The 54514-nt window shown below is 42.8% G+C and carries 33 protein-coding genes and 2 rRNA genes (1 of these 35 only partly in view); 10 read left to right on the forward strand and 25 right to left on the reverse strand.

Features of this window, described 5'->3' with window-relative positions; genetic code table 11:
- Together B9T36_RS15440 and ahr are read left to right on the forward strand one after the other, a co-directional pair.
- Positions 1 to 305, forward strand: the 3' portion of a protein-coding gene (locus B9T36_RS15440; protein WP_086210352.1) for a DNA-3-methyladenine glycosylase I. The gene continues 250 nt to the left of window position 1, outside the view; 305 of the gene's 555 nt are visible here — the last part of the coding sequence; its start codon lies off the left edge, out of view; the stop codon is at positions 303 to 305.
- 33 nt (positions 306 to 338) lie between these two features.
- Complete coding sequence (ahr, locus tag B9T36_RS15445) at positions 339 to 1361, forward strand: NADPH-dependent aldehyde reductase Ahr (RefSeq protein ID WP_086210353.1); 1023 nt, start codon at positions 339 to 341, stop codon at positions 1359 to 1361.
- A 28-nt stretch (positions 1362 to 1389) separates the two neighbouring features.
- On the opposite strand, the gene B9T36_RS15450 is transcribed toward ahr, so the two are convergent.
- On the reverse strand, positions 1390 to 2841 hold the full coding sequence (locus B9T36_RS15450; RefSeq protein ID WP_086210354.1) for a PLP-dependent aminotransferase family protein: 1452 nt from the start codon (positions 2839 to 2841) through the stop codon (positions 1390 to 1392).
- A 99-nt stretch (positions 2842 to 2940) separates the two neighbouring features.
- On the opposite strand from B9T36_RS15450, the gene B9T36_RS15455 reads away from it, so the two are divergent.
- Positions 2941 to 3345, forward strand: coding sequence for a hypothetical protein (locus tag B9T36_RS15455; protein ID WP_086210355.1), 405 nt, complete (start codon positions 2941 to 2943; stop codon positions 3343 to 3345).
- 51 nt (positions 3346 to 3396) lie between these two features.
- Here the strand turns inward: B9T36_RS15455 and B9T36_RS15460 are convergent, their stop codons facing one another.
- Positions 3397 to 4044: an START domain-containing protein gene (locus B9T36_RS15460; protein WP_086210356.1), complete on the reverse strand. Its 648-nt coding sequence runs from the start codon at positions 4042 to 4044 to the stop codon at positions 3397 to 3399.
- 57 nt (positions 4045 to 4101) lie between these two features.
- On the reverse strand, positions 4102 to 4923 hold the full coding sequence (gene dapB / locus B9T36_RS15465) for a 4-hydroxy-tetrahydrodipicolinate reductase (RefSeq protein WP_086210357.1): 822 nt from the start codon (positions 4921 to 4923) through the stop codon (positions 4102 to 4104).
- A gap of 197 nt (positions 4924 to 5120) precedes the next feature.
- Here dapB and B9T36_RS15470 point away from each other — a divergent pair, with 197 nt between their 5' ends.
- Entirely contained in the window at positions 5121 to 5357 is a 237-nt protein-coding gene (locus tag B9T36_RS15470) for a hypothetical protein (RefSeq protein WP_086210358.1), read from the forward strand.
- A gap of 63 nt (positions 5358 to 5420) precedes the next feature.
- Here B9T36_RS15470 and dnaJ read toward each other — a convergent pair whose 3' ends face one another.
- The 4 genes from dnaJ to B9T36_RS15490 form a co-directional block, all read right to left on the reverse strand.
- A complete protein-coding gene (gene dnaJ, locus B9T36_RS15475) occupies positions 5421 to 6539 on the reverse strand; it encodes a molecular chaperone DnaJ (RefSeq protein ID WP_086210359.1) in 1119 nt (372 codons plus the stop codon).
- Positions 6540 to 6644: 105 nt separating this feature from the next.
- On the reverse strand, positions 6645 to 7022 hold the full coding sequence (locus B9T36_RS15480) for a hypothetical protein (protein WP_086210360.1): 378 nt from the start codon (positions 7020 to 7022) through the stop codon (positions 6645 to 6647).
- A gap of 130 nt (positions 7023 to 7152) precedes the next feature.
- Entirely contained in the window at positions 7153 to 10290 is a 3138-nt protein-coding gene (locus B9T36_RS15485) for an efflux RND transporter permease subunit (protein WP_086210361.1), read from the reverse strand.
- A 2-nt stretch (positions 10291 to 10292) separates the two neighbouring features.
- Positions 10293 to 11393, reverse strand: a complete 1101-nt coding sequence (locus B9T36_RS15490) for an efflux RND transporter periplasmic adaptor subunit (protein WP_086210386.1) — start codon at positions 11391 to 11393, stop codon at positions 10293 to 10295.
- Positions 11394 to 11544: 151 nt separating this feature from the next.
- On the opposite strand from B9T36_RS15490, the gene B9T36_RS15495 reads away from it, so the two are divergent.
- The 4 genes from B9T36_RS15495 (at position 11545) to B9T36_RS15510 (ending at position 17729) form a co-directional block, all read left to right on the forward strand.
- A complete protein-coding gene (locus tag B9T36_RS15495) occupies positions 11545 to 12186 on the forward strand; it encodes a TetR/AcrR family transcriptional regulator (RefSeq protein WP_086210362.1) in 642 nt (213 codons plus the stop codon).
- A gap of 191 nt (positions 12187 to 12377) precedes the next feature.
- Positions 12378 to 15062 (forward strand): phosphoenolpyruvate carboxylase, encoded by a 2685-nt coding sequence (ppc, locus tag B9T36_RS15500; RefSeq protein ID WP_086210363.1) that lies wholly within the window; start codon positions 12378 to 12380, stop codon positions 15060 to 15062.
- A 299-nt stretch (positions 15063 to 15361) separates the two neighbouring features.
- Entirely contained in the window at positions 15362 to 16663 is a 1302-nt protein-coding gene (locus B9T36_RS15505) for a solute carrier family 23 protein (RefSeq protein ID WP_086210364.1), read from the forward strand.
- Positions 16664 to 16823: 160 nt separating this feature from the next.
- Positions 16824 to 17729: a LysR family transcriptional regulator gene (locus tag B9T36_RS15510; protein ID WP_086210365.1), complete on the forward strand. Its 906-nt coding sequence runs from the start codon at positions 16824 to 16826 to the stop codon at positions 17727 to 17729.
- Here B9T36_RS15510 and B9T36_RS15515 read toward each other — a convergent pair.
- From B9T36_RS15515 to ilvD (B9T36_RS15535), 5 genes are all read right to left on the reverse strand, one after another.
- Positions 17726 to 18463, reverse strand: a complete 738-nt coding sequence (locus tag B9T36_RS15515; protein WP_086210366.1) for a sulfite exporter TauE/SafE family protein — start codon at positions 18461 to 18463, stop codon at positions 17726 to 17728. The two genes, B9T36_RS15510 and B9T36_RS15515, sit on opposite strands and share 4 nt — an antisense overlap.
- A 161-nt stretch (positions 18464 to 18624) precedes the next feature.
- Positions 18625 to 20727: a TonB-dependent siderophore receptor gene (locus tag B9T36_RS15520; protein WP_086210367.1), complete on the reverse strand. Its 2103-nt coding sequence runs from the start codon at positions 20725 to 20727 to the stop codon at positions 18625 to 18627.
- A 323-nt stretch (positions 20728 to 21050) separates the two neighbouring features.
- The gene (locus tag B9T36_RS15525; protein WP_086210368.1) at positions 21051 to 22349 is read right to left on the reverse strand and encodes a hypothetical protein; all 1299 of its coding nucleotides are present in this window, start codon (positions 22347 to 22349) and stop codon (positions 21051 to 21053) included.
- Between the two features lie 71 nt (positions 22350 to 22420).
- Positions 22421 to 24106 carry a dihydroxy-acid dehydratase gene (gene ilvD / locus B9T36_RS15530; protein WP_086210369.1) on the reverse strand — a complete coding sequence of 562 codons (1686 nt, stop codon included), beginning with the start codon at positions 24104 to 24106 and terminating at the stop codon, positions 22421 to 22423.
- 366 nt (positions 24107 to 24472) lie between these two features.
- Complete coding sequence (gene ilvD / locus B9T36_RS15535) at positions 24473 to 26302, reverse strand: dihydroxy-acid dehydratase (protein WP_086210370.1); 1830 nt, start codon at positions 26300 to 26302, stop codon at positions 24473 to 24475.
- A gap of 461 nt (positions 26303 to 26763) precedes the next feature.
- Here ilvD (B9T36_RS15535) and fmt point away from each other — a divergent pair, with 461 nt between their 5' ends.
- Together fmt and rsmB are read left to right on the forward strand one after the other, a co-directional pair.
- Positions 26764 to 27726, forward strand: coding sequence for a methionyl-tRNA formyltransferase (gene fmt, locus B9T36_RS15540; protein ID WP_086210371.1), 963 nt, complete (start codon positions 26764 to 26766; stop codon positions 27724 to 27726).
- Positions 27723 to 29030 (forward strand): 16S rRNA (cytosine(967)-C(5))-methyltransferase RsmB, encoded by a 1308-nt coding sequence (gene rsmB / locus B9T36_RS15545; RefSeq protein ID WP_086210372.1) that lies wholly within the window; start codon positions 27723 to 27725, stop codon positions 29028 to 29030. The genes fmt and rsmB overlap by 4 nt, the downstream gene beginning before the upstream one ends.
- Before the next feature lie 109 nt (positions 29031 to 29139).
- Here the strand turns inward: rsmB and B9T36_RS15550 are convergent, their stop codons facing one another.
- The 13 genes from B9T36_RS15550 to B9T36_RS15610 form a co-directional block, all read right to left on the reverse strand.
- Positions 29140 to 29691, reverse strand: coding sequence for a hypothetical protein (locus tag B9T36_RS15550; RefSeq protein WP_086210373.1), 552 nt, complete (start codon positions 29689 to 29691; stop codon positions 29140 to 29142).
- Complete coding sequence (locus B9T36_RS15555; RefSeq protein WP_228147016.1) at positions 29691 to 35705, reverse strand: SdrD B-like domain-containing protein; 6015 nt, start codon at positions 35703 to 35705, stop codon at positions 29691 to 29693. The genes B9T36_RS15550 and B9T36_RS15555 overlap by 1 nt, the downstream gene beginning before the upstream one ends.
- Before the next feature lie 92 nt (positions 35706 to 35797).
- Complete coding sequence (locus B9T36_RS15560) at positions 35798 to 38524, reverse strand: DUF11 domain-containing protein (protein ID WP_086210374.1); 2727 nt, start codon at positions 38522 to 38524, stop codon at positions 35798 to 35800.
- Positions 38525 to 38570: 46 nt separating this feature from the next.
- Positions 38571 to 39065 (reverse strand): hypothetical protein, encoded by a 495-nt coding sequence (locus B9T36_RS15565; RefSeq protein WP_086210375.1) that lies wholly within the window; start codon positions 39063 to 39065, stop codon positions 38571 to 38573.
- Positions 39066 to 39569: 504 nt separating this feature from the next.
- Positions 39570 to 43388 (reverse strand): DUF11 domain-containing protein, encoded by a 3819-nt coding sequence (locus B9T36_RS15570; RefSeq protein WP_171264489.1) that lies wholly within the window; start codon positions 43386 to 43388, stop codon positions 39570 to 39572.
- A gap of 49 nt (positions 43389 to 43437) precedes the next feature.
- On the reverse strand, positions 43438 to 46095 hold the full coding sequence (locus B9T36_RS15575; RefSeq protein WP_086210377.1) for a DUF11 domain-containing protein: 2658 nt from the start codon (positions 46093 to 46095) through the stop codon (positions 43438 to 43440).
- A 15-nt stretch (positions 46096 to 46110) separates the two neighbouring features.
- Positions 46111 to 48615, reverse strand: a complete 2505-nt coding sequence (locus B9T36_RS15580) for an isopeptide-forming domain-containing fimbrial protein (RefSeq protein WP_228147017.1) — start codon at positions 48613 to 48615, stop codon at positions 46111 to 46113.
- A 486-nt stretch (positions 48616 to 49101) separates the two neighbouring features.
- The gene (locus tag B9T36_RS15585) at positions 49102 to 49245 is read right to left on the reverse strand and encodes a methionine/alanine import family NSS transporter small subunit (protein ID WP_086210379.1); all 144 of its coding nucleotides are present in this window, start codon (positions 49243 to 49245) and stop codon (positions 49102 to 49104) included.
- A 10-nt stretch (positions 49246 to 49255) separates the two neighbouring features.
- Positions 49256 to 50734 (reverse strand): sodium-dependent transporter, encoded by a 1479-nt coding sequence (locus B9T36_RS15590; RefSeq protein WP_086210380.1) that lies wholly within the window; start codon positions 50732 to 50734, stop codon positions 49256 to 49258.
- Between the two features lie 975 nt (positions 50735 to 51709).
- On the reverse strand, positions 51710 to 52273 hold the full coding sequence (locus B9T36_RS15595) for a DUF4256 domain-containing protein (RefSeq protein WP_086210381.1): 564 nt from the start codon (positions 52271 to 52273) through the stop codon (positions 51710 to 51712).
- 134 nt (positions 52274 to 52407) lie between these two features.
- Positions 52408 to 53766 carry an MFS transporter gene (locus tag B9T36_RS15600; protein WP_086210382.1) on the reverse strand — a complete coding sequence of 453 codons (1359 nt, stop codon included), beginning with the start codon at positions 53764 to 53766 and terminating at the stop codon, positions 52408 to 52410.
- Between the two features lie 346 nt (positions 53767 to 54112).
- A 5S ribosomal RNA gene (gene rrf / locus B9T36_RS15605) occupies positions 54113 to 54227 on the reverse strand.
- A gap of 179 nt (positions 54228 to 54406) precedes the next feature.
- Positions 54407 to 54514 (reverse strand): 23S ribosomal RNA (locus B9T36_RS15610); the annotation flags it as partial.

Consider the following 54514-nt stretch of genomic DNA (forward strand, 5'->3'; position numbering starts at 1 on the left):
ACGCAGGGCTAATCCGGCATATCGGAAAACTCACTGCGATTCGTGACAATGCGATTGCATGGGTTGCACTGAAACAACAAGGCATCAACCCTGTGGAATGGCTCTGGAACTTTGTCGAGCAACATGCCATCCACAATGATGTTCCTGACTACCGCACAGCACCTGCACAAACACCTCAAAGCCAAAGCATGTCAAAAGCACTGAAAAAACAGGGCTTCAAGTTTGTTGGCCCGACCACCTGTTATGCCTTTATGCAAGCGGTCGGCATGGTCAATGATCATGAAAATGGCTGTCATTTTAAATAAAACCATCTCAAACGATAAATAAGGACACCGAATATGACTGACAACACCATTCGTGCCTATGCGGCGATGCAAGCAGGCGAGGCCTTACAACCCTATCAATTCGATGCAGGCGAACTGCAAGCACATCAAGTTGAAGTGCAGGTGGAATATTGTGGACTGTGTCATTCTGATGTTTCGGTCATCAATAATGACTGGAATTCATCGGTCTACCCTGTGGTTGCAGGCCATGAAATTATTGGTACTATCATTCGCTTAGGCTCAGAGGCCAAAGGCTTAAAACTGGGGCAACGCGTAGGTATCGGTTGGACCGCTGAAAGTTGTCAACACTGTGACCCATGTGTGTCGGGGCAGCAGGTGCTCTGTACAGGCGGTTCAACAGCAACCATCGTAGGGCATGCAGGTGGTTTTGCCAACAAAGTTCGGGCAGGTTGGCAGTGGATTATTCCCTTACCTGAAGATCTGGACCCTGAGTCAGCAGGGCCTTTGCTGTGTGGCGGGATTACTGTTTTTGATCCAATTTTAAAGCACCAAATTCAAGCTATTCACCATGTTGGTGTGATTGGCATTGGTGGGCTTGGCCATATGGCGATTAAGCTTCTGAAAGGATGGGGCTGTGAAATTACGGCATTCACGTCCAATTTAGACAAAGCTGAAGAGCTCAAGGCTATGGGGGCAGACCATGTCGTAAATAGCCGAGATGTGGATGCACTTAAAGCGCAAAGAGGCAAATTCGATCTGTTGCTCAGTACGGTGAATGTCACGCTCAATTGGCAAGCATATTTAGCCACACTTGCTCCGAATGGTACGGTACATATGTTGGGACTGCCCTTAGAACCGATGCAAATTTCTGCGGGTAGTCTAATTGGTGGAGCCAAATCTATCACAGGTTCACCGACAGGATCTCCTGCGGCATTACGCCAACTCCTCAAGTTCGCTGCACGTAAAAATATTGCGCCACAAATTGAACTGTATCCCATGTCGCAGTTAAATGAAGCGCTGGAACGTTTACATTCAGGGCAAGCACGTTATCGTATTGTCCTCAAAGCCGACTTTTAAACGATGAGCGCCTCAAAAGAGGCGCTTTTTAGACCGCTTGTTTAACCCCTACCGAACGATTAATTTGCGCTTTGACCCAATCGGCCAACAAGCTAACGGCCTCCCGAATATCTACCGAAAGTTCATGTCCAGCATTGAGACGGATGCAGTTTTTATAACGCTGCCCTTCTCCAAAAACCTCTCCGGGCACAATATTGATACCATGTTGTTGCGCAAAATAGTACATGTCTAAACCATCAATACTTTCGGGAAGTTGTAGCCATAGCGCATATCCTCCCAAGGGCTGATTGATCCGTAACTCTACCCCGTCAAAGGCATGCATGATCATGTGTCGATATTGTTCAACTTGCTGTTTCAAAATCGGTTTAAGCTGCTGTAAATGTTCGCGATAGGCACGGCTATAAATCAGGTCAGCCAGTGCCAACTGCAAAGGTGTATTCACGGTGATATTCTGCATCAGCAAAGTAGCCTTCAAATGCGCTAAGCGCTGCGGAATACAGAACCAACCTACCCGATACGCAGTTGAAAGTGACTTGGAAACCGAACCACAGAAAATCACATAACCCTGCTGATCCCAATATTTAATCGGCAACGGACGACTCGAGCTGAAGCTACACTCACCATAAATATCATCTTCAATTACATAGCATTGATAACGTGCAGCCAGTTGTGCAATTTTTTCTTTTTCTGCATTGCTTAGGCAAAATCCCAAGGGATTTTGATAATTGGCCGTAAGTAAACATGCTTTTGCGCCTGAAGTTTGCATGACTTGCTCTAAACGTTCCAAATCAAAACCTTGAGTATCGGCTGGAATTTCAATGATTTTTCGCTTTAAGCCAGCCAACATTTGCAGCTGACCATTAAAATTCGGTGTTGGGACAATCACGCTGTCCCCTTCTTGGCTTAAGTTTTGAACGATTACCGACAATGCAGGCATACAGCCATTGCTGATGTAAATATCATCCTGCGAAATGTAAAAACCATCTTCAGCCCAATGCTCCGACAAAGCTTGTCTTAGGCGAATATGACCTTGCTTATCACTATATAAAAAGTCTTCAGGTTGGCTATGCTTTAGTGCACGTTGGATTGAACGGCGGAGTGCCTCTACAGGCACATGTTTAGGCGAAAGCTGAATAGCACCCAAATGAATGAGACGACTGTTAATAGAAGACTGTTGAATTTCAAGTTGCAGTTCTAAATTTGAGATCTCACGCTCTTGGGACTGAAAGTCTGGATGCTGTGGCACAGGAATAGAGGGACTGGATTTTTTCTGATAGCTGACAAAATAGCCTGATTTATTTTTTACATGAATATAGCCCTGCGATTCGAGCAGTTCATAACAACTTTTGGCAGTATTTAGACTGACCTTTTGTAAAATTGCAAACTGTCGCAAAGACAGCAATTTCTGTCCTGCGGGTAATTCCGCATTTTGAATTTTCTCAAGTAACTGCGTCGCCAAGCTCTGATACTGAAAAGCCATGCATCTGTACCTATTTTTTTAAATTTTATGTATCTGTATCCATTATGCGCACAGAATTATGCTCCTGTCATCCGTCAACGAACGTCAATAGGTGCCTTTATGAAAAAAATAATGATTTCTTTATTTTGTGTATTGAATTTATCTGCATGCCAACCGCAAAAGGTTTCACAGCAAGTACAGCAACAGCACTTTATTTGTAAAGCGCTCATTGAAGGGTTTCTCAAAACACAGAACTTAAATGACTACCAATTTTTAAGTTTACAGCCGAGCTTGACGGAAACAGCAACACAGCGAACCTATGAATATCGGTTGAACGATGAACGACAAATGCAGATAAATTTACCCAATAAGAAACATTTAGAATTTCAATGTGATCAAAGCAGTGCCAAACATTTCAAAATCTCACTTGCTGGTGAAGGACATGTCATGCTGAGTTTAATGCACCTAGATTTACCTCAGGCGTCGACTTTACAGCAACTGACTGCTTACCAACAGCCTAAATAAAACCACCATCAAAATCAATTGCCTGTACCGCAGTGCAGGCTTTCAGCAGTTCTAACGTAAAGCCACAGGTAACTGCACAGGCAGATCACGCTGTTCCTGCAATTGCTTTTTCATTTTCTGTAGCATTTGATAAGGCTGCTGTTGGACGAACATGTTCACGATACTCAGTGGAATCGAGCCTTCAGGATTGGCATAACCCGAAGTGGAAACTCTCACTTTGTTTGGTCCGAGTTTTTGGAAAGTCCAATCGCCTTCATAGTGGTTTAAGCGTACATAGTCTGGATTTTTCAGAATATTTTTATCAATGGCTTTGTTTTTAATACTTATCACCCCCTGACTGTCCTTGATCATTTTGCCTTGCACCACCAAGTCGCGATCTTTTAAAGGAAAAGGAAAGTCGAGCACCATATACAACTGGAATTCACCTTTTTTATCATCTCGGGACAAAACTTTGACACTGCCCATATACGGTACCCATTTCACTGCGTGGTCTACATCCAAAATCAGTGAAACGGCTTTTTCAATCGGCACATCAAACGTGGTTTCAGCCTTATATAAAAAAACGGGGTTTTGTGCATTTTGATAAGTCCAAACTTTAATATTATTTTTATGAATACTCAGTTTGGCTTGATCCATAGGCTTGGCTTGTGCTGTGCTCATTAAGGCAACAACACAAGCCATATACATGACTTTTTTCATTCTATTCTTCGTCTTATTTTCGTTTTTATCTTGTTTTTATTACGAATGAAACTGGTTTTATACTTGGATATCGTTAAAACCTAACACATCTTTCATATCATATTTACCTGCTTCACGCCCGATGACCCAAGCCGCAGCACGTACGGCACCTGAAGCAAAGTTCATTCGGTTGGTCGCTTTATGGGTAATTTCAACACGCTCGCCATCGGCAATAAACATCGCGGTATGTTCACCGACAATATCGCCACCACGAATAGTTTGGAAGCCAATGCTTTGACGCTCACGAGGCCCTGTATGACCTTCACGGCAGTATACTGCATCAGTTTTCAAGTCACGCCCTAAAGCTCCAGCAATCGCTTCACCCATCATCAGCGCTGTGCCTGATGGCGCATCGACTTTATGACGGTGATGTGCTTCAATCACTTCAATATCCACCGTGTCACCAAAGACTTTAGAAGCCAATTCCAACAGTTTAATCGAAACGTTGACACCCACAGAATAATTGGCTGCATACACCACAGGTGTTTGAGTCGCAGAGTCATCCAAATAGGCTTTTTGTTCGTCATTCATGCCAGTAGTACCAATCACAATGGCTACACCCGCTTCACGACAAATTTTTAAATGCTGAACAGTCGCTACTGGTGCAGTGAAATCAATCACCACATCACACTCTTTCACTACCGCTTCTAGGCTACCCACCACCTTCACCCCAAGGCTACCAATTCCTGCAAGCTCACCTGCATCTGCACCAATCAATGAACTTTCAGGACGTTCAACGGCTGCAGCCAATTGATAGCCTGCTTCGTTTACCGCTTGAATAAGGATGCGACCCATACGACCGCCTGCACCCAAGACACCAATGCGTGGAGCTGCTGACATAATATATTCCTAATGTAGCTTCAAAATTGTTCTTACTATAGCAAAACTCATTGCCCAGACTAAGTTTTGTTAGCCATTTTCATCGAAAAAATCGCTTTATTTTCAAACATCATTTCTCGTCATTTTCACAAATTTGCAATCAATATTACGCAGACTAGGTTCGCGTTAAAAAACAACTTTAAAATGAGGAAAATAGAATGAAAGCAAAGGTACTTTTTCTAGCGATCGCGTTTGGGGGCTGTCTGGCAAATGTTCAGGCTGAACCTGCTGTTCAAGCAGGCGACACTTTGGAAAGTTTGTCACAAGTCAAAATTAGCACCAGTACACACCCAAAGGTCAATACTGAACAACAAGCACCATCTGTTACACCTGTTGAAGAGACCGTCTCTGTAGATCAGATTGATCAACCTGAACTTCCAACAGAAGTGCAGTAACATAAAAAAAGCGGGAAAATTTTCCCGCTCTTTTCAATCTTATTTAACCGATATGACGTTTTATCAGTCAAACAGACGGTCAAAGAAAGACTTTTTCTTCGGTGATGATTTGTGATCATCTCCATCCAGAGTTTCTTGCAACTCTTTTAACAACTCACGTTGACGTGCTGTTAAGTTGACTGGCGTTTCGATCACGATACGGCAGAGTAAGTCACCTTGCATACTGGTACGTACAGGTTTAACCCCTTTGCCACGTAAACGGAACATTTTACCCGTTTGTGTACCTTCAGGAATTTTCAAACTCACGCGACCTTCGAGTGTCGGGATTTCAATTTCTTTACCCAAAGCAGCATCTGCAATGCTTACAGGCACATCCATATACAGGTCTGCACCATCACGTTGGAAGATTTCGTGTTCACGCACGACCACTTCTACGTACAAGTCACCTGACTGACCGTCACGAATCGCTTCACCTTTACCCGTTAAACGAACGCGGTCACCATTGTCGACACCCGCAGGAATCGTCACTTCAAGGGTTTGTTGACGGTCTTTAACACCTGAACCATGACAAGTATTACATGGGTTTTTAATGATCTTGCCCTGACCACGACAAGTGCTACAAGTCTGCTGTACAGAGAAGAAACCTTGTTGCATGCGAACCTGACCTGCACCATGACAGGTTTTACAGGTTTCAACATCATTCGGGTTTTTAGAACCTTTGCCATCACACGTTTCACACGGTGCTGGTGCAGTAAAAGTAATGGTTTTCTTCACTCCTTTTACTGCTTCTTCCAAGGTCAGTTCCATTACATAACGTAAGTCAGAACCACGACGTGCACGCTGTTGACCACGACCGCCGCCGCCACCAAATGCGCCACCGAAAATATCACCAAATTGACTAAAGATATCTTCTGCGCTGAAACCACCACCGAAGCCACCGCCGCCGCCCATACCACCTTCAAAGGCTTGATGTCCCATACGGTCATACATGCTGCGCTTTTCGCTATCCGACAAAATTTCATAAGCTTCAGCAGCTTCTTTGAACTTCTCTTCAGCTTCGGCATTATCAGGGTTACGATCTGGATGATATTTCATCGCCAACTTACGGTAGGCTTTTTTAATTTCATCATCACTAGCGGTTTTAGCAACACCTAAAACCTCATAATAATCACGTTTAGCCATGTCTGGCGATGCTCCTCACGGAATTTATTTAATACTGGGCTGTGGTCTGAAATTGGGGGTCAAACCAAGTTTTACAAGGGGATGTTTGAAAAAAAATCAGTATGTTTAGAAAACAGCCTTATTTTTCAAAAATTTAGAGAAGCCTTTAAACCATGCATTTAAAAGAAAAAGAAATGCAATACAGCTAAAAACGACACCTGCAACAGTACATGCGGTGACCCACAATGCGCTATCCCAAGTGAAAAACATGAGCGGAATAAACCACAATGCTGCAAACAAAGCCAAGATGCTATAAATCACAATATTACGCATCACCCAAAGGGCTTGGGCTTGTAACCAGACCTCAGCGTGATCAATCTGCGTGACTTTCCGTGCATACCAATATGAAAATGCGCCACTAATCACAGTAAACAAAGCTAAAAACATGAAGACATAAGAAATCGCTATAGAGCGGCGATACTTGGTAATATTGTCTTGCATCATGCGTTTAACCCCATTTGCTACATCGTTCGTTTTGTAATGTGTAGCAAAAACTGCTTTATAAAAATGCCATAAATTTCAGGTGCTACTATATTGAAATTTTCAATGTTTCGCACCTGATATTGGCATAAATTTACAGCTTATGGCTAATTTTTTTTACTTTAAACCACTGCGCATACAAGGCAGGTAAAAAGAACAGGGTTAATAGCGTCGCTACAATCAATCCACCCATAATCGCAACAGCCATGGGACCAAAGAAAATACTTCTGGACAGTGGAATCATGGCAAGGACAGCCGCCAATGCCGTCAGCACAATCGGACGACAGCGTCGCACGGTTGCATCAATGATCGCATCCCATGTTTCATGCCCTGCTTGAATGTCTTGCTCAATCTGATCAATCAAGATCAACGAGTTACGCATAATCATCCCCGACAGGGCAATAGTGCCTAACATTGCAACAAAACCAAAGGGTTTATTGAACAGCAGCAAGAATAGCACCACACCAATTAAGCCTAAAGGTGCGGTAAGCAGTACAATTGTCGCACGCGACATACTGCGCAGTTGAATCATCAGCAAGGTCATGACCACGGCTAAGAACAAAGGCATGCCCGCTGCAACCGATTTACCACCACGTGCAGACTCTTCCACGGTACCACCCACTTCAACCAAATAACCATTTGGCAATTCTGCACGCAGCTGATCCATCTGTTCAGCCATTTCATCCACTACAGTGGCAGGCTGTAATTTGGTCCGAATATCTGCACGCACCGTAATGGTCGGTAAGCGGTTACGGTGCCAGATCAATCCATCTTCAAAACCATAATTAATTTTCGCAATTTGCGCGAGTGGCACTGTGCCACCACTTGAGGTTGGAATAGCCAGACTGGAAAGGGACTCTACTTCAGCCCGTTCCGCTTGGTCTCCGCGTAAGCGGATCTCAATCAGTTCTCGCTTTTCACGGTATTGGTTAATCGTGGCACCCGAAATAGAACTGTTCAAGAAATTGGCTAAATCTAAACTAGACACCCCCATTTGGCGGGCACGGTCTTGATCAATCTCTAAGCTAATCACCTTACTTGGCTCACCCCAGTCAAGGTGTACATTCGTTGTGTTCGGGTTTGTGCCAATCAGCGCAGCTACTTTGTCCGCCCATGCACGAACCTGTGTCAAATCTTCACCTGATACCCGATACTGGATTGGATAACCAACAGGTGGCCCATTTTCAAGCAGAGAAACACGAGTACGAACATCTGGCAGTAACTGACGGATTTGTGTATCTAAAGACTTGCGAATTTCATTTCGATCATCCAATGAAGAGGCCAAAACTACAAACTGTGCAAAACTTGCCTGTGGCAGTTGCTGATCGAGCGGTAAATAAAAGCGCGGTGAACCTGTGCCCACATAAGCCACATAGTTATCAATCCCCTTTTGCTTCGATAGGAACTGTTCGACCTTTTTCACTGCATTTTCAGTTGCGGTTAAAGATGCACCTTCCTCGAGTTTTAAATCGACCAAAATTTCTGCGCGATTCGAAGGCGGGAAGAATTGTTGTGGTACCAATTTAAACATGAGCACCGAGAGCACAAAGATCCCAACCGTTGTCGCAATGACCGTTTTTCGATAAGTCACACACAGATTGACCCAACGACGAAAACCTTGATAGAACTTGGTTTGATAGGGATCATGCTGCTCACCAGGATGATGCACCGTTGACTGTGGCTCAGGCTGCTTGCGCAATCGTGCCCACAACCGGCTATACCACGGTGCTTTTTGGATGAGATCCTTATTGAAATCAGGCAATAATTTGTCGCCCAAATAAGGTACAAACAATACAGCCGCAAACCACGACACAATTAAAGCAATGGTCACCACTTGGAAAATAGAACGCGTGTATTCACCTGTACTTGAGGCTGCTGTTGCAATTGGCAAAAAGCCCGCAGCGGTAATCAATGTTCCCGTCAGCATTGGGAAGGCCGTGGTTCGCCACGCATGCCCTGCGGCTTGTAGTCGACTATAGCCCTGCTCCATTTTAATGGCCATCATTTCGACTGCAATAATGGCATCATCAACCAACAGTCCCAGTGCTAAAATCAAAGCCCCCAACGAAATTTTATGCAAGCCAACATCAAAAATATTCATGCCTGCAAAGGTCATCGCTAAGACCAGTGGAATGGAGAATGCCACCACCAGCCCAGTACGGAAACCCAGTGAAAAGAAACTCACTAGCAGGACAATAATGACCGCTTCTGCAAGCACTTTCATAAATTCGTTGACACTGCGCTTCACCGCAACGGGCTGATCTGAAACTTTTTTCAACTCCATACCAAGGGGTAAGGTTTTTTGCAGATTAGAAAACTCAGTCTCTAGGTTTTTACCCAAAGCCAAGATGTCGCCACCTTTGCGCATCGAGACCGCAATTCCGATACCATTTTCGCCCATAAAACGCATACGGGGTTGAGCTGGCTCACTAAAGCCTCGATAGACATCAGCAACGTCACTAAGCTGGATGGTTTTTCCATTGACCAAGAGTGGCATACGTTGCAGTTCTGCAACGCTTTTAATCTGCCCTGTGACTCTCAGTTGAATGCGGTCAGACTTCGTTTCAAAGAAACCTGCACTGGCCATGGTATTTTGCTGTTGCAACGCTTGTTGAATAGCTGTGACGGGAATACCTAACTGCGCAGCTTTGGTGTTGGAAATTTCAATCCAAATTTTTTGGTCTTGTAAACCAACAAGGTTCACCTTAGCCACATCTTTGACACGTTGTAGTTGTAACTGCAAACGATCGGCATATTCTTTCATCACCGCATAGTCAAAGTCTTTACCAGTCAATACATAGATATTACCGAAAGTGTCACCAAACTCATCGTTAAAGAAAGGACCCTGAACACCATCTGGGAGTTCATGCTTAATATCATTGACTTTTTTACGAACATCATACCAAACATCAGGTATTTCACTCGAGCGCATGGCATCACGTGCTACAAAAGTGACCATGGACTCGCCAGGTCGTGAATACGCCATAATACGTTCGTATTTACCCGTGGTCATCAGTTCTTTTTCAATACGATCTGTGACTTGTTCCGATACCTCACGCGCAGTTGCACCAGGCCAGTATGTCTGCACTACCATGACTTTAAAGGTAAAAGGCGGGTCTTCACTTTGAGCAAGTTTGGAATAAGACACCACCCCAATGATCCCGAGTAACAACATAAAATAGAGGATCAAACCTTTATTTTTAAGTGCCCATTCGGACAGGTTGTAGTTCATGCTTAACTCCCTGCCGCAATCTGGACCGCTTTGTTATCACGGCTAATCGGTTTAATTTTCTGTTTTTCACGTAGTAAATGGACTCCGCCCACCACCACATAGTCTTTTGGCTGTAACCCTGAGCGAATAGTGACCGTATCGCGACCATACTCGCCAACAACCACAGGCACCTTACGAATACTGTTATCGCTGTTTACCACCCAGACATAGGCATTTTTCCCACTCGCTGAAACACTGGCTAACGGCACACTCAGCACATTACTCTCGGTGGAGCTAAAGAATACACGTGCACTTTGCCCCAACTGAATCGCATTTTGCCCTTCACGCAGCGCCACTTTGACACTAAAGGTTCGGGACTGATCGGCGGCAGGGGAAATTTCACGTACATAGGCTGCAAAACGCTGATCGGGCTGAGACCATAGCGTAACGACGGCATCCTGTCCCACTGTAATTTTAGGAATAGCTTGTTCAGGGACACCGATCACGACTTCGCGATCACCAGAAATCGCCAGTTGAAAAGCGGGCTGTCCTGCTGAAATCACTTGCCCAATTTCAATATTTCGCTCGGTAATCACGCCATTTTTATTGGCAATCAGTTGGTTATAGCTGGTTTGGTTTTGTGTAACATTAAAATTGGCTTGGGCTTGTTTTAAGCTCGACAGTGCTGCTTTATATTGATTTTCAACGCTGTCGTACTGTGAACGACTGACCGCATTACTGGGTAATAATTGCTTAAAACGGTTAAGTTCATCCTGTGCATTTTTCTCAGCCGCTTGTGCACTCTCGAGTTGGGCTTTGGCAGAATTTAACTGTAACTGAGCATCTTGCACATCTAAACGTGCTAAGACTTGTCCAACTTTGACTTGATCCCCCACATCGACCAATCGCTCTGTAACTTGCCCCCCAACACGAAACGACAGTGCGGTTTGTTGGCGGGCCTGTACTTCACCCGCATAACTTTTTTGTTCTAAATGAGTGGTATTCGGTTGGCTCACCATAACTAGAGGGATGGGTTCTGATTCAGCCGTGTCTTTGCTGCATCCCCACAAGGTGATACTACACACCACCATCATACTTGCCACAAGGGTCTGAATTCTGCTCATTGAAGTCTGCTCTTCTTCCAAAATCACCTGCTCATCAGGCACAATATCCAGATGCAACATGGTTATTTTTTAATTAATATACTGCATAGTACACTAATTAAAGATACACTAAGATGTAAATGACTTTTTGAACTTTTTTTTAGGATCACTTGTGCAAGCTTCAGCAGGACGTCCAAAGGATTTAGAAAAACGGCAACGGATTTTGAATGTTGCACGTCAGTTGTTTTTACAACATGGTTATCATGGCTCCAGTATGGATCAGATTGCCAAAGAAGCCCATGTCACTAAACTGACGGTATATAATCATTTTCAGGATAAAGCCAACCTGTTTAGTTGTGCCATAGAAGAAACCTGTGAAAAGCTGATGCTGGGTCGTTCATTTCAATTGCAATGTGCAGAAGACTTCCAACCTATGCTCAAACAAATCTGTACGCTGTCGATGTATATTATTAACCTGCCCGAAGCAATTAAACTGGAACATTTGTTATTACAACTAGCGGCAGAGCAAAATCCTCTTTTACATAACTTCTATAAAGCATCTCATCTTAAAATGCAGACTATTTGGGAGCAATTTTTTCATCAGGCCCAAACACTAGGCGTACTTCAGTTTGAACAAGTCAATGATGCCATCACCTTATTAATGTCTTTGCTCTTTGGTTATCGTCATCAAGAAATGCTATTGGGGATGAACGAAGTTCCTAGTGCAGAACAATGTGAACAAATCATTCAAGAAGCGATCAGCATTTTTTTATTCAGATACCCGATACAAAAACACGAAAAGCAAATAGAGTGACTTTGAATTTTTTAATAACAAATTCAGTGATTTGTCACTTATTCATGTGATTGAATCAATAGAGAGCAGCGATATAAGTCTTTCATTTGTTTCTAAATTCAGCAATTAATCCCCTACTTTTGTCTGCCCCTACTTGGATTGTCACCGAATCGGGGTATAGTCAAATTAAGAACAACGAGGGAATAATAATCATGATTCAACAAATTGATGCTCCACTACGTGAAGATGTCCGATTACTCGGCAACTTGTTGGGTGAAACCCTCAAGGAGCATGCTGGACAAGATTTGTTTAATCAGGTCGAGCAAATTCGTGCCTTATCCAAAGGTGCTCGCGACGGACAAGTTGAAGCTGAAAAACAGCTCGAACAACTTTTTTTAAGTCTTGAAGATGATGAAATTCTCCCACTGACTCGTGCTTTTACTCACTTTTTGAATTTTGCCAACATTGCTGAACAATATCACGTTGTACGTAGCCGTCGTCAAAGCGAATTTGATGTAAACACCCCGTCTCCCAATCCGCTCGACCACCTCTTTGAAAAATTCAAGAATAATGACATTCCCACTGATACGCTATTTCAGCAAATCTGTGATTTGAATATTGAACTGGTGCTGACTGCTCATCCAACAGAAGTCAGTCGCCGAACCCTGATCCAAAAATATGATGGTATCAATAACGCTCTCTTTAAAATGGATCAGCAGAAACTCACCCCACGTGAGCGCCAAACAGTCCTTGAAGATTTAAAACAATTGATCTGTTCGGCATGGCAGACCGATGAAATCCGTCAACATCGCCCAACCCCTGTGGATGAGGCAAAATGGGGCTTCACCACCATTGAGCAAACCTTATGGAATGCCGTACCGAAGTTCATGCGTGAACTGGACGACATGGTGATTGAGCACTGTGGGCAACGTCTGCCTCTCCATGTCGCACCTGTTCGTTTCGCTTCATGGATGGGCGGTGACCGTGACGGCAACCCAAATGTAACCCACAATATTACTCAAGAAGTCCTGTGGCTATCCCGTTGGAAAGCAGCTGATCTGTACTTACGTGACATTGAAGATTTACGTTGGGAACTCTCGATTCAAAGCTGTAGCGATGAACTGCGTCAAGCCTTGGGTCAAGACCATCCTGAACCGTACCGTGAATATTTACGCGATACTCGCGAACGGCTAAAAGCTACGCGCCATTGGTTAGCAGAAAAACTGCGCGGTGCCGATGCCGATGACAGCCGTGTCATTAAAGCTAAAGATGAACTGTTACAGCCTTTACTACTGTGTTATCGCTCTTTAATTGCCAGCAATCTACCTGAAATTGCCAATGGGAAACTGCTCGATTTTATCCATCGGGTGAACTGTTTCGGGATTGAACTGCTGAAATTGGACATTCGCCAAGAGTCAGGACGGCATCGCCAAGCGATTTCCGCGATTACTGAATATCTGGGTCTGGGTAATTTTGAAACGTGGACTGAACAAGCGCGCCAAAATTTTTTATTGCAGGAACTACAAAGCAAACGTCCGCTGTTGCCGAAACATTTAAATGAGCCTACACAAAGCTTAATTGAACAACCCGAAGTACAAGAAGTGTTTGCCACCATGCGCACTTTGGCAGCGCAGCCTCAAGAAAGTTTAGGTGCCTACATTATTTCGATGGCGGAGTACCCAAGTGATGTACTGGCGGTACTACTTTTGCAAAAAGAAGCAGGGATCCAACATCCGCTGCGTGTGGTGCCTTTGTTTGAAACATTAAAAGACTTAGATGGCGCCGCAAGCACGATGAATACCCTATTCAATATGCATTGGTATAAACAGCATATTCAGGGCAAGCATGAAGTGATGATTGGCTATTCGGACTCGGCAAAAGATGCAGGCTTTATGTCAGCCAATTGGGCACAGTACCGTGCGCAAGAAGAATTAACTGCGGTTGCGAAAAAGCATGACGTCCAACTGACCCTCTTCCACGGTCGTGGCGGTTCCATCAGTCGTGGCGGTGCACCAACACAACAAGCCCTGTTTTCACAGCCACCCGGCTCAATTTCAGGTGCCATCCGAGTCACTGAACAAGGCGAAATGATTCGCTTCAAGTTTGGCCTAGAAGGTATTGCACTACAAAACTTAGAGATTTATACCGCTGCTACTTTAGAAGCCACTTTACTTCCACCACCTGTTCCTAAACCTGAGTGGCGCGAGTTGATGCACAGCATGACCGATTTGTCGGTGCAGGTGTATCGCCAAACCGTGCGAGAAAACCCGCACTTCGTCAAGTATTTACGCACAGTCACCCCAGAGCTAGAGCTACAAATGTTGCCGCTTGGCTCACGTCCGGCAAAACGTAAAGTCAGTGGTGGCATTGAGTCTTTACGTGCCATTCCGTGGGTATTTGCGTGGACACAGATTCGTTTGATGCTACCAGCTTGGCTCGGTACAGGCGCTGCAATTAACCAAGTGATTGATCAAGGGCATAAAGCGACCTTGGATGAAATGCTGGCGACATGGCCGTATTTCCAAACCCTGATTGATATGTTGGAAATGGTGCTCTCAAAATCGGATGGTCATGTGGCGCTGTATTATGAATCACACCTGACCAATGATGAAGATTTGAAAGTGCTTGGGGAACATCTGCGTCAACGTTTAAAATATGCAGTGCAAACCCTGTTAGCACTTAAAGGTGAATCGAAACTACTGAGCAGTAACGAAGTTTTAGACCAGTCCATGCGTGTACGTAAGCCGTATTTATTGCCGCTACATTTGCTTCAGGCAGAGTTAATGAAACGTCGTCGCCGTTACTTAGAAAGTAGCCAAGAAACCAATACACCTGTAGACCATGCTCTGATGGTCAGTATTGCAGGCATTGCGGCTGGATTACGAAATACTGGTTAAAATTTTAAGCCTGTTTAATTTACAGCACATCACTATGGTGTGCTTTTTTATTGACCGCATGGTCAAACCTGTTAAAAAAATTTATCAATCTAATCATAATTATTTATGAATAAATAATTGGCAAAAATTACCAATTAAGCCTTGATTTATCGTTATTTTTAAAAATTAAAACTTTTACCATGCGGTAAAAAGTTCTGAAAAGTCATAAGATTAGTTTGAACAATTTTTTGTATCACTGATTAAATCTTCTAAAAAACAAGAGTATGATGTGCACAATTTATCTTTAGAGTGCTCAAAAAATGTCCAATTGGTTCCCCAAATGGCGCCCGTACGAAGGCAACATAGATGCACGCCCTGTTGGCACAAGTGAATATCTTCCAGCTTCACAAAGTGCAATTTTAGGTGTTCAGCATGCCTTTGCTATGTTTGGTGCAACAGTTCTTGCACCATTCTTAATGGGTTTCGATCCTAATCTTGCCATCTTAATGTCAGGGATTTGTACCATCTTGTTCTTTATTATGACGGGTGGTCGTGTTCCAAGTTATTTGGGTTCAAGTTTTGCCTTTATTGGCGTGGTGATCGCTGCAACGGGCTATACTGCATCGGGCACAGGCGCACTCAATCCAAATTTAGCCATGGCGGGTGGCGGGATCATCGCTTGTGGTCTACTTTATACATTGTTTGGCTTTATGGTTATGGCAACAGGTACCAAGTGGATTGAAAAACTGATGCCACCTGTAGTGACAGGTGCTGTAGTCATGATCATCGGTCTAAACCTTGCCCCTGTTACAGTCAAAGGCGTTGCTGGCAATACCTTTAATATGTGGATGGCACTGGTTACCGTGTTATGTATGGGCTCAATTGCAGTCTTTACTCGTGGCTTATTGCAACGCCTATTGTTATTAATTGGTCTGTTAATGTCTTATTTAGTCTACTTTATTGTGACCAATGTCATGGGCTATGGCACAGCGATTAATTTTGCCCCGATTCAACAAGCCGCTTGGTTTGGTTTACCGACTTTCCATGCACCTGAATTTAATGCCAATGCCATGATGATCATTGCACCGATTGCTTTGATATTGGTGGCGGAAAACTTAGGTCACATTAAAGCTGTAAGTGCGATGACAGGTGAAAATCTTGATCCACAGATTGGTAAAGCATTTGTTGCGGATGGTATTGCAACAACTTTAGCAGGGGGTGTAGGTGCTCCTGGCATGACCACCTATGGTGAAAACATCGGGGTCATGGCAGTCACACGAGTTTATTCGACCATCATTTTTGCCATCGCAGGTGTATTTGCCATTTTCTTGGGTCTGTCCCCAAAGTTTGGTGCGATTATCCATACCATTCCGACTGCAATTTTAACCGGTGCGTCGATTGTGGTCTTTGGCTTGATTACCATCGCGGGTGCAAAAATCTGGATTGAAAACAAAGTTGATTTCTCACAGAACAAAAACCTGATGGTGGCTGCGGTAACCATCATTTTAGGTACGGGTGATTTTGCCTTACAAGTTGGCAGTATTAACTTGGGTGGTATTGGTACTGCAACCTTTGCAGCTTTGTTCCTCAACTGGTTCTTCAGCTTAGGGCAAAAAGATTAATCGGCCTTATTTTTGAGTATTCGTTTTTGATCGCAGCCTTCGGGCTGCTTTTTTTTGGTCGGATGCGCTACCTTCAATTTCATATGCCACTCTGCTAAAGGGATGTCTCAAAACGCAAAAAGGACTAAGATAAAGCAACATTTTCCGCTTTGACCCTGCCATGCGCCTTGATTTTTTTGATCTGCAATTGTTTATCAATATCCTGAGTACAGGCAGTCTCACCAAAGGTGCGGAACGTTCCGCCATTTCTTTACAGGCCGCCAGTGAACGGATTAAAAAATTAGAACACCATTTTGAAGTCAGTCTATTTACCCGCCATGCAACAGGGGTAAAAGCGACCCTTGCTGGACAAACTTTTGCTGAACATGCACAACATTTGCTACAACAGCAGCAACAATTACAACAGGCTATGTTGCCCTTTGCCCACAGTGCAACGAGTAACATTATTCTGTGGTGCAACTCATCAGCGCAAAGTGAGTACTTACCCCATTTATTGCCACAGTATTTGATGGAAAATCCAAAACTTCATATCGAATTAAAGGAAGCTGAAACCAATGACATTATTCAGGCCCTCAGCATAGGCACGGCGAAGTTGGGACTGATTTCCAGTTTTTTCGATGCAGGACAACTTGAAACCCAAGAATTTGCTGACGATCCGTTGGTGCTGATCTGTCCAAATCAGCATGCACTTGCCACTGTGGTTCAACTGGAACTGGGTGAATTAGTGCAACATCCTTTTGTAGGCCTCATGCCATACCATTCCCTACAACAGTCAATCGAGGCTCAAGCCAAACGCTTAGGCTATGAGATTCACTATCGGCTACGGGTCCCGAACTTTGCCGCAATCGCACAAGTCGTTGCCAATGGCGTCGGCATTGCCATTATTCCCAAACGGGCAGCACAGCGTTTAAACGTGCAGTATGACTTTCAGCAGATTGAACTACTAGGCAAATGGGCCAACCGCAAGTTGCTGCTAGCGACACGGTATTTTGATCAGCTCCCCGCAGATTACCAACGCTTTAGTCAATTCCTCTTGAGCCAACATGATCAACTCATTGCGCATTAAAGCCAGCCCAATTGATGTAAAACCATATAACTGCCAAATAGCACTAAGCCCACAAAAAACACCTTACGAAAGGCTTGCTCAGGGATGCGGTAGCGAATTTTAGTGCCCAACCACATTCCGAGCAATGCAGGCAGTAGTGCGATCAACGACAATTGATAGTCAATTGGGGTATCTTCAACAGGATTCAGATGTAAATATGCAGCTAGACACAAAGTTGAAACGGTAAAGGCAAGGCCAAGCGATTGTACCAAATCATCCCGCTTTAAATGCAAAGACTGCAAATACGGCACCACAGGAATCACCACCACCCCTGTCGCGACTGTCAAAGCACCACCCAAATAGCCCATGATCGGCGATAGATATTTTTCATAGGGGGCTAAGTTGGGCATGTTTTTGGCAAACAAACCATATAGACCATAAATGGCCAGCATTCCGCCCAACAACGCTTCACTTTGAAATTCGCCATGTCCGAGCGTAGGAAAAACACTCCAAACTGAACCGATGATCATGCCCACCAACAAGGGCCAAAAGCGCTGTAGCAGTCGCAGTACACGCCCTTCTGCGAACAATTGCCAAACGTTCGTGACCATGGAAGGGATTATGAGCAAAGTTGCCGCTTGAAATGGGCTAATCACCAAAGATAAAAGTCCCATCGACACGGCGGGCAAGCCCAATCCAATGGTGCCTTTAATCATACCTGCGACAGCAAAAACAAAAATAACAAAAGCAAGCATGACGATTCTCTCTAAACACTTAGTGCCATGCTATAAAATTTGAATGCGGGGTCATATCACTGTTTTTAGAAGTAAGCCTCAATCAAAGATTGAGGCTTACTGGAAAGCATGCTCTGGACTCAACTGTTATTGAATCCAGATGTGATGCGCTGTGATTCTGCTTAGTATTTGAAATTTAGGCTGAAGCGGAAAGTACGTGGATCACCCCAATTCACCAATTGTGCATTTGGCGTGGTTCCGACTAAATACTCTTTATCAAACAGGTTTTTTACGCTGAATTTTGCGCCCCAATTTTTCGCTTCATAACCTGCACTGACATCGTAGAGTGTATAACTCGATAACGGTACATAATAAGTCCCGCGTTGCGCTGTACGCTCACCCTGATAAGTTGCAGCTGCACCAACATTCCAGCCCAGTTGATCACCACCAAAGAAATATTGAGTTGATAAAGAGGCCGCATTTTTAGGCACATGGTTAATTCGCTTGCCAATATCACTGCTGGTTTCACTTTCAGTAATTTTGGCTGTAGGAATATAACTATAGGTTGCGGTCAGGTTCCATTGATCAGTTAAAGCTGCTGATAACTCTGTTTCATAACCCTTGGTCTTTTGCTCGCCAATTTGTACAGAATAATCACCTGTTGTATCCGTCTCGGTTACGTTTTGACGGGTTAAATCATAATAAGCTACATAACCTTGCAGTCTTTGATTCAGCCCTTGGAACTTCACACCAACTTCATATTGTTCCCCTTCTTCTGGGTCCAGCAGCGTACCATCTGCACCAGCATCACTCACAGGAAAGAAAGAGGTTGCATAACTCACGTAAGGGGCAAACATATCATTAATCTGATACATCAAAGATGCATTACCCGTAAAGGCATTATCTGAATTTTTTAATTTCGTATCATTGAAAAGATCATCGACCTCTACTTGAGTCCAGTCATGACGACCTGATAAGCCCAAGATCCAATGATCATCAATTTTAAAATTATTACGTAGATATACACCCATATATTGGGTGTCGGTAATTTGGTGAGCAATTGTTGTTGTTGCTTTTGGAATTGCAGTGTAAACAGGATTATTGGCATTAAAAGATGACAAACTATTGCGACGGCGTTCATAGTCACTACGCTCATGCATCATATCTAAACCAATCATTAAATCATATTGGGTTTTGCCCCAGTCGAAATGACGTGACACATTATTATCTAATGCAAAATTTACATCATCTTTAATCTGTCTTTCCACCGTCCGTTTGATGGTCGGTAATGTGTTATTACTCCCCGCCAATACAGGATTATTATCTGCATCGGTTTTAGTGACTGCAAAATTTTGCTTAAAGGTCCAGCCATTATCAAAATAATGTGCATAGTTCGAACCTAAGCGCAAAACATCAACCGTATTGCTTAAATTCGGCGCGCCAAAAAACAAACTCTGTGAGTAATTTTTATAAGCACCATTACTATAAGGAATCCCTTGCTGACGAATAAAATCACGATGTTGATAGCTCGCTATCACAGACAACTCATCTTTTTCGCCTAAATCAAAATTATAAGAGGGCGCAATATAATAATTTTTATAATAAACATAATCTGTTGGATCATCCTGATCAGAGGCATGACCCACTACACGAAACGCACCCTTTTCGCTGTCATTTGGTGCATAGTTAATGTCAAATGTTCCATCAATCAAAGCATTACTACCATAGCTTACACTGCCACGATAAGAAGTCTTTGCCTCAGGACGCTTAGTGGTTAAATTGACTAAACCACCTGGTAAGGCAAAGCCAAAACCTGTCGATGTTGGCCCTTTCACCACTTCAATCGACTGCAAGCCAGTGATGTCTTCTGAACGTAGGGCATTATCCGAAGTTTGAATACGCAAGCCATCGACATAAGTCTGCGCGCTGGAAACTTGTCCACGAATAATAAAGTCATCCCAGCCACGACGCCCATACTGTCCTGCAGTGACCCCTGCTACACCCTGCAAGGCTTCAGACAGTGTTTTCGCTTGTTTTTGTTCGAGTTGTTTTGCACTAATCACGCTGATTGATTGTGCCGTTTCAAAAAGTGGGGCATCTGAACGCAAAACAGCTGATGCAGTTTTTGCCGCATACGCGTCTTTCGCATCTTGTTTTTGAGCTTCAAATTGTAAAGTGGGCAAAACCTTCGATGATGTCGTTTCCTCTACCTCGCTCTGAGCAAAGGTCGGCGTGGTCATTACAGCAAGAATGGACAAACTCAGATAAGAAATATGAAAACGCATAGCATCAATCAACAAACAGAAAGAATCTCAATTATAATCATTTTCATTTGTAAACATATTAATTAATAGAATTTAACAATGATTTAAACTGTTAACACTCATTAAATTTATAAATAAGAATTCAAGTGCCTGAAAAATAATGATCCAGATTAAGCATGTTGCTTATATCGTAGGGGCCTTGCCTTCACACAGATTAAACAAGCATGCCCTCAAGACAACTGAAAACGTTTTCAGCATTAGCAAACTAAGTATTTATTTTTAAGATAAATTTTATCATGCAGGTTCAAGCGCACTTTGAACCCAACTTAAACACAATAAACCGTTTAACCTTGCTGTTCATCAGCACTATCTGCTTTGTACTGGTCTTCCAGTACGTTACTGAAAATACTTTCAATCATCCAAACCCGATACAGACTATTAAAGACATAGCTCTGACCATCAACACGCAGTTCAAGCACGGGAAAATCGGGTTGAGACTTCATTTCACACAAGATATCGTTTTCTTTGAGCTTGGTCTCTACATTGTCAACACTCAACGCTGTAATATCGAGCTCCTGCATCAAATGATCAAAATGTGCTTTATAAGATAAATCCTTACCTTGAGTCCAAACCGTTTTCAATATCCGATACATGGCATCAATACGTTGCTCTTCGGGCACACTATAAAATAACTGTGCCATCGCCAAAGTTGCCACTTGGGTCGGGCGACAAAACGGCGTGAACTGTACTTCTGTTCGCTTAGACAACCGCGTTGCCAAACTCCAGTCAAACCAGTCTCGACCATGATAACTCAGTGGGTAAACATTAAGCTGAATATTATAATAATCTGCCAGCTCTTCTTTGATATAAGCTAACAATAACCATGAAATCGGATCTTCAAGTGCAACGTATAAATCCAACTCAGGATCAAGTGCCTGAATTTCATTTAACTCTTCCGCATCACTAATCAAATGCTCACGCCAATCTATATGATTGATTAAGAAAATCGGATTATCGGTAAATAGTTTTTGTTGTTTTAAACGACGGGTTAAACGTAGTAGATCATCAACAGCATGATATTGGCGGTCACCGAGTTGAAAGTAGCTCGCCAGTACCACATCATCATTAAAAATACGTTCTGGAAAGTTTTGCTCCTGATGATGACGACTGGCCATCGCATATAAAGTCCGCAGTTTCCCCTCTTGCTTTTGCCATAACATATGAAACACGTCTTCGAGCAAATACAAAAAGTCCTGCCCACGTAGCGGCGTAAGTCGCAAAATAGTTTCTGCTTGGCTTAATGCCTCTATACTGGGTTGCTCCGGGGTTTCATGAAAGCTAAAACGGTGCTGACGCGACAGAATTTTGGCATCATTTAAACAATAGGTCTGCCATTCCAATGCCGACATCTGATTTGGCGGTTCAGCAGCCTGACGAGAAATGACCACCGTCAATGGTTTTAGTTCATCCGCTAAAATTTCTTCAATTTGGGGTAACTGCTGAACGGCTAAATAGCTGTATACATCGTCGAGGCGTAAATGAATACTCAAGCCTTGTTCTGTAGATACGACCGTTTGACGAATCGGTTTTTGGTAAAACCAACGCGATCGAATCGGATCGAACCATCGACGCAACAGTGACATGAGCAAAGCCTCTACATTAAACCCTTGAAAGTACTACAAGGGTTTATATCAATTCACAGCAAAATGATCAATTAGACATCTAAATTTAGATCAGTTACCGCGCCTTTTTCTGCGCCAGTGGTCAGTTTTGCAAACTTGGCCAAGGCCCCATAACGATAATTCGGATGCGGTTTCACCCAAGCCGCTTGACGCGCAGCGATCTCATCTGCCGAAACATGCCACGTCATTTCGCGGGTTTCTGCATTAATCGAGATTTTATCGCCATTTTGCACCAAACCAATTGGCCCACCTTCATAGGCTTCTGGGGTTACATGACCAATGACAAAACCATGACTGCCGCCAGAGAAACGACCATCGGTGATCAGGGCCACAGATTTACCGAGACCTTTACCAATAATCGCTGAGGTCGGTTTCAGCATTTCTGGCATACCCGGCCCACCTTTAGGCCCTTCTCCACGAATCACCACCACTTCACCCGCTTGGACTTCGCCGTCTAAAATGCCGCGCATCGCGCCAATTTCACCCTCAAAGACACGCGCTGGCCCTTCAAAGTACAGGCCTTCTTTACCCGTGATTTTAGCCACAGCACCTGTTGGAGATAGGTTACCTTTAAGCACCACCAAGTGAGAGTCTTTTTTAATAGGCGCGTCGAAGGGTAAAATAATCTGCTGACCTTCAGGGTAATCTTCCACCTCCGCCAAATTTTCTGCCAAGGTCTTGCCCGTTACCGTTAAACATGAACCATCGAGCATGCCAGCATCCAGCATGCGTTTCATCAACGGTTGAATGCCCCCAATCGCAATCAGCTCAGACATCAAATATTTACCAGATGGGCGCACATCGGCCACTACGGGAATATCTTGCCCGATACGGACAAAATCATCCAAACTCAGTTCAACCCCAGCAGTATGTGCCATTGCCAGTAAGTGCAGCACGCCATTGGTCGACCCCCCCAAGGCAATCAGCACTTTAATCGAGTTTTCAAATGCAGCTTTGGTCATGATATCGCGTGGTTTCAAATCTAAGCGCAGCAAATTCATCACCGCTTCACCTGCTTTTTGACAGTCGATCCTTTTGTCATCTGAAACCGCTTCTTGTGCAGAGGAACCCGGCAAACTCATGCCCAAGGCTTCAATCGCAGAAGCCATCGAGTTTGCAGTGTACATACCGCCACATGATCCTGGCCCCGGCAGCGCCACTTCTTCAATCTGTTTGACTTGAATGGCACTGATTTCACCTTTGGCGTGCTGACCCACTGCTTCAAAGACAGAAATCATGTCAGTATGCCCTGCGCCCGGCTTGATTGTCCCACCATAAACAAACAAACCTGGACGATTTAAACGGGCTAAGCCCATAATACAACCCGGCATATTTTTGTCACAACCACCAATGGCAATCACCCCATCATAGGCTTGACACCCCACCACAGCTTCTATCGAATCAGCAATAATTTCACGGCTCAGCAATGAATACTTCATGCCTTCGGTGCCGTTAGAAATACCATCTGAAATGGTGATGGTATTAAAAATAATGCCTTTGCCGCCAGCTTGATTGACCCCTTTCTCAGCCTCACGCGCCAGTTCATTAATATGCATATTACACGGCGTGACATTGGCCCACGTAGACGCAATACCGACAAAGGGACGGGTAAAGTCGGAATCTTTAAAGCCTGTTGCACGCATCATGGAACGTGCAGGCGCATTTTCAATGCCCTCATAAACAGGAGCTGAATGTTCGCGGATATTGTCTTTACTCATTGTATTTGTCCTTAGCGATGGCTGCGTATTGCTCTACAGTCTTGGCAATTTTTTCTGTTTTTATTGTATAGAAAGCAGGCTACACATGAAAGCGACTCGCTAGGTATTACATGAACCCATTTATTGTTGTTTTACACAAATCAAGTCACATGATGAAGCGACATGGATGTCGCTGTTTCACTGTATGGCAGGGATGCCATACAGTGAAACAAAGGCATTTTGTTACTTTTGTGCCGTCAAAAGTAAAACCTCGTCTACGCAATAAAAGTGCAAATCGTAATGTAAAATGCGACTGTACTATTTTCATCAATCAATAAAAAAGCACCCCAAATGGAGTGCTCTTTTTAATCAGTCAAAGACTAGCGATTAAATTTCACGAACCGCACCTTTAGACGCACTGGTGGTATGCATCGCATAAGCTTTTAAGGCTTTAGAGACTTTACGTGGACGCTGTTCAGCAGGTTGCCAGCCTTTAGCTTCTTGCACTTCACGGCGCGTAGCCATGGTTGCCTCATCCACAGCTAAGTGAATGGTACGGTTTGGAATATCAATCTCGATACGGTCGCCATCTTCAACCAAGCCAATCGCACCGCCTTCAGCTGCTTCAGGAGACACGTGACCAATAGATAGACCCGATGACCCACCTGAGAAACGACCATCGGTAAGTAAAGCACAATCCTTACCAAGCCCTTTCGACTTTAAGTAACTGGTTGGATACAACATTTCCTGCATGCCCGGACCACCACGTGGACCTTCGTAACGAATCACTACCACATCGCCAGCAGTGATTTTTCCACCGAGAATCGCTTCTACCGCAGCATCTTGGCTTTCAAAAACACGTGCGGTGCCGTTGAATTTCAAAATGGAATCATCCACACCTGCTGTTTTGACAATACAGCCTTCAAGTGCAATATTTCCATACAGGACAGCCAAACCACCATCTTGAGAAAAAGCATGTTCCACATTACGAATGACGCCATTGTCACGGTCACCATCTAAACGAGAGTAGTAACGGTCTTGTGAAAATGCCGTTTGCGTCGGTACACCGCCCGGTGCTGAACGGAAGAATTGATACACTTCTTCATCTTCCGTACGGATGATGTCCCACTTATCCAAAGCATCTTTTAGCGTTTTTTCATGAACGGTCGGTACAGATGTATCCAACAATCCTGCACGATCTAATTCGCCCAAAATCGACATGATGCCACCTGCACGGTGTACATCTTCCATGTGTACATCTTGTTTTGCAGGGGCAACTTTACACAGTACAGGCACTTTACGTGACAGACGGTCAATATCTGTCATGGTAAAATCAACTTCTGCTTCATTCGCAGCGGCCAATAAGTGAAGAACGGTATTGGTTGAACCACCCATTGAAATATCAAGGGTCATGGCATTTTCAAAGGCAGCTTTAGTCGCAATTGAGCGTGGCAATAAGCTGTAATCATTTTGTTCGTAATGACGTTTGGTGATTTCAACAATCAACTGACCCGCTTTTTCAAATAATTTTTTACGATTCGCATGGGTTGCTAAAGTTGAACCATTGCCTGGAAGTGATAGACCCAAAGCTTCAGTTAAACAGTTCATTGAGTTTGCAGTGAACATGCCTGAACATGAACCACAGGTCGGACATGCTGAACGTTCATACTCAGCTACTTCTTCATCAGTAAAGCTGTCATCTGCTGCGACAATCATGGCATCGACAAGGTCAATCGCGTGTTCATTGCCACGAATTTTCACTTTACCCGCTTCCATTGGTCCGCCAGAGACGAAAACCACAGGAATATTTAGGCGCATAGACGCCATCAACATGCCCGGGGTGATTTTGTCACAGTTTGAAATGCACACCATGGCATCAGCGCAGTGTGCATTCACCATGTATTCCACCGAGTCTGCGATTAAGTCACGTGAAGGCAATGAATACAACATGCCGTCGTGTCCCATCGCAATCCCATCATCGACCGCAATGGTATTAAATTCTTTGGCTACACCACCTGACGCTTCAATTTGACGAGCCACCAGTTGACCTAAGTCTTTAAGATGAACGTGACCTGGTACAAATTGAGTGAATGAGTTAACCACTGCAATAATCGGCTTACCAAAGTCTTCGTCTTTCATCCCCGTTGCGCGCCATAAGCCACGCGCACCCGCCATATTTCTTCCGTGTGTCGATGTTTTTGAACGATAGTCAGGCATTATATTTTCCAACAAAGTGTGCTTGAGATGAATGTGCACATTCACTCTGGCTAAAATCTGAGTTCGATGAGTGTCAAGCAGTTAAACATAGCATCTCCGTATTCTTTCCCAATATCGTTTCTAGGCATCTCGACCGAAAACAGATCAGGCATCTAGGCTAGACACTACATTTTAACCAATGAGTTGACATTCAATTGCATATTGAAGCTACTATAACCCGTTCACTGACCTTTCAATACAAAACTTCTATGAATAATTTTTAAATTTTGCATGAGTTTTATTTATATAAAATGCAAATCCCCCCTTGATCTGTGCCGAATACCCGCAACTTTTTTCTTCATAAAAATATTAATACATCATTCATTTAGACGGTCTTAGTCAGCTTTTTATAATGGTAAAATCAGTAACTGCTCCAGTTTTGTTATAATTGATCTAATCTTGTCATTTTTTTCGAGTCTTTATTGAAAATCATCTTCGCAGGCACGCCCGAATTTGCGGCTGTAGCCTTAGACGCGTTGCTAAAAACAGAACATGAGATTGTCGCGGTCTATACACAACCTGACCGTAAAGCAGGTCGTGGGCAAAAACTGACTGCCTCAGCCGTGAAGCAGCTGGCTTTAGCGCATCAAATTCCTGTCTATCAACCACTGCACTTTAAGTCTTCAACGGAAGAGGGTTTGGCGGCTCAGGCTGAACTCAAAGCCTTAAATGCCGATGTGATGGTCGTAGCTGCCTATGGTCTTATTTTGCCACAAGTGGTTTTAGATACGCCTAAATATGGTTGTCTCAATATTCACGGTTCGCTCCTGCCGCGCTGGCGCGGTGCTGCCCCGATTCAACGCGCAATTTCTACTGGAGATGCAGAAACTGGGGTCACCATTATGAAAATGGCGGCAGGATTGGATACTGGCGATATGATGTATAAAACCTACTGCTCAATTGAAGCCACAGATACATCTGCAAGCTTGCATGACAAATTGGCGATTCAAGGGGCAGAAGCTATCGTTAAAGTGTTGGCCTCTGAAAGCACATTACAGCACCATTTAGAGCAACGTGAAGTACAAGACGAAGCGTTAACAGTTTATGCGCATAAGTTGTCAAAAGCAGAAGCGCATATTGATTGGTCATTAACTGCAGCGCAAGTCGACCGTAATATTCGTGCCTTTAACCCATGGCCTGTGGCATTTATTGCACTGGATGAAAATAATAATTTACGCGTTTGGGGTTCAGTACTGTCTACAGAAAACCCCCAAAACCAAACCGCTGGCAGTATTTTAGCCATCGACAAACAAGGCGTGCATGTCGTGTGTGGAGATGGACGAGCGGTGTGTTTAACCGCACTACAATGGCCAGGGGGTAAAACGCTTAACCCTGTACAAATCCAGCAAACTCAAAAATTACAGGTAGGACAAGTTTTCGCATGAGTAAAATTGAACCCGGCACGTCTCACCTAAACCTACGTGCGCAAGTGATTCGCACACTTTTAGCTGTACAACAAGGTCAGTCTTTAGCAAGCGTGCTTCCTCAGCATTTGCTTAAAGTCGCCGATCGTGATCGCGCACTTTTTCATGAGTTAGTTCTCGGAACATTGCGCCAATGGTACGGCTTAAAAAGTATTACTTTGCCACTCTTGGTCAAACCGCTGAACAATGAAACAGTTGAAACCTGCCTCTATGTAGGCCTGTATCAGATTTTATGCACCCGTGTTGCAGACCATGCAGCAATTTCAGAAACGGTGACTGCAGTCAAACAGCTCGGCTATCAAGCCTTAAGTGGTGTTGTCAATGCAATTCTTCGCCGTGTTTCACGTGAAACATCTGAATTTCAACACAGCTTAGAACAAGCACATGGCTTACCTAGCTGGCTATTTAAGCGCCTGAAAAAAGATTGGGGCGTCGACACACTTGAACAGCTTTGCCGTGACTTAAAAGGTGTTGCACCTCTAACCTTACGCACCAATGAGCGCGTGGTCAGCCGTGAAGAATACCTCGAAATTTTGACTGAAGAAGATATTGATGCTCATGCCTGTCAGCTGTCTGAAGTAGGGATTGTTTTAGAACAAGCTGTACAGATTCCTGCACTCCCAGGATTTGAGCATGGTGGCTTTTCCGTTCAAGACGAACATGCGCAGCTCTGTGCAACGCTTTTGCCCAACTTAGCTGACAAATTCGTCGTTGATGCTTGTGCAGCACCTGGTGGCAAAACAGCACACTTACTGGAAAAATATACACCGAAGAAACTCATCGCACTTGATCAGGATGCTAAACGGTTAGTCCGTGTGGCTGAAAACCTAGAACGGCTTGAGCTCAACCAATTCACCGAGGTTGAAATTCTCGCGGCCGACGCAACGACTTGGGAAACATCTGAACCTGTAGATTGCATCGTTTTAGATGCTCCATGTTCAGCCATTGGAGTGATGCGTCGCCATCCTGATATTCGTTTACTGCGCCAATCTACCGACATCCAGCAAACGGTTGAACTACAACAGCAGATCTTGGAACAGATGTGGAAACAGCTGAAAGTTGGTGGCACCTTGTTGTATATCACCTGTTCAATTTTAAAAGCTGAAAATGAACAGCAGATGCAACATTTCTTCGCACAACATGCAGATGCCACAGAAGTGAAAATTCACGCAGATTGGGGTATTGAGCAGATTCACGGTCGTCAGCTTTTCCCGACACCTGACCATGGTGATGGTTTTTATTATTGCCGTATTGAAAAGATTTAAATAAAAAAGGAGCCAAAATGGCTCCTTTTTTATTGTGATAAAATGCAAATCCCCATACCAATATGCACCGCAATCTTCGCGTTTTGTCTTGTTATAATACCGACCAAACTTAAAGCGTACCGCAGTTCTCAGACAAATAGATCGCTTGATCCATCAGACGCTCTGCTGAGGCAAAAATCTCACGCGAATGACGCCAACCCAATTGACGGTACTCAGCAGCCGCCCAAACCAAATTCACTTCCGCTTGTGCCAGTTCTTTATAGGCACACTGAAACCCCGTTTGTACTTTGATACGTTCAGCGCGCGTCCATAAATCATGACGCATGACTTGGGAAAACGGCAGTATTGCTGTTTCTACACTTAAATTTGCACGCGGATCTGCATATAAGATGTCTAAGACCTGTTGGTAAATCAATTCAATATTTTGACGTTTCGCTTTTGCACTATAGGCATGGTCAGCATAGCTCAGCCACGCTCGCGCTTTTTCTAACTGATATTTTTCTTTTATATCCGTTGCTTGCCCAAATGCACTTTGTAATTCTACATGCACCTGCTGCTGCGAAGCCTGATAGGTTGAAGGATCTGGGGCTTCGCTAGCATGTGTCAGCACAACACCCACTGCTGTCAGCCATAACAGATGCTTAGTCGCGACTCTCAACATTATTTTGGCTCCAAAGCTTTATTGACTGAGGTTTTATTTTTATTAAATAAGTTTTCGTCAAACTTGAAGCGGAAGCGGAAATATGCGCCATCCATCGTTGTATCACTATCAATTAAATCTTTATCTTGATAGCCAACAAAGTTATACCCCCCAGAAACCCAAAGATTCGCTGCCAGTAGATAACCGACTTCCACTCCAGCCATATATTTGGTTCCATCCGAAACACTATTCCACATTACTCCAGCATTGACACCTGCATCCCAACGCTCATTAATGTCATACATAAACCGGCTGTTGAGCATTTGCGTCATACCACTGGTTTGTAGAAGATCATAGGTTTCATCGAGGTATTTAACAGCATATTGCCCTGATAAATGAATAGAACGTGTTGGGTGATAATTCATATGATGAGACATGATATAAACATTACGTTCATACGGATCATCAAGCGTTGTTTCATTCTTTTCATAGCGATATTCAATTTTGCTCAATGAGTCAAAACGATTGGTCGCCAAATCACGATATGCAGCACCAACCTGAACACGATCAATGATGCGATCGCCAGAGTCCGCAGACTTATTGTCGGTAATGTTCAGTACATTCTTAGCCAATAAAGTCACTTCGTCTGAATACTTGTACGCGGTACCTAAAGTATTTAAATAACTATCACTTTGATTCGACCAACGCCCTTCTATGCGTGCCACATTTTTCCAGCGTGGATTAGACAGATGTTCAAAGCCGAAGGTTGCCGCAGTTGACTCTAAAGAATTTTTATTTTCACCCTCAAACACTTTCACTTTTTCAAAGCTGGTATTAAAGAATAGGCCTTCTTTGAGCTGCCAACGGTTACGCACCCCCATCGCGGCTTCAGCTTCACGTGCACTCATACCATCACGTACACGGTATTCACTGAATACTGAACCATCACGCATGTATTCGCTATCTAAACCAAAAACGGTCGTATTACGTTTTTGCGTGTCATTGAGTTCGTATAATCCACCAATACTTGAAATGAACTCATGGCGCGCATAGGCATGAATATTTTTATAGACTTGAGCATCACCACCAACAGCAAATACACGGCGGTCACTATCAGCGATATCTTGCTCATATTCTAAGAAAGCACTTGAGCCATCAAAAGGGAGCGCTGTTTTCAATTTAGCGCGAACCGTAGTACCGTCATACGGCGTTTCAACACTTTGCGTTGAAGCACTCGCTGCACTCGCCGATTCGTTATAATACCGTGTACCCAGTTCCAAGCTCACTATGCGGTTAATTGCTTTTTCAATTGACGCACTGACGCCATAACGGATACCTTCGTTGGCAATATCTTCAGTCCGTACTGCTTCAACACGTAAAATCCCAAATTGATCTAAACGTGCATTCAGTTTCACTGCGCTTTCTTTGCGTCCTGAACTAATCGAAGATGCGGCGTTACGGAAGTTTTCATCCGCCTGTTGATGGTAAGCCCGTAAATCAACCTTGTCATTTTTGTAATCAAGTTCAACGCGAGCTGCGGTGCCATCGCCAGATTTGTCTGTACTATTTGATGCATTCACATCGGTTAATTGATCAAGGTTTAACGCATCGTGATCAGAGTAGGCATATTCCGCAATGAGTTTAGTTTTATCATTCCAACGAATCACGGTATTGGCACTGGCAATTTTCTCTTGATCCATTGGATCATCATTTTGCACATAAGAACCACCCACCGTCACTTTATCATTCAGCTTATAACGACCATTCACACCTGCAACTGTATATTCTTTACCACCTTGGTCAGACTCAACCGTGATACGTAAATAAACAGGGTTCAGGTTCTCATCAATGCTGCTTAAAGGTGAAGTCAGGTAAATACTGTTGGTATAGGTATCAACTTCATAGTCACTAAAACGGGTTAATGTGCGCTGTGAAATAATCAAGCCAGGATTGTTACGATCACGGACTATCACTTCCACTTTTTCACTATTTTCTAAAATATCGTCACTATCTATACCCAAAGAGTACGGACCAGAAACCCCCATTGCGCGCAATTCATTCACGATTTGCGTTGCATTGGTACGAGCTGCAAAACCAGAAACTTGGTAACGCTCCCCTTCAGCAGTAGACTTCAGACCTGTCAATGAACGGCTATACTGGCCCAATGAAAGCCCTTCATCGTTTTCTGTACGTGTGACATAGTCACCATACATCGCATAAGAGCGGCCTTTATCTACACGGACATAAAGTTTACTGGTAGATTGCGCATCAAAACCTTTGGCAGATGCATCACCATACACGGGATAATATTCATCTGGACGAATATCACGAAATAAGCGCTGATTATTTTCTTTGCTTGAGTCATAAGCCAAAGTCAGTAAATAATCCCCACGCACTTTTCCTTTCAGGAACAATGCGGCGCGACCACGAATGGCCGTTTCACCATCGCCTGAACTGGATAAATCATTCAGTTCTTCTTCAAAGCCATCTTGAGTCGAGCTTTTCGACAGATTTTTTGGGTCGAACTTATTCAGTGCAAATGAACCTTCGATAATCCCGGCAACTAACATTGGACGCAGTTCCGCCAAGAAATGTACAGGTACAGTCTGTTCATAAATACCACTACGAATACGTAGCACACCTGAACCCGCTTCTAATGGCGCGAGTACTGGAACAACAATAGAACCGCCTTCTGCAAAAACTTGAATACCCGGTTTATCAGGGTCTAAATCTTTGAGCTGAATCGTGCCTACCGATGTTTCTATAGTGATAGGGGTACGCGTTGCAACAGGCGTGCCATTACGATCCAGAATCTTCACTACAACTTGATAAACGTCCTTACCATTGGCATAGACCACTTGCTCTACAGACTGTGTGGCCAATTGGCTCATTGCATCGGGTGCAATCACAGTCAATTGCTGTTGGTCACGTAAATTGCCAAAGCTGTCGTACTGACGCACAGAAACCGTATTTTTTCCTGCCGTAAGTGGCACACCAATAAAATCTAAACCCGCAACGCCATGCTCTTGATAGGTGGCTTTTTTACCAATGCGTTTTTCCGAAATTTGCTCGTCATTGACAAACAAACGGATATCCGTACCTAAAGCACCTTTCACCTGAATGGTGGCTTGTTGGGCTGGCAAGACTTGTTGTTCTTTTAGATTCAAAATGGCAAGTTGGTTCGATTCAGAACGTTGTAATTCCTGTTCTAAATCTAAAATTACAGGCGCTTTAACTGGTTCAAGCTGAACCGTTTTCACATCTTTAATCTGTTCTTTTTTATATTCAATATTACAGTTTGCCGAAGCTCCAGAAGCACTAATACAACCACTGGCAGGTTGACCTTGAACATCGGTCACATAACTGCTGAGCGGATCTACCGTTAAGTCCTGACGTAAAGTTTGTTCAAGTGCATCCAGTTGCGCATCAATTTTGCTACGGCGTGCCTCAATTTGTGTAGCCAAAGCTTGGCTACATTCACCCGCAGTATCCGCAATCGCAAAATCGGCACGGTGTAATTCGCCACGTTTTAAATCGACAAAACGGCTGGCAGGATCACCGGCTTGACGGTTACTAATCAGTACCAATTCAGCATTATTCGGTAAAGTGGTATTGTCGACTTTCAGCACATGCGTAATGGGCTTAATGCCATAGAAGTTATATTTCCCTTCACGATCAGTGACCACAAAGTTCCCATCTTCCATGTAAATACGAACGCCTGGTACGCCCAGCTCACCTGCATCTTGCACACCGTTGCGGTTACAGTCGGTAAAGACTTTACCCACCACAAAACCATCTGGACTAAATACTCCAGGCGTAACCTTAACCGCCGCACGTGCTTCATTTGAAGTCGTATTTTTATTGTCCTGCGCATAAACACGGTTAATCCCATCGCCACTTAAAGCATTTGGGCCAATGTATACACGGTATTGAATCTTCGCTTCTTGTTTCGGTGTCAGTGTCCCTAAACCTAAAGTTAAATAAGGACCTTTGCCACCCTGTGGGTCGTTACTCTTTTGACCATTGACACGCGTAGTGCCTGATACATACACAAAGCCACGTGGCAGAGTATCTTTCATATCGACATCATATAGCGTTGAGTCACCCATATTGGCAACCGTTACCATATAATCTTTAAAGTCACCAATTTCAGCCGTTTTATCGCCCACCACTTCTTTCTTGATGACCAGTTTGTCATTAATTGGCGTCACAATATCAACAGGGTCAATTGGGATATCAATATTAAGTGCCGCATCACCCGTTTTTAAGGTGAAGTTTCCGCCATAAGACCATGACGCATCAACTACGCGATTGTTAAAATTGTTATATACCGTTTTATCGCTGGTAAATTTATAGCTGGTTCCACCCGCAATCGTTGAGGTGTCGATATATAAACTATAAGTACCATTCTCGACATAAGGATAAACAAACTCACCATCGCTATTGGTGACTTGCGTTGCAGGAATAGCAACTTTGTCCCCTGTCGTTTCATCTAGTTTATAAGCGACATTGTCAGCAGGCTTACCATTGGCATCCAATAATGTCACGGTTGCACCCGCAACAGGTTGATTGGTTTTCGCGTCAAAAACCACACCATATGGATCAATCAACACATTGGTATCGACATCACTGATACTGGCCGTAGAATTACCATTTTCATCTAAACAATCAGTTAAACTCACCAGCACTTGATCGCGCTTAACCGTCTGTAAAATTTGGTCATTTTGTATTGCAGTTGCAGATTCCTGCGTTGCTAAAGAGAACCGAAATATGCCTGTATTGATACCTGTTTCAATACCTTGTACGTATTCAATATCACCCGTTTTCGTCGACTGAACTTTAATTTTAACTTTATCGGCACTGCTACGTGTTGCATTACACATGGCACTATTTGCTGCGATATACAACGGCTTGCTTAAACTACCTGTTGCTAAAATACTGGAATAATCTTTGCTGTTATTACTGATGGAAGAACTTCCCCCCACAGTCGTCACGACTTCATTCGACAGCGTTTTTTTAATATTTGAAACTAAGCCATGCTCGACACTAAAGATATTGGAAATCGAGGTACGACTAATATTCGAGTTCATGGTCACAACCAATTCGACACTTTCAGTCGCATTGGCTGCTAAAGCCTGCGGATAAGCCACCACCAAGGTATTGATGAGTGATTTATCGTTCGGAATCTGCTGGGTAAATTTATCTTGCCCTAATGGATATAAAATCAAGGCATTGGAATTATTTGCTTTTGCCGATTTAAACGTGGTGTTGGCAGGTAAATCATCTAATAACACCACTGCATTGATGGTCTGTCCATCGACCTCAATCGGTTTTGTACCCGAATTACGTGCAGAGGTATTTTTAATATTTAAGGTATAAGTTAAATCGTAAGACTGCCCAGCTTGTGGTTCAAAACTGCTTTTATTTACAGATTTGGTTGCGATGAGCTGTGGCAAGAAACTCACCAATCCATTCACTGCATCAGCAACTACTGTAGGCTCTTGAATGACATAAGCACGAAGTGGCAGATCAACGTTTTGACTGTCTTTTAAACTAGTTGATGAGTCTGCAACGACCCATAAGTCAACTTTTTGACCACTTTCTAAAGTGAGATGCCCCGTTACCAATAAGTCTGAACGATCAAACTCACCATTTTGGTTACTGTCGACATATATTTTTATATTGGATAATTCTGCAACCGAAGTAGGATCAATTGAAATCTCGGCTTGCGCATTACTATGGTTGGTTAACGTATTTAACCAAATGACTTTATCACCCGCATTGATTTCTTGTCGCGCAGGTGAAGTCAGACTAATCACGTACTGTGGTGTAATCGTGACTTGAACAGTATTTGAAACGGCCTGACCAATCAAACCGTCCCTTTGTACAAAACTTGCATACGCAGTATTGGTAATATTTTGCCCAGCAGCAGGCATCACAGCATAAGCGTGATTTACCAAAGCCATAGCGGTCGCTAAGCTTGAGAAAATAAGCTTGATCTTATGATTCTGTAACGGCTGAACTCGTTTAATCACGAAAATACCCCAATACCGAGCAAAAGCAAATGAATGGGATAGGCACGAAAAAATGCCTATCCACAAAAGTTGTTATTAATGTTATGGCTTAATTATTGTCCATCGACCTTGACGCTGAACTTCATCGTCACGGTTTCAGAAGGTGCCAAGGCAAATTTCGAAGACTTCAAATTATTTGTAGTATTCGTCACTGTCCCTTTTGACACAGGTTCTAAAGCCGCAACTGGCGTTGAGCCCAAAGTGGTGTAACTTGGCACTGCATCGGTAATTTCAACATCAGTTACTGCTTGGTTACCGTCGTTCACTGCTTTAATTTGGTAAATGATACAAGCACCTGGTTTTGCCTGAAGAGTCGAAGTACCAAAGCTACCATCTGGCGTACCATCACAAGCAGCATCAAGTGCTTGTAGTTTTTCCAAACGTACCTGACCAATGTTGACTGTGGTCTTGTCTGTTACAGTAACTGCTGTTGGAGCTACCGTACCATTGAGATCACCTGTCGGCGTTACCGTAATGATCGACAAGTCGGCCTGACCTGCTGTTGCATTACTTGGCGCTTCAACTTTGACCAAGATGTTGATACTTTCTTTTGGAGAAAGACCATCTGCACCGTTAGTTGCCGTTAACCATGCATTAAGGTTAGGACCTGTAACCAACTCACTCGCATCTGCAATACCGTCATTGTTTTTATCAACATAAACAGAAGTTACAAAGCCTGTGTTTGATGGATCATGCGTAACTGTAAACGGAAGTGTGCTACCACCAGAAACACCCTCTACAACGTTACCGTTGTTGGTTAAAGTGTGTTTATAAACAATGGTACCACCTGGTGCTACCTGACCTTGTTGGTCGGCCAAGAACGACAGTCCACGTACTGCCTCTACCGTCAAGTGATCTTTCATCTTGTCGGTTAAGCCTGTCGCAGGAGAGTTAATCGTAAAGACGATATCTTGGCTATTAGTAGGAGTCGCATCCGCTGAAGGTGTTACTTTGGCACAGAAATAAGCCGTTGCATTTGGCTGAATTGCGCCTGTGTTGGTTACTTTAGTTGATGTACATACACCACTTGAGTCCGCAACAAAGTATTCAACTGTCCAACCAGATGGCAATGCTTGCTCAGTACCAAAATTATAGTTATCTGATGTTGAACCATGATTTGTTACAGCAATAGGGAAGGTAGCCGCCACACCAGGTTTAGTCGTTACGGTAGTTACAACATTACCAGAAACGTAAGCACCCTCACCCGTTAAGCCTGTATCGTCTTCAGTATAGTTTTTATTACCTTTACCGTTACTTAAATCGACTTTTGACGCTGTGATATTGGTAATTCTTAAAGTCACCGTATCTGAAGATGCAGGGGCATGTACAGGTGTAATGGTTAAGATTGTATCTAGACCAGGTGCTGTAATCGGGCCTGTATAACCATTTGGCAAAGTAATACGTGCAGAGATTTCAAGATGACCACCAGATGCCAATGGACCACTATCCACACTTGCATCACCATTAGTATCAGTTAATGGGGTATTACCATCTGATTTTAATAGCTCAACAATAGAACCCGCAGGTAATGCAGATTTATTAACTGTAATGTTATAGGTTTCAGATACGTTACCCAGATTGTGAATCCAGATATCTTCTGTAGAGCTTGAGGCACCAAATAAAACAGGAGAACCTTGTACTGCTGTTGTAGTGATCAAGTCATCTTTAGCGGTATTACCAGATACTTTTTGTGCATCCGAATAAGTATCGGTCGCGTTATCGTTGATCGTACCTGTATAAGTAGACTGTACAGTGACATCATACGGGTTAGTTGGTTGAGAAGTCTCAGTGCCTGGACCATCTGGATCAAATGTCGCAATGTTGGTAATTTTTCCTGCAGGAGCAGTACTATCTACCGTCACTTGGAAGGTTAATTTGCCCGTACTGTTGCGCGCCACAGAAGCAAGCACCAACTGCACTTTATTGCTCGTAAATTCGTATTTCGCTGCTGCCGCCGCTTCATCACCAGTCGCATCGGTCAATGCCGCAGTCTGACCGCTCCAACGTGCTGAACCTGCAACATAAGTCACACCTGTAGGTAAAACGTCTTCAATAGTTAAATTGGTTGCGTCTGCATTACCCGTGTTTTTATAGGTTAATTCATACGTTACAGTATCGCCACGTGCCACTGCCGTTACATTGGCAGACTTCGTCACTTGAATGACCGCACCTGAAACAATCGTTACGGTGTCCGTATTCTTTTTGGTTTTGTCTGCTACGACAGTAATGTACGTGCTTGCTGCAGACAGTTCTAATTGACCCGTATTGCCAGCTGTAGCTGTTGCGGCTGTTGTACCAACCACCACCAAGCCTACAGACTCACCAGCATTTAAAGTCACTTTTTGCCCAGCCAAATTCGTACCATTGTCTGGCACACCATCCTTATTCGCATCTAAATAAATAGCAATGTTCGAGAAGTCAAAATTATCCCCTGTCACATTCGCTAAACTTAGCGTGAATTCATCCGTTCCGTTACCCGTATTGGTCAATACGTGCGATAAAGTCACTACACCATTCGGGTTAGCAGTTGCGGTACGGTTCTGCTCAAGTGTGAAGCTACCCACTTGTAATACAGTCGTTTTTACTTCATTTGACGTCACTGTACGTGTAGTCGATGTGCCATCCACATACGATGCCGTAGCAATGTTACTAATATTCGTTCCCGCAGCAGGTGCAGCTGCATGCGTGGCACCTGTAGCGAAGAAAGCAAAGCCACCTAGAACTGTCGCAATAGACAAATAAAGGTTATTTCGCTTTGTTGTTTTCAAATTCATAGACATGAAAGTCCCCCGACTCCATCAGAATGATGTGTGTGAAATTTAGAAATTAATCGTTTGAAGTATTTACTTTGGCTTGTGCGCTGACCGTTACGGCTTTCTTTGCAGGTAGTTCAGCAATTTGCCACTGTAGAGCGCGGTATTCTTTCAATGGGACATTGACTAATTTGCCGTCTACTTTTTTCTTTAATGGCATTGCGGCAAAGTTGACCCCATCTGTGCTTGCTAGTGCACCTGAAGGTAAACTTGAACCCAAATATTGAGTATCCGCAGGGATAGGCAATGTTGCTTTTAAGCTTTTGATATTCCCTGTGGTGTTGTTGGTATAAGTCGCACGATATTCAATGACATCCTGCGGCTTAATCGAGTCTGCAGCTTTAAACTGTGCATTCCCTTTGTTATCGACAACTTTTTTGAAAGCTTTAAGCTGAATAGAGACTGGCTCATTATTGGTTGCTGCAGCTACAGCCATCGCATTGGCTGCAACTCCAACAAACATCAGAGCAATTGTCATTTTTTTCAGCATAGAATTTTTGTTTAACATGATTTTATCCATTGCAAACCAATGCGAATTTTTTGTGACACTAATCACTTTCTTTTAAATTAATGCAACAAATCTCAATGCAATATTAAACAAAAAACACACAAACAACCATACATTATTAAAAAAAAATGTTAACTGGTTCTCCTTAGTAAAATACAAAGGGATACATACAGTCACACAATAATATTTATCTTATTGTTATTTATTAATATTTATTTATTCAGTGAGTTTACACAAGGAAACATTGCTGTGTGATACAAAAACTTACATATATAAAAAAAATACAAAATGTGTAACTCTAGCCTGAATTTGTGCTTTTTATGTGCCACTCTATTGCATAAAATAGGAGCAATACCTGTCTTAAAATCACTCACATCAAATCTTCCATTTAATATATTTTTCAAACAAATACGCACAAATACCACTGAAAAAATATCAAGACGGATGGATAAAAAAAGCCCCTTTATCTTACTCAGAAAAGGGGCTTTTCACTGCTCAGATGAACTAATTTGGAATCCTGACACAAAAACCAACTTGTCCTTTTTGCTTCGGTGCTAACACACCTGGAATCGTCCATTTTAACTGCCCTGAACTTTCCTGAGTTTGACACCCAGATGCCGTACAAGACATCGTTCCATAGACTGTACCAATTGGGACACTATCCTTTAAAACAATATCAACTAAATTTTTATTCGAATTATTGGTATAGGTGATTTGGTATTCTAAATAATCCCCTTTTGCTGCTTGGTTCGATACTGTAAATGGCGTTGTCTCATTACTCGGTGCTGGGCATGCTGTCGTTTTACGAACCAGTTTACTGATGTTTAAGCCAGCCGTTCCAATCGTCGTAATATCATTAACACTATTCGTTTCCTTCAGCGTTGCTGCAGTATAAGAGGCTTTTGCGTTCACTTTAAAGCTAGCAATGAAACGATCTCCTCCTTGAGCTGTTGTCGGAGAAATCACACGCTGAATCAAACAGACTTTTTCATTGGCTTTCATCGTTCGGCTCGCAAGCAAACTCTCGCCTTGATCTAACTGCCCATTACAGTTGCTATCCACATAAACCAAACTCTGCCAAGGCTGATTATTAGCGGGCTGTTGTTCTTTAGTTTCCGTTAGCGTTTGAACATTCATCACACTCTTAGCAGTTAACTCGTGTGGATAATCCACCACATCTCCCGCCACAATGGTTTTTTGTCCATTTTGGGTGAGAACCAACTGCAACTCTGCATCCCCAAATAAGAAGCCGTCATAACTGGTGACATTGTTCGCTTTAGGAATAGTGAACTGATCATTGCTGCTATCAGCGGTCGCTGTGACCGTGCTTGCTTTTGCAGAACTTACCGAGTCAAAACCTGTCACATTACGTTGTACAAGACACACATTACTACGTCCAGAAAAGACATCTTGTAATGTTTGGATTTTAAAATCGCCATTTGCATTCGTTGTAGTCGAGGCTAGAACCGTTTTGGTACTGCAGTCTTGCAACTCAACCACACTACCCGCTATGCCCACTTCACCTGTATCTACAACAGCGTTATAAGCCTTAGATATATCTGAGGTCGTTCCGCTATTGTCATTAAACACTCGTCCAGAGAATACATAGCCAGCATTTTTGCTGTTGGTCACACGACAAACAAACTTGGACGCAAATTTCACATTCGCTGCTGGAATCGTTTGAGTCAATCCACTTAAACTACCCAAATTACCTGTACTATTGCCCGAAACAGCTGTATTCGTATCCGTACACTCTACCGTCTTGAGCGAATATAGCGTTGAGGCAGATTCAGCAAAACTAATTGCGGTATTTGGTGTCGCATAAGCCAATAAAGAACCTTGCTCGACAGGAGATGTACTTTTCTTTAAGCGTACCGATTGTGCCGTTCCAACCACTGTTGTCACCACCTCACCACTGGTAATAGTTTCAGCATTGCTATTGGTCAAATTTGTAAAAGAGCCAAAGTTGAAGCTATCTGTGCCATTTTCAGATACTTTGTTTATCGCAAACGTTGGCTTTAAACAGGCATTGACTTCATTTAAACCAATACCAATATCATCCCCTGCAACACCAGAACTGGCATAGCTCTGAAACTCTGTGCTCACGACTTTTACACTTGTCACTGTCGTTGGCAATGTAATTGTAAAATTAATTGATCCAGGATCTGTTTGGTAAGACGTCAAAGCATATTCTGCTTGTGCAACTTGTGCTCCATTTAAGGCATTAAAAGTTGCCGTAGTGTTTGAACTTTTACCTGGGGTAACCAACACTGCATAAATAACGCCATCAACCAGCACTCGCATAGTTACACCTGTCGTATTACTACGCGGGCTACCATAAGACCAACTGAGTCGACCTTTTACTTGTAAAGCACCATTTGCTCCTGTGCCATACATCACCGTATTGGGAAGTATGCTTGGATTAGTCCCCGCCGTTTTCAGATCATAACTCTTAGCGGTCAACGTGTTATCAGCATCGTAGCTGGTAAATGCGGTATTCGAGACAAGATTGACAGCCTGACTAGATAGACACTGATTTTGCGAGTTTCCAGTTGTAATGGGCGTATTCTGCGTAATGGTCATGTTCGCAGTTGCACTGTTGTTAGCAGAGTTTCGGTCAAAAACAGTGGTTGAAATAGATGCCGTATTGGCTACAGCCCCAGCTTTATAAGCCAATCCTGTTATGGTGAACTCTAAATAATTGACATCTTTCCCATTTGCGGGCAGGTTCAACCCAGTCGCAGTTAAACTATTGCTACTTTCTGAAGTGACCATATTTGCAGTTGTTGGGCAAACAGCCGTGCCATACTTGGTACATGTCCAACTTAAACCCGCAATATTTGTAGGAACAGTATCTGTTAATATCGCATCGGTAACTGCCAATGCACCATTATTCCAAGCTTTAATCGTATATTTAACAACATCGCCCGTATTGTAAGTGGTCTTGTCTGATGTTTTTGAAACTTCTAGGTCGGCAGAGGCAAGGACGGTATCTTGGTCTGCTGTTGTACATGCACCTGTGGTGGAGTTAAATGAACGGGTAATACCGTTTGCATTTAAGGTCGTACAACTAACACCAGTGGATGAACCAAGTGTTGGCAGTTCAACTGTCGCTGTATTAGTAACTGTACTGCCTGCGGCCGCATCCACACGTGCAGTAACTAAAATTTCATAGAATTCACCAGCAGCTAAAGCTCCAGTATCAATCGAGCCCAAACCACTGAGAGCTGGGGCAGTGGTACATTTATTATTGGCAACTGTACTACAGGCCACAGCTGTGGCGGTTAAGCCTGTCCCGACTACATCTTTCAGCAAGGTTCCTGTATACGTATCAGGCCCAGTGTTGGTCACACGAACGGTATAGATCGTTGAGTCGCCTGAATAGACTTGAGTTTTACCATTGGTTTTTGAAACAACTAAATCTCCAACCATCGAGTCAACACTAGAACTGCTAAACACAAAAGCATCCTGCAATGCAGTACCTGTTGTTGAACTTTCCGTAATTACTCCAGTAGTTCGGTCTGTTTTAAAATAAACATTAAATTTTAGAACTGTAATAGGTGCAGATGTTAAAACTTGGATACTACCGCTAGCCCCACCATTTGACGCACTCGCTCCCAATACAGAAGATGTATTTCTTATCTCACCATTATTGGTTACAGAGAAATTTACACCAGATAACGCATATACACTGCTAATATTTGCAGTAGTAGTTAATTTGAACTGAGCAGATATCCCTAACAAAATTTCACCAGTACTCGTTAATGTACGGACAGCGCCTAAGCCTGATATATTAATCACTGGATTCCTAACGGGTCTATCCCACGTTAAAGTAACTTCTCCTACTTGATATCCCAATCCTCCATTTACATTAGCCGTATTGGCTGGACTACCCAAAAACTTACTTGTATCTGCTGTCATCCGTAAACCATAGTTTGAATTTACATCAATACCTTGTCCCGGCAGTGTTCGGGTTGAAGAAAAGTGGGAATTACTTGGGCTTCCTTGATCAACTAATTTTGGGAAAACTGTAAGATTAGTTGCACCAAAGGAAAGTGCAGGGTTGTTATTTGAATCGTAGAGTTGATTCGTTAATGTGTAATCAACATTGATTTTTGGAAAATAATTTAAGGAACCAGTATTATCATTCGGGTTATTTGCATTAAATACATAGGTATTTCTTTGTGCTGATACTGTCGCTCCCACATAAGGTGTTCCTGTATAGGAATTCGACATAATCTCAAGTGTAGGCGTTGCAGCATTTACAAGCGTGACAAAAAGTAAACTCGTAATGAATAATGACAAAGTACGAAGTGTGTGCATGAGTTTGAGCATCTGTGAATGCGTAGCACTGCAATTCCTTGCTTGTTTATTAATTCCCCACATACTTCACCCCAAACTCTAAACTATGACTTTCATTGCTTTTTATTGCCGCAACTGAACCCTTAATTGCGCCCGACTGTCCAAGTGTAGGCGCGCTGAGCGAACCAGACTCACAACTTGTACAAGTTGGTGCTTTACTCATCACCATCGCTTCAGGCGTATAGTCATAAAAATTAAATCGCCCAATGGCCGAAGCCCCCAAGTTTTTCACTGTCAATTGGTACAAAACACATTGCCCAGAACCATCTGAATTACGCGTGATCGGTAACACATTTGAGGTATACGCCGTATCCGCTACACCATCACAATTATTATCCTTGGCTTGTAATTTAGTTAGACGCACAGGCGCACTGGTGATGGTGGTAATATCTGTTGCTGTGTCTAATAACGTACCTGCACTATTTTTTAGGCTAATCACAGAGGTATTTACCACTCCGACCGTGTTATATGCGGTATTCTCAACTTTATTAAAAATACGAATCTGTGCTTTGCTGCTAAGAATAGAAGCATTCACAATAGATAAGTTTTGAATAATCGGGTCAGACGCGTCTAACTGCCCATCATTATTGGCATCATAATAAAGTGTTGTTGTAAAACCAGTTCGATCATTCACTATGCTTAAAGTATCTGTTGTAGATAGCACAGACGTTCCCCACGGTTTTAAAGTGTGGGTATAAACAATACTGCCCCCCGGTGCAATTTGCCCTCGCAAATCAGGTTCTAAACTCACACCCCCTTGACTCGCATTTGAGTTAATCGTAATGGCGTTTTGAATCACGTCATAACCATTACTTGGTGCTGAGGTCGGCAAACTAGAAGAGGCCACTTTAAAATAAATGGGAATCGGTTGTGTTGTCGTTTTGGCATCTGCCCGAATTTCAACCACGGCACAATACAACTGTGACTCGCCGTTATTGAGCAAACGCGTTGAAGCAATTTCTGCCCCAAGTACCGAACAGTCTGTAGTCGATGTAGCAAAATAGCGTACCGAGCTGACATCGCTTGGCAGTGCCACAGTTGCAAAATTATTGTCTGCATCAGCGCTAAAGTTATATGTGGTCGCTTGACCTGTATGACGTACCGTGAGTGGAAACACCACCGTTTGATTGTTCACTGCAGCTAAGGTTTTCCACGGCGAACCTCCATTCGAAACATTGCCATTTCCTGTACCATTTGCGCTGGCTTCTGGACTATTCATCAAGTCCACCAGACGAGAGGCTGTACTTTGAATCAACGATGTCTGATCTTGTACTGTATCTGTTTTACTACTGTCCGCAATTGATTGTGCTTTAGGTACAATGCTATAGGTCGTGTTGGCTGTATCCACAAAATCCGCGGGGAATGTAAGTTTTACAATAATCGGAAGCTTCGCGCCCGCATCGAGTGACCCCGTATCAACAATGCCGTCATTGTTACTATCAAATAGTGGCGTAACACCATCTGCACGATAGAGTTCCAACACACTGCCTGCGGGTAAATTATGGCTGTTAAAACTTAAATTAAACCGATCAGCCACCGTTCCTGTATTCCAGACATAGTTTTCAAAGACAACAGTTCCACCACTACTCACCGCTGATTTAGTTAGTGTATCTGCGCCACTAACACTATTTGCATCAGCATTGATCACCACCCCATAAGTAGGCTTAATGGTTAATACGGCGGTGTTCGACTGTGTGCTTAAATTTACTGTTGTGGAAAGACCGTCATGGTCATAGTCCATATTGGCCAAGTTTGGAATTTCACCCGGCGCTGTACGCGCCACGCGAACACGGAACTCAATATAACCTTGCGCATTGGCAGGTACATTGGTGATCTGTGCGCGAATCGTTTTACCATCCGTATCAAGATAATAATTGATGCCTGTCGGATCATTTGTCCCTGTCGCAGAATTCAGTGCTTGTCCATTCCAGTTTTCATTACCCGTGACATAGGTCAATTGCGTCGTATCCAACAGGTCGCTGATATTGACTACACCACTGTTATTGCCGTTATTAAAATAGGTTAAACGAACCGTTGCAATATCACCATTTACGACGCTTGTTTTATCAAAACTCTTGGTTAAGCTTAAAACCGCCTGATCGGTGATACGAGATGTATCAATATTATTTTGACTCAGGCTCGGCTGTTGTGTAGACGTCGCTACGAGTTGAATCTGACTGGTGCTATTTACAGCTGCTGTTGAAGGGATGATTGCTTTAATAATCAGGGCAACCGCTTCCCCAGCATTTAAGCTATATTGGGTAATTGGTGTCGTATTATCTGGGACACCATTGCGATCTGCATCCAAATAAATTTCAATATTGTTATGGGTAAAACTGCCACCTGTAACTTGACTTCCCAATAAATTATAAAGATCGCGTTCATTGCCTGTATTGGTTAAAATATGGTGATAATAAACCGCCTGACCCGGACGCACATATTCCGTGCGGTTATCCTTTAAACTGAGGTTATAAACTGGAATCACCGTGGTTTGAACTAAGTTGGAACGTGCCACTTGAACTACGGTAGAGCCTTCTTCTTTGTATTCACCCACCGCCATGTTACTGATGACCAAAGCATCAGCTAAAACCCACGTCGACGCAGTTGCCCCCAATAAGCCCAACATCGCCATACGCAAATTTCGAATCATTTTCTTTTCTGCAAACATTTTCCGAACCTACGCTTAAGGGTTAACACGAATAACAAAGTAGAAATTGGCTTCTTGATTTGGATCTAAACTACTTACCAAAGCGGAAACTTTGTCACCTGAAGATAAATTTGTTCCAGTCGGAACAATGACTGGCGTGCCTACTAGGCTGGTATAGGCTGGGACAACATCATTAAATTGCACATTTTTCACCACGGAACTACCATCATTTTTCAGCGTTAGCTTATACACTACACACTGGTTCGGCTTAACCGAAACCAACTGAGTGGAATAACTCAAAGATGCTAAATTACTGGTTGTACAGCTACTATTCACAGCTTGTGTTTTCAGTAGTTGCAGATGCCCTGTTGCAACCGTGGTTACGTCAGTATTTTTTAAGTTCTCTAAATGAATGCCATTAAAGTCAGAAATCTCGACTAAAATATCAGCCTGACTCACGACCCCTTCAGTTGCAGAAGGCGCTGCTTGAACTTTGAGTAATAACTGAATATCAGCCTGAACCACTAAACCCGCACTACCCAAAAGCTGATTTAAACTGGTTGTTGCGCTTATAATTTGGTCTGCACTATCAATTTGACCATTTTTATTCGAATCATAATAAAGGGTATAAACAAAGCCATCATTTTTCAGTGGAACCACTTTCAAATTCACTTGAGAACCTGCATTTGCACCTTCTGCCATATTGCCCAAATTCTTTAAAGTATGCGCATAGACAATTGTGCCGCCCACACTTACCTGACCTTGCTGATCATTGGTTAACGTGAGTACGCGTGCCACATTACTTTCAATTTGGTTCTTAATGGAGTCCGCTTGTTGATTGACAGGCGATTGAATCGCAAACCAAATTGGTGCTGTAAAATTCTGTTGGCTTGCATCAACATCAACCACCGCACAATAGCTCTTGCTCGCACCCGCAGCTAAAGTACCTGTATTGGTAATCTGCTTACCCACCGTTTGACAGCTGGCATCCCCCTCATAAAATTTGACGCTAAAACCCGTTTTGCTGGTCGGCATGATATTGGCTACATCAATCACGCTAAATGAAGCATACACATTATAGTTATTGGCTTGAGTTGAATTATTCTTTGCCACCAAAGGAAAAACGGCTTTCCCGGAAACCACTTTAACTGTCCGCAAAGGTTGGCCTGCACTATCCACGACACCCACACCTAATCCCGACTGATCGGCGTTGTATAAGTCACTACTGCTGGATGCTGCTGTTAAGCTTGTAATTTGGTTTCGAATTGGGTCAGAGGCGGAACTCGAAGCAATGGATGTCGCAACCACATCAATATTGATATCACTGACACTGCTGGTACACCCCGTAGAAGCAGACACCCCAACCTGAATTTGTTTCACTGCTGCATTGGAAATTGAACCCGTATCCACTTTACCGTCGCCATTGGTATCTGTGAGTAAGGTTTTTCCATCCTGTGTGTAAAAATTAACTTTGGCACAGCTAGGCAAATTACTTGAGCTATAGCTTAAATTATAAGTATCTGTCGTATTACCAACGTTCCAAACATAGTTGTTAAAGAAAACTTCTTGGCCGGGTTTTAAACTGGCTTGGATCACCAAGTTATCTGGACTGCTATTCGGGTTGCCTAAGTTCGTTGCTGAACTGGATTTATTATTTAAAACCACACCATAGACAGCCGCCAAGTTATAAATCACGGTATTGGAAAAACTGCTTAGTTTTACAGTGGTGTTATCCGTGTCATATTGCACAAAACCTGCTGTGTTTGGAATTTTATTGGCAGCACCTTGTTTGACTTTGGCTTTAAAACTGAGTGTGCCTGATGTGAGTGGTGCAACCGCTGCAATATTCGCTTCGAGACTCTTTCCATCCGCTTTGAGCTGATAAGCAATCCCTGTATTGGCCGATGCTTCTGTATCATTAGCATCGGTTAATGCCGTGGTATTTTGGTTCCAGATTGCTGAGCCTGCGACATACTCTAAAGAATCATCCAATACATCTTGTAATACCACACGACGTGTTGCTGTCCCTGTATTTCGATAGGTCAAGGTATAGGTAATCTGATCCCCTATATTTCCTTCGCTTGCACTCTGGGCCTTCATCAGTGAAATCACAGCATCATCGACTACGCGAATCGTATCTGTGACTTGTGCAGAAAGCGTCGTATTTTGCTGGCTCACCGCTTTAAGGTCTAAACTACTGAGCTGATTAAACGACACACTGGTCGGAATACTGCCCACTATTACGATAGCTAAAGATTGACCCGCATTTAGCTCAATTGAACCTGTCAATAAGTCTTCGGTATTGTCTGGTAAACCATTTTGATCGCGGTCTGCATAGACCTTAACATTACTTAAATCAAAATTATCGCTATTACTTTGCACCAAGCTAAGTGAATATTGATCAGTCGTGTTACCCGTATTGGTTAACACATGTGGAAGGTTTACCACGCCACCAATCACACCATATTGGTTTTGATTTTGTACTAAAGTTAGTGCATAGGTTTTTTGCACTTCCAATGCCACAGGATTGGAATTAACCAATAAGACATTCCCCATCTCATCAGTATAATCCCCAGACGCAACGTTAGAAATATAGCTTCCAGGCTGCGGAAATGCGTGTGCTTCTAATGAAAAAAAAAATATAAACGTCAGAGCAGAAAATTTCTTTTTGTTAATTTTCATATGAATTAGCCAGCAAAAGTACAAACTATGTCACAATTCTATACTATTTTGTATCATAGTTGTTATTGTGTTTACACATTTATGAGATAAATTTTGTACAGCGCCATTTCGCAATTTATCCATCATTCAAAGCTGGTCGAACTACAGATATAAATGACCCATATATCCAACTCAACATCCCCCCTTCAGCCACTTACAGCCTCCAAAGCAGAAGGCAGATAAAAGCAAACCCTGATGGCTACCCTATCCTCTTTGCGCAAAAAACAACGCCCAATGAAATTCATTGGGCGTTGATGTGGAACAAGACTCAATCTAATTCAAAACTAAGCCTTCTAGCGAATAAGCTTACAACGTATGTTGATCCTTGACATCTTCAAGAACATCATCGAGCTCTTCTGGATTTTTCATTAAATGTAGAATAGACAAAATCAGTCCACCCCATAAAAATACCATTGAAATAATCATCATCACGATTGCTGAAGTATTCATATATGCTCTCCTAGCGATCTTTCATTTTACTGAGTATGACTGCAACGACAGCACAGAAAATCACACTGCCCCACCCAAAGACGCCTTGTAGACTCATGCTATAAGTATCGTAACCATTTTTCACCAAGTTAAATACAGTCATGCTCAACGTGATTAATAAGATCAGCGAAGTAATAACTGTTAAAGTGAAATCCCAGCCTTTACCCAATTGAATGGTCGAAATACGGTTTACGTGATCACGAAGCTCACGTAAAGCAGAGCGCTTAAACCAAGCCACACTGATAATCGACAACAATGCACCACCGATAATCCCAATATTATTGATAAAGTGATCCACGATATCTACCAATTTAATCGCATTCACACTTGAGAATAAGATCACCGATACCAGTGCACTACCACCACCAATAATGGTCACTGCTTTTTTACGGCTCCATTTTAGCTTGTCCTGCATCGCAGCAATTGGTACTTCCAAGATACTCACCATGGAAGAAATACCTGCGACAAACAATGACGAGAAGAACAACAGACCGAATAAATCAGCACCTGCACCCAAGCTTGAAATGATTTTTGGAAACGCAATAAATGCCAGACCAATACCACCACTGACGACATCTTGTACTTCTTTACCCGCCGCATGTGCCATAAAGCCCAATGCTGCAAAAATACCAATACCCGCCAAGATTTCAGTTGAAGCATTGGCAAAACCAACGATCAGACCCGAACCCGTTAAGTTAGTTTTCGGCTTTAAGTAAGAGGAATATGTCACCATGATCCCGAAGCCAACGGAAAGCGAGAAGAAAGTATGACCATAAGCTGCCAACCACACTTTATAGTCCATCATCGCCGACCAGTTCGGTGTAAAGAATGCATTTAAGCCTTCTGCTGCACCTGGTAAACGAAGCGATTGCACCACTAAAATGGTAAATAAAACAAATAACAGAGGCATGAAAATCTTATTCGATAATTCCACACCTTTTTTCACCCCACCAAACAAAATAATTAAGGTCAGTGCCCAAATTCCCACGATTGGCCAAAATAAATGACTCACAAACTGTAAATCGAAACCCGTTGCTTTCGACGTTTGTAAGTAGGTATTAAAGAAGAAACTTTCAGGGTCGCTGCCCCAAGCCTGACCAATCGAGAAGTAAACATAGCTTCCCGCCCACGTCAGTACGCTGGCATAGTACAAACCAATGATGATACACACACAGACTTGCCACCAACCTAATGTTTCACCGCCTTTAAACAAAGCCCGATAGGCTTTAGGCGGAGAACCTGTACTGCGATGCCCTGTTGCATAGTCTAAAAATAACAGGGGTAAACCTGCCGTAATCAACGCCAATAAATAGGGGATAAGAAAGGCACCACCGCCATTTTCATAAGCAACATAAGGGAAACGCCAAATATTACCTAAGCCTACAGCCGAACCTACAGCTGCAATAATAAAACCAGATCGTGATGTCCAGTTTTCACGAGTTCCTGACATAAAACACCTAAACCTAGACACTTTTTAACTGCTTTTTATTTGCTTATCTCGCAAGTAAAAAGTGCCATACAATATTAATCTTGAGTGTTTGATTTAGCTTCGACCTTTTGGGTACCCGGTTCTAAATGACAAACAGAGAAGTTTTCACAAGACCTTGGTTAAAGTGTGTCGATTAAACTTCCCTTTTATATGGTTCAACAATACTCACTTTTATAAAAATATTCTGTAATTTCTGCTTCAAATATTCCATTTTTATAATATGTACTGATTCAACCGTTCAATTTATCAGCTTATTTATTGTACTGTTTTGGTTATGAATTAACAAACTTTTTAGAATGATTTGTTTCCATTATTTATTAGCTAAACTATTTAGAGGAATCACAAAAGCCAAAGTAGCAATGAGCACATCTCATATATTCTAATTATCTCTATTATTACGCCATATTTGAAAAATATATTTTTCACGTTTTTATTCAAATATTATCAGAGAAGAAGATAAACCCATGATCATGTGACCTATGTGTTAAAACTATAAACCATTGTCCTCCCCTTATCTCACCTACATTATCCATATCCTCATTTCTTTAGTATCGAACAGATATTGAGCAGTCCATTTCATTCTGAATAAAATTAAAATTGCTTAAAATAGAAGCTCTCCAACATCAGTAGATCTTCTATGATCCCAAGTTAAATCGCTCCAAAAGCCTATTTATTTACATGAAGAATATTCCTATTTTATGAAAAAATCATTTTTGTCAGTTTAGGCTTACATGCATCGTCGTTAAACCCGCTATGACACACATCGCTCATCACGTATATTTAAAACATCAGGAGACAGGACGTTTCCCAAACGAAAAACAACAATAATCAGTTTGAGCATCAGGATGTGAGATATGACAGGAGTTGTATCTAAGCACTGAAATACAAAGAAACCTCGACAGGATGTCGGGGTTTCTTTTTATTTACCTATATATATTAAAGTTTAATATAGGTTCGAAAGCCTCGGCTTGCATAGTATGAGGCAGCACCATTGTGATAGCTAAATGTCCGCCCATAACGTCGATCACAGAAAATCGCTCCACCCTGTTGGCGTAGTTCATTTGGTGTTTCGACCCAACTGGATGTTTTCAAATCAAAACTGAACAATTGCTGTAAAGCATAATACTGAGATTCAGTCATAAGCATCACAGCATGTTCTTTAACCCAATCCATCACCGTATTTTCAGGAGGATGATCTTTACGCGTGAGTAAAGCCTCCTGGTCATAGCACATACTCCGCCGCCCTTTTGGCGATTCAAGTGCACAGTCAAAGAAATACAATGCTTGAGTATTCGGCAATACAGCCACATCTGGCTCACCACCACTAAGCTCCATGTGATGTAATGACCATAACTTATCTGGCTGCCCTAAAAGTTGTTCATGGATATCTGCCCAGCGGATATGCTCATGACGTTCCATATGTGTCTGAAAGCGTTGTTTCAAAATTTTGAATAGATTATTGGCTTGTTGAGGGTCGAGTTGCTGATGCACTTTAGTCATTCTTCTTATCCTGCTTATTTTAAGCATCTATGAGCATAACATTGGCCATGCAAATTGAGCACATCACTCGCATTACGTTGTTGTTCAAAAATAAAAGGCCCTCTGTTTGAGAGCCTTTTATTTCATTCATATCATCAAGACGGTGCCTTGACTGAGCTTGAAACTTTCACTTGAGACGTTACAGTTTCTTCAGCGTTATTCAGACGAATGAAAGAGACGGCAATTGCAGCAATAATTGCTGGAATAGCAACTGCAATAAAGTTCATTTTATGCGGTAGCTCCATTCCCAGCAGCACCCCAATGACAATTGGTCCGACAATCGCACCAACACGCCCAATGCCAGATGCCCAACCTAAACCTGTTGAACGAACAGCCAGCGGATAATACTGCGCTACATAACTGTATAATAAAATACTACAGCCTATCGACGCAGCTCCTGCAAGAGCAACCAATAGATAAATCACAGGCTGGGGTGAATTAAAACCTAAACCAACAAGCGCGACTGCGCCAACAATCAACATACTGATAATGACAGGTTTCAAGTGGAAACGGTCTGCAAGAATACCCCCTCCTGCTGTTCCAATCACCGCACCAATATTCAAAGAAAGTAAAAACATCAAACTACTCCCCATCGAATAACCCGCAGCCATCATTAGTTTTGGTAACCAACTGCCTAAGGCATACACCATCAATAAGCACATGAAAAAGCAGCACCAAAATAAGATAGTGCCTCTAGCACGGCCATTCTTAAACAAGGCAGCGACAGACGCATCTGGCACTTTTGCTTCATTCAAGATTAAAACAGTATTTGGCGACACCGTCTCGTCAGGAACCAAACGTTGAATAATATTACGTGCTTTTTCAGTTTGTTGAGCTTTCACCAAAAAAGTGACTGATTCAGGTAAGAATTTCCATAAAATTGGGATAAAAAGTAATGGAATACCTGCAATGAAGAACATAATTTTCCAGCCAAACGTCGGGGTGAATGCTGCACCTAACAATGCCGCCATAATGCCACCCATGGCATAACCACTAAACATGGCTGTCACCAAAGTGCTGCGAAATTTTTGTGGAGCATATTCCGAAGTCAGCGCAACCAAATTAGGTAAAACCCCGCCAATCCCAAGACCAGCAATAAAACGTAAAATACCAAACTCAGTAGGTGTTGATGCAAAACCACCTGCAAACGTGAAACCGCTAAACAAGGTGACACAGATAATAATAACTTTTTTTCGGCCAATTTTATCCGCCAACATCCCAAATAGCATTGCGCCAAACATCATACCTGCTAAAGCAGTACTGGCCAGCATACCAGCCTGTACTGCCGTCATTCCCCACTCTTTCATTAAGAGCGGTAAAGCAACGCCATTAATGGCTAAATCATAACCGTCAAATAAGACGACAAATAAACACCATAAAACAACCGTTAGATGAAAGGGTTTAAACTTCGCCTGATCGATTACAGCATTTACATTCATTGTTGTCGCTGTCATTTTTTCCTCACCTCCAATTGTGAGCTTTATTATAAAAAGTGAATCATTGTTCACTTTTATATAAAATGAATCATTATTCATTTTTTGTCTATAAATAAAGCAATCAAAACTGCACTTTTTGGAAAAACTAGACTAAAGTTGTATAAAAATGCGGTAAAACGATTTGCACTTTTTCAAATTCTTTGATAAATGGTAGATATTTCACATAATTTTAATTTATATAAATGTATTTTTGTATAATTTAGCGCATATTCTCCGCTCTCATTCTCTTCTTTCCTCTATATTTCGCTAACTGCATAATAAAAAAAGCCCCCTAACTTAATCGTTAGGGGGCTTTTGAATAATGAGCTGGCGATGACTTACTCTCACATGGCAAACGCCACACTACCATCAGCGCTAAGAGGTTTCACTTCTGAGTTCGGGAAGGGATCAGGTGGTTCACTCTTGCTATTGTCGCCAGCACAACTGTTTATGACTATTCGTTTGGTCTTATTTACACATTGTGTATGCCTAACTTTCATCAAATGAGTTATTAACAGAACATCTGAGTTAGTTTAATTTGCACATTGTACTTAGCTTTATAACTAAATCAAGGTATTTGCAGTGATTTGAACCACAACACCAACTGTTTGGGTGTTGTATAGTCAAGCCTCACGAGCAATTAGTATTGGTCAGCTTCACATATCACTATGCTTCCACATCCAACCTATCAACGTCGTAGTCTTCAACGGCTCTTTAGAGGACATAA

The sequence above is a fragment of the Acinetobacter sp. ANC 4204 genome (assembly GCF_002135205.1).
Lineage (GTDB): Bacteria > Pseudomonadota > Gammaproteobacteria > Pseudomonadales > Moraxellaceae > Acinetobacter.

Bases quoted from the DNA above. Each gene is read 5' to 3' on its own strand.
- ahr (WP_086210353.1), top strand. From the start codon at position 339: ATGACTGACAACACCATTCGTGCCTATGCGGCGATGCAAGCAGGCGAG.
- B9T36_RS15450 (WP_086210354.1), bottom strand. From the start codon at position 2,841: ATGGCTTTTCAGTATCAGAGCTTGGCGACGCAGTTACTTGAGAAAATT.
- B9T36_RS15455 (WP_086210355.1), top strand. From the start codon at position 2,941: ATGAAAAAAATAATGATTTCTTTATTTTGTGTATTGAATTTATCTGCA.
- B9T36_RS15460 (WP_086210356.1), bottom strand. From the start codon at position 4,044: ATGAAAAAAGTCATGTATATGGCTTGTGTTGTTGCCTTAATGAGCACA.
- dapB (WP_086210357.1), bottom strand. From the start codon at position 4,923: ATGTCAGCAGCTCCACGCATTGGTGTCTTGGGTGCAGGCGGTCGTATG.
- B9T36_RS15470 (WP_086210358.1), top strand. From the start codon at position 5,121: ATGAAAGCAAAGGTACTTTTTCTAGCGATCGCGTTTGGGGGCTGTCTG.
- dnaJ (WP_086210359.1), bottom strand. From the start codon at position 6,539: ATGGCTAAACGTGATTATTATGAGGTTTTAGGTGTTGCTAAAACCGCT.
- B9T36_RS15480 (WP_086210360.1), bottom strand. From the start codon at position 7,022: ATGATGCAAGACAATATTACCAAGTATCGCCGCTCTATAGCGATTTCT.
- B9T36_RS15485 (WP_086210361.1), bottom strand. From the start codon at position 10,290: ATGAACTACAACCTGTCCGAATGGGCACTTAAAAATAAAGGTTTGATC.
- B9T36_RS15490 (WP_086210386.1), bottom strand. From the start codon at position 11,393: ATGAGCAGAATTCAGACCCTTGTGGCAAGTATGATGGTGGTGTGTAGT.
- ppc (WP_086210363.1), top strand. From the start codon at position 12,378: ATGATTCAACAAATTGATGCTCCACTACGTGAAGATGTCCGATTACTC.
- B9T36_RS15505 (WP_086210364.1), top strand. From the start codon at position 15,362: ATGTCCAATTGGTTCCCCAAATGGCGCCCGTACGAAGGCAACATAGAT.
- B9T36_RS15510 (WP_086210365.1), top strand. From the start codon at position 16,824: ATGCGCCTTGATTTTTTTGATCTGCAATTGTTTATCAATATCCTGAGT.
- B9T36_RS15515 (WP_086210366.1), bottom strand. From the start codon at position 18,463: ATGCTTGCTTTTGTTATTTTTGTTTTTGCTGTCGCAGGTATGATTAAA.
- B9T36_RS15520 (WP_086210367.1), bottom strand. From the start codon at position 20,727: ATGCGTTTTCATATTTCTTATCTGAGTTTGTCCATTCTTGCTGTAATG.
- B9T36_RS15525 (WP_086210368.1), bottom strand. From the start codon at position 22,349: ATGTCACTGTTGCGTCGATGGTTCGATCCGATTCGATCGCGTTGGTTT.
- ilvD (WP_086210369.1), bottom strand. From the start codon at position 24,106: ATGAGTAAAGACAATATCCGCGAACATTCAGCTCCTGTTTATGAGGGC.
- ilvD (WP_086210370.1), bottom strand. From the start codon at position 26,302: ATGCCTGACTATCGTTCAAAAACATCGACACACGGAAGAAATATGGCG.
- rsmB (WP_086210372.1), top strand. From the start codon at position 27,723: ATGAGTAAAATTGAACCCGGCACGTCTCACCTAAACCTACGTGCGCAA.
- B9T36_RS15550 (WP_086210373.1), bottom strand. From the start codon at position 29,691: ATGTTGAGAGTCGCGACTAAGCATCTGTTATGGCTGACAGCAGTGGGT.
- B9T36_RS15560 (WP_086210374.1), bottom strand. From the start codon at position 38,524: ATGTCTATGAATTTGAAAACAACAAAGCGAAATAACCTTTATTTGTCT.
- B9T36_RS15565 (WP_086210375.1), bottom strand. From the start codon at position 39,065: ATGTTAAACAAAAATTCTATGCTGAAAAAAATGACAATTGCTCTGATG.
- B9T36_RS15570 (WP_171264489.1), bottom strand. From the start codon at position 43,388: ATGCACACACTTCGTACTTTGTCATTATTCATTACGAGTTTACTTTTT.
- B9T36_RS15575 (WP_086210377.1), bottom strand. From the start codon at position 46,095: ATGTTTGCAGAAAAGAAAATGATTCGAAATTTGCGTATGGCGATGTTG.
- B9T36_RS15585 (WP_086210379.1), bottom strand. From the start codon at position 49,245: ATGAATACTTCAGCAATCGTGATGATGATTATTTCAATGGTATTTTTA.
- B9T36_RS15590 (WP_086210380.1), bottom strand. From the start codon at position 50,734: ATGTCAGGAACTCGTGAAAACTGGACATCACGATCTGGTTTTATTATT.
- B9T36_RS15595 (WP_086210381.1), bottom strand. From the start codon at position 52,273: ATGACTAAAGTGCATCAGCAACTCGACCCTCAACAAGCCAATAATCTA.
- B9T36_RS15600 (WP_086210382.1), bottom strand. From the start codon at position 53,766: ATGACAGCGACAACAATGAATGTAAATGCTGTAATCGATCAGGCGAAG.